This is a genomic window from Mycobacterium paraterrae (assembly GCF_022430545.2).
Taxonomy (GTDB): Bacteria; Actinomycetota; Actinomycetes; order Mycobacteriales; family Mycobacteriaceae; genus Mycobacterium; species Mycobacterium paraterrae.
Genome location: NZ_CP092488.2, coordinates 2906983 through 2963836, shown reverse-complemented (window position 1 = coordinate 2963836; position 56854 = coordinate 2906983). Strand labels below are relative to the sequence as shown.

The window sequence follows — 56854 nt, the reverse complement described above, 5'->3', positions numbered from 1 at the left end:
GAGCCGGGGGTGCGTCACCTCGCCGCGAATGGGCTTGGCGGCGAAACCTATCGGATGAGCCCGCTCGACGACCAGTGGGAGCTCTACGACCTCACCACGGATCCGGTCGAGGCGCACAACCGGTGGACCGATCCGGATCTGCACGAGCTGCGGCAGCATTTGAGGACGAAGCTCAAACAGGCTCGCGCAAGCGCGATTCCGGAGCGCAACCGGCCGTGGCCGTATGTATCCCGGGGGCGCCGCTAGCCGCACCGTCCGCTTCTTGGCCCGTCTATCCCGGATACGGCGTTGTCGGGGACTTCACCAACACCTAGGCTCAGGTTTTATGCCTAGAGAGTCAGAGCTTGCCCGGCGTCTACTGGATCGGTTCGAGCCCATCCACGGCGTGACGTACTTCGCGCCCGAGGTGCGCGAGGCGCTGGACGGGTTGGGTTACAAGGGCTATTGGATGGGATATTTCGCCGCCCGCTCGGCGCCGCTGGGTACCGTACCGCCCGAGGTGGTGACCGCGATCTTCTACAACTTCGCGCCGTCACGGGTGGCCAAGTCGCTGTCGGCGGCGTGGGCCATCGCGGGACCTGACAAGGCGTTACGGGTCCGCGCCGAAACCGCGGTCGCGGTGCTGCGGCGCTATGGACTCGAGCCGGATGGAAACGTCGCGACCGCAGCCGAACTGCTCGGCAAGGCGGCTCGGAACGCGCCGCTGTGCGGTCGGCCGCTGTTCGCGGCGAACCGCGCGCTGCCGTGGCCGGACGAGCCGCTGGCCGCGTTGTGGCATGCCACGACCCTGCTGCGTGAGCACCGCGGCGACACCCACAACGCGGTGCTCAGCGCCGCCGGGGTGACGGGCCGGGAATGCAACGTGCTGCACGCCGCGGCGGGCGCGGTCCCGCGGGACTACATCGCCCGCACCCGCGACTATGACGACGAGGAGTGGCGCGCCCGGGAGCAGGGTCTGGCCGCGCGCGGACTGCTCGACGACGGGGGCGCGCTCACGCCCGCCGGGCAGGAACTCAAGGATTACGTCGAGCGAAGGACCGACGAGTTGTCGCTGGCTGTGCTCGACGTGCTGAGCGACGACGAGGTCGAGACGTTGTTCCAGGCGCTGACGCCAATCACGCGGACCGTGGTGGCCGGTGGAGACGTACCTGCGATGACCCCGATGGCGCTGCGCCGCAACGAGTTAGACGACAACAGCGCGCATCTGACCTAGCGGCCGAGCGGCTTGCAGAAGACGATCCCGTTGCCCTTGTTGTCGTAGACCACCGCGCGGCGCTCGTGGGCGTCGTCGTACGGGGCTTTTACGATCCCGCCGCCGCTGTCCTCGACGGACTTGGCCGCGGCGTCGACGTCATCGGTCTTGATGCCGACGACGACCTGACCCGGGATGGGATGGTCGACCTCGGTCGCCAGGGCGAGGGTGACCGGTCCGCCGTCGAGCGCCGCGAAGTGCGCGCCGTCGCGAAACTTCAGCCCGATGCCGAGGGTTTCGGTGTAGAACTTGATGGAATTGTCGAGATCGTCAGTCGACAGGATGATGAGCTTGACCTGGTAATCACTCATGGGGGCACCTCGTTTCATGGGCGTTATCGTCACGGTAACCCTTGTCGCTCTTCCGATTACTCGATTTGGCGAGCGTTCATAAAGTAATGACACATTTGAGTCGCCGATGGGCCGGCATCGTCTGGTTTTCCGGAGCGGCCGTCTATTTGACGCTCGAAGCTGTTGCCGCGTGCGCCTTTCGGCCGCACTACAGCTACCTGCGCAACTTCATCAGCGATCTCGGGGTGCCGGGCGTCCATTCGCCGCTGGCCTGGCTGATGAACGTCGGTTTCTGCGTGCAGGGTTCGCTGTTCTTGGCCGGTGCCGTGGCGTTTCGCAGAAGTGGGCTGCTGCCCGCCTGCGCCGCCGCGAACGCCGTCGGCAACGTGGTGATTGCGTTTTTTCACAGTGGATCAGTGCCGCATGCCGTCGGCGCAGTGTTAGCGATCGTGGGCGGAAACGCGACAGTGCTTGCGGCGTCGTCAATTGTCGGCGGCTGGCATCGCCGGGTGTCGATCGGCCTCGGGGTGTTTGGTCTGCTGAGTTTCGTGGTGTTCGTGATCGAGCTTGGCAATCCGACGTCGCCGCTCGGAGCAGTCGAGCGTTGCAGCGTCTACTCGATCACCGGGTGGCAATTGCTCACGGGCGCAAGGTTACTCAGCCAGCCGCCCAGTCTTTAGCCTTGTCCAGCTCGTCGAGCCCGAATACGGCAATCTCACCGGGAATCATCCACGCCAACGCGTGCAAGGTGTGGGCGACCCACGCCTTGTCGGAGACCACCGCGATTCGCTTGAACGCTGCGTGATGCGGCCACACCGTGCCGACGGCGACCTTCAGGTCCTCGAACAACCCGCCCGGGCCGAAGCCCTCGTAGTCGTCACCGATCACCTCGACGATCCTAATTTCGTCGGTGTTCATCATGTTTTCCATGGCGGGCTTGAGCTCGCGCAACTCGTCGCCGGTCAGCCGGCCCGAGACACGCACCCCGTTCACCCCGCTGGGCATATCCGACAGCAGTTCGATCATGACTCCACTATGCGCAAATCCGGTTCGCCGGGCCAGCGATGGTCGAGACTGGACTCATGACAGATGCCGACGCGGACCGGGTCGCGGTGTACCTCGACTTCGACAACATCGTGATCTCACGTTATGACCAGATCAACGGCCGCAGCTCGTTCCAGAAGGACAAAGCCAAGGGGCTGAAGGAAGACCGGCTGGCGCGGGCCACCGTCGATGTCGGCGCGATCATCGACTTCGCCTCGTCGTTCGGCACCCTGGTGCTGACTCGTGCCTACGCCGACTGGTCGTCGGAGGTCAACAATGGCTACCGCGAGCAATTGGTCAGTCGCGCAGTCGATTTGGTGCAGCTGTTTCCCGCGGCGGCCTACGGCAAGAACGGCGCCGACATCCGGCTGGCCGTCGACGCGGTCGAGGACATGTTCCGGCTGCCGGACCTGACGCACGTGGTGATCGTGGCCGGCGACTCGGACTACATCGCGTTGGCGCAGCGCTGCAAGCGGCTGGGCCGCTACGTGGTGGGTGTAGGCGTGGCCGGGTCGTCGAGCAGGGCGCTGGCCGCGGCATGCGACGACTTCGTCATCTACGACGCGCTGCCCGGCGTTCCGGTGCCCGAGCCCAAGACACGCGCGAAACCAACCGGCGACGAACCGCCCGCGCCCGACGCGCAAGCGGCCGCCACCGCGCTCCTGACCCGGGCGTTGCGGATCGGCACCGAGAAGGACGATGTCGACTGGCTTCACAACTCCGCGGTCAAGGCGCAGATGAAACGGATGGACCCGTCGTTCAGCGAAAAAGCCTTGGGCTTCAAATCTTTCAGCGACTTTCTCAGGTCGCGCTCGGACCTCGTCGAGCTGGACGAGAGCTCGACGACCCGGATGGTGCGGCTGCGCTAACGCTTCTCGCCCGAGATGAACCAATGCGTCGGCGACGCCTCTTCCAGGCCTTCGGGTGAGGGGCGCCCGTAGCTGGCCATCAGCTCGTCGGACGGCGTCGCGGTGACCTTCCAGCCGTGCCGGCGCAGCCAGTCGCTGACGTCTTCACGCTCCTCGAAGTACCACAGCTCGTCGGTCTTGGGCACCTCGATCGGCGAGCCCGCCTCGGCCATCAGCTCCCGGACGCGGTCCATCCGCGCGCGGCGCACATCACGCAGTTCCGGGACGGCGAACTCCGGTCCCAGGCCCTCGACGGCGATCCGGCTGCCAGGTGCTGCAAGCTCCTGGATGCGCTCGAACAGCCGGTCCTGGGCCGCGGCCGGCAGGTACATCAGCAGGCCCTCGATCGACCAGAAGCTCGGTTCCGACGGATCAAATCCGGCCTGGCGCAGCGCCGTTGGCCAGTCCTGGCGCAGATCGACCGCGACGGGGACACGATGGGCTTTCGGCTCGGCGCCGTGCTCGTGCAGGGTTTCGAGTTTGAAGTCCAGCACCCGGTCCTGGTCGAGCTCGTAGACTACTGCGCCGTCGGGCCACGGCAGCCGCCATGACCGTGCGTCCAGACCGGCGGCCAGGATCACCGCCTGGCGGACACCCGCATTGGCGGCGTCGATGAACTCGGTGTCAAAAAACTTTGTCCGCGTGGCGAAGTAGCTCACCAGCGATTGCATTCGCTGCGGCATGTCGGGTTCGGCCTCGACGACGGCGGCCGGCAGCTCGGGAGCGCCGTACCAATCCCACACGCCGTGCCCGACGCGGTCGAGGAACACTCGGGCGAACGGGTCGCTGATCAGCGGGTCGCTGCTCTCGGTGTCGGCGGCACGTGCCGCGGCCACACCGAGCGCCGTCGCGCCCACGCTCTCGGTGATTTCCCAGCTGTCGTCATCTGTTCTCGCCACGCCCCGACCCTACGTGAGCCGGGGATACGGAAGAATCACGGTCACCATGACCCACCCATCCACATCTCGACGGCCGCACATCATCCGGCTGGCCGTGTTTGCCGCGTTCCTGGTCGTGCTGTTCTATCTGCTGGCGGTCAAGCATGTGGTGAACATCGAGGACGTGCGGGGCTGGGTGAAGGCGACGGGTCCGCTGGCACCGTTCACCTACGTGGTGCTCTCGGCGGTGCTCGGAGCAATTTTCGTGCCGGGCCCGATTCTGGCGGCGAGCAGCGGGCTGTTGTTCGGACCGCTGCTGGGCGTGTTCGTGACCCTGGGCGCCACGGTCGGTACCGCGGTAGTGGCGGCCTTCCTGGGCCGCCGCGCGGGGCGTGACAGCGCGCGGGCGTTGATCGGTGCCGAGCGGGCCGACCGTCTGGATGCGCTGATTCAGCGACGCGGCCTGTGGGCGGTGGTCGGGCAACGGTTCATTCCGGGCCTGTCGGATGCGCTGGCCTCCTACGCGTTCGGGGCGTTCGGAGTTCCGTTGTGGCAGATGGCCGTTGGCGCGTTCATCGGGTCGGTGCCGCGGGCGTTCGTCTACACCGCGTTGGGCGCGTCGATCGGCAACAGGTCGCCGGTGCTGGCGTACGCGGCGATCGGGGTGTGGTGCGTGACGGCGGTGGTCGGCGCGTTCGCCGCCCGGCAGGGCTTTCGGAAATGGCGCAGCAGTGACGGGCGGGACTCCGCTGAAATCCCATCCGTCACATCGCCGGACCAATAGGCGATCTGCCCGCCTCTGAGCGAATTCAGCCCTGCTTCAGCGCCTCGATCGCTAGCGTGATCGTGACCTTGTCGCCGACGATCGCGCCGCCGCCGTCGAGCAAGTGCTCGCCGCCTACGCCGAAGTCTTTGCGGCTCAGTACAACCGAAGCATCGAAGCCAGCGACTTCTCCATGTCCCATGCCCGGGCTGACGCCGTTGAACGCCAGGGCCAGCGTGACCGGTTTGGTCACGCCCTTAAGGGTGAAATCGCCGTCGAGCAGGTAGTTGTCGCCGTCGGACCGCACCGAGGTCGATACGAACGTCGCGGTCGGAAATTCCTCGGTGTTGAAGAAGTCGGGGGCCTTGATGTGGGCGTCGCGTTGTTCATTGCCGGTGTCGATCGAGTTGACGTCGACCTCGGCGCTGACGGCGGGCGTACCGTCTTCGCCGATCGTGATTGCTCCGCTGAATTGGCCGAACCGGCCGTACGTCTTGCCGACGACCAGGTGACGCACTGCGAAATTGACCGATGAGTGGACTGGGTCGATCGCCCAGGTCCCGGCGGTCAGCTTGTGGGTGTCAACGGCTGCGGTCATGTCGTTCTCCTTTGAGTTGGGCCAAGCACACAATTTGACCCAACCGGACTGCGGTCCGGATTATTTCCGGCGTGTTCTCAGGCAGTCACTAGAGTCCGACGGCCTCGGCCGCCGCGGTCGCCACATCACCGCGCAGGTTCGAGATGGGCCGGCTGCCGCGCACATGGATCACGTTCGTGAGCAGGACGACGTAGGTATCGGAACCCGGGTCCAGCCAGAGCGAAGTTCCGGTGAAACCCGTGGCGCCGAAGCTGCCGACGGGGAAGATCAACCCGCGCGGCTTGGAAAAGTCCGTGTCGATGTCCCAGCCGAAACCGAACAGCTCCTGCCCGTCGATCGCCGGATAATGGGGGCCAAGCAGCGGATCGGTCGTGTTCGGCGTTCGTTCGAGGGCTTTTCGGACGGCCTCGTTCGCCGCGTCGACCTGCCCCGGGTGGTGTCCGGGCTGTTGAGGCGTCGTCATCACGGCCAGGGTCGCTGGTTGCAGCGGAAAGGCGCTGGGGCGGTTGGCAAGTCGATCGAGCAGCGCTTGCGCGAAGCGGCCGACGTCGCGCGCGGTCGAGAATACCCCGGCGTGCCCGGCGACGCCGCCCATTCGCCGCGCGGTCGGGTCGTGCACGACGCCCCGCAGCAGATGGCCGAAGTCGGGATTCTTGCTCGGGTCCGCGCTGCTCTGGTCGTCGACGGCGGTCGGCGCGATGCGCGACGTCAGGCTGGCCGGCGGCAAGTAGCGAGTTTCGGTCATCTCCAGCGGCGCGAAGATATTCTGCCGCGCGTAGTCGTCTTCTGCTGTGCCCGTCAGCCTTTCGACCATCGCCCCAAGCAGGATGTAGTTGATGTCGGAATACCGAAACTCGTCCCCCGGGCCCGACTGCAGCGGCGTAGTGATCGCCCGGCGAATGCCCTCGGCCTTGTCGGGCCGATCCAGGCCCCACGGGTCTGCGAGGTTGACGTCGATCGGCTCACCGGAGGTGTGGGTCAGCAGCATTCGGACCGTGACCCGTTGCCGCACTGGATCGTTGGCGGCGTTGAACTCCGACAGGTAGCTCTGGACGGGCTCGTCGAAGGCGAGCTTGCCCTGCTCGTAGAGCTGCATGACGGCGGTTGCGGTGGCGAGGGGTTTCGTCAGCGAGGCGATGTCGAAGATGGTGTCGTCGGTCATCGGCTCCGCGGGTGCGGGCGATCCGTCCAGGCCCGGTTCGCCGGCGAGTTTGCGGGAGCCGTACGCCTTGCGGAAGACGGTCCTGCCGCCGTGACCGATCTCGACCACGCCGCCGGGCAACTTGTCCGCGGCGATCGCGTCGTTCATCAGCCTGGAGATCGGCGCGAACTCAGTGGACCCCTGAGTCCCCGTCACGACATGGCTTTCACCGTGCCTCACTACGTACCGGGTCGAGGATGCCGTCACCAGCATCAGCAGGGCGATCACGACGACGACGGTTGTGCGCACTGTTCCGGCATCAGTCAGGCGGCATCGGGATCGGCGTCAGCGGATTGCCTTCCCGAATCGACGCACAGTTCTGTGGGATCGGCAGGCCGGCGAAGCGTTGCTTGATCCAGGTGTTCGCGCTGTTCAGCCAGATGGGAACGGCCCAGATGTGGCTGAGCGCGGTGTACTCCTCGTAGTACACCGCTACGCCTCGCGCGCAGTAGTCGCGGGCGAGCGTGCGTACATCGCCGGCGATCATCACGCCGTCGCCGGCGCCGATGCCCGGCTTGTTCCCCGGTGTGCCTTCCAGTTCACCGTTGGCGCCCTGACCGATGAACAGCGGAATCGTCGGCGTCCCAGCGGTTCCCATGATCAGCTGGTTGGCGCAGCCAACATAGAGCCCCAGGTTTTCCGGCATCGGATAGTCGGGGCTGACCAGGTCGCTCCACTTCAGCCCGGGATACTGACCGAGCACGTTGACGATCGACGCGGTCTGTAACTCCTGGAAGATCCTCGCGCCGCTGGGGCTCAGGTAGCGGGCCAGCTCGGTCTCGATCTCGAATGCGCGGGCGATGCCGACCAGCGCCATCGCCGCGACACCGGCCCAGAAGCCGGTTCCCTCGACGTAATGCAGGTTGTGCGCCGGGTCGACCAGTACGCCACCGATCGCCGCGCCGATCAAGCGCGCGTTGGCTTCGGGTGCGTAGGTCGGCGCCAGCTCAGCGGCCCACTCGGTGGCGATCGCACCGCCGGAATACCCGAGCATCGCGACGCGCGCATCGGCCGGGATGGTCGACGAATTGACCGCTGCGAGAATCGAATCGAGGGTGTTCATGCCGTACTCGGGTCCCGCGGCGAAGTCGGCGCGCTGGCCTTCGGTGTCAGGCACGATCACCGTGTAGCCGTCGGCGAGGAACGGGGCGAAGACTGCCGACTCGACGTTGATGATGAGGCCGCCGAGTCGAAGTCCACCCGAAATGGCATGGGACGGTTCGTCGTTGCGATTGAGTGAGTCGTAGGCGGACTGGTAGGAGATCACCTTGGTCGCGTCGAACTGGAACGGCGGCTTGATGATCGAGGTGACGTTGACGGTCGGCTTCCCGGTCTGGCTGGTCGACCGATAGAGCAATTGTGTGGTTTGCAGCAGCGTCGGAAAGCCGAACAGGTGGTAATGGAAGTGGCGAGTGTTCAGGACCGTGCCCGGTGCGATGCTGTCGAGCGGCGTGGAGCCGGTATAGGTGTAGAAGGGGTCGTCCCGCGGCAGGGGCGATGCCACCGCGATGCCCGGCACGGCGCTGCGGCCCGGATACCAGGCCGGCCGCGACGGTGTGGTCATGGGATCAACCTACCCATGCTGCGTGGTCGGGCGGAGAGTTACGGACTCGCTATTTACCCAGGGCCAGTAGCAGGAGCATGATGCGGGAATGTCTGATACCAGGACCGCGCTGCGGATCTGCCCGTTGTGCGAGGCCACCTGCGGCCTGACGCTCACCATCTCCGGCGGCCGGGTGACCGGCGCCCGCGGCGACCGCGACGACGTCTTCAGCGCGGGCTTCATCTGCCCGAAGGGGGCGAGCTTCGGCGAACTCGACAACGATCCCGACCGGTTGACACGGCCCCTCGTCCGGCGTGACGGGGTGCTGAGCGAAGCCACCTGGGACGAGGCGTATGCCGTCGTCGCGGACCGCCTGGGCGAGGTCATTCGCGAGCACGGCGGCTCATCCGTCGGCGTGTACTTCGGCAATCCGAACGCACACACCATCGCGGGCAGTCTGTACGCGCCGCTGGTCATCCGCGGGCTCGGCACCCGGCAGGTGTACAGCGCGAGCACGCTCGACCAGATGCCCAAGCACGTCGCGCTCGGCCTGATGTTCGGCAGCCCGCTCGCGTTCACGGTGCCCGATCTCGACCGCACGGACTACCTCGTCATCATCGGCGCGAACCCGTTGGTGTCCAACGGAAGTCTGGCCACTGCTCCCGATTTTCCGGGCAAGCTGCGGGCGCTCCGCAAGCGCGGCGGCCGGCTCGTCGTGATCGACCCCGCCCGCACGCGCACCGCCGAATTGGCTGACCGCCATCTCGCACCGCGGCCCGGCACCGACGCGGCACTGCTGTTCGCCGTGGTGCACGCGCTGTTCGAAGAGAATCTCGTCGCAACGGATCTCGGCGGGATCGCAGCACACGTCAATGGTCTCGACGAGGTTCGAGCGCTGGCCGACGACTTCGCACCGGAGGCAGTCGCGTCGTACTGCGGCGTATCCGCCGACGACATTCGCACGTTGGCCCGTGAGATTGCAGCGGCGCCGACGGCGGCCGTGTATGGCCGAATCGGCACTTCCACAGTGGAATTCGGTACTGTGACCAGCTGGTTGGTCGACGTGATCAACATCCTGACCGGCAACCTGGACCGACCGGGCGGGGCGATGTTCCCTCTCGGCGCGACGGCTCCCGCACCCCGCCCGCCAAAGCCAGGCAAAGGATTCCGCATCGGGCGTTGGCACAGCCGCGTCTCGGGCTACCCCGAGGCGCTGTCCGAACTTCCCGCCGCCGCGCTCGCCGAGGAGATCGACACCGCGGGCGAGGGCCAGATCAAGGCGATGGTCACGATCGCCGGAAACCCGGTGCTGTCAGCACCGGACGGCGATCGGCTCGACCGCGCGCTCGAGAGCGTCGGTTTCATGCTGAGCATCGACCCGTACCTCAACGAGACCACCCGTCATGCCGACGTGATCCTGCCCCCGCCCCCGCCCGCGCAAAGCGCTCATTTCGACGTCGCGCTGAACAACCTCGCGGTGCGCAACAACGTGCGCTACTCGCCGCCCGCTCTGCCACTGGACGCGCGGCCCGACGAGCCGGAGATCCTGTCGCGCATCGCGTTGATTCTGTACGGCCTCCCACCCGACGGCGATGTCGCGCTGGTCGACGATCAGGTCATCGCGACGACGTTGACCAAGGAAACTGCCGACCCGGACTCGCCCGTCGCCGGCCGCGCGGTCGACGAACTGACCGCCATGCTGATCGAAGGTCCCGGCTACGAACGACGCCTGGACATGATGCTTCGGCTCGGGCCCTACGGCGATGCGTTCGGCGCCAACCCCGGCGGGCTGACCCTCGAGCGACTCAAGGCCACCCCGCACGGCATCGACCTGGGCCCGTTGCAGCCTCGAATTCCTGAGGTACTTCGAACCCCAACGGGGCGAATCGAACTCGCGCCGCAGCCGCTGATCGCCGACGTGGAGCGGCTGCGCGACTCGGTCGGCCGCAACGACGACCGGTTCATCCTGATCGGTCGGCGCCATCTGCGCTCCAACAACAGCTGGATGCACAACCTGCCTGCGCTGTCCGGCGGCACCAACCGGTGCACCCTGCAGATCCACCCCGACGATGCCGCCGATCTCGGGCTCACCGACATTGCGATCATCAAGGGCCCGGGTGGCGAGCTCGTCGCGCCGGTCGAGGTGACAGACGGCATCCGGCGCGGTGTGGTGTCGCTGCCGCACGGGTGGGGCCATGACCGCGACGGCACGGGACAGCAGCTCGCGGCCAGCCAGGCCGGTGTGAACGTCAATCAACTCAACGACGGCACTCATCTCGACCCGCTGTCGGGCACCGCTGTGCTCAACGGCATCCCGGTCGATATCGCACCCGCAGGCTAGGGGTCATTGAGCGCGGCGCGCACGTGGCCGCGCGCTTTCTCGAGCCTCGCTGCGGCCTCGTTCGCGTCTATGTCCGCCAGCAGCGCGACGATCGCGGTCTTGGCGTGACCTTCGGCTTTAGTCAGCGCCTGCGTTGCCTCGTCTTCGTCGACACCCGCCGCGTCGCGAACGATACGCACCGCGCGGCGGCGCACCTTCGCGTTGGTCAGTCGCACGTCGACCATCCGCGGTCCGTAGGCCTTGCCGAGTGCGATCATCACGCTTGTCGATAGCGCGTTCAGCACGATCTTTTGCGCGGTTCCGGCGGTCAGCCGGGTGGAGCCGGCGAGAACCTCAGCGCCGGTGAGCAATTCGATCATATGGTCGGCGGATGCCTCGCTGCCCGCGTTGTTGACGATCGCGATGGTCAGTGCGCCTTGGGCGCGGGCGTGGTCGAGCGCTTGTACGACGTACGGCGTCCGTCCCGACGCCGTGATCCCGACGACCGCGTCGGCGGCGGTCAGGTCTTCGAGGTCTTCGGCGTCGAAGCTGTCCTCCGCGCCCTCGATCGCCTCGGTCAATGCCGTTGGCCCACCAGCAATTACGCCGCGCACGAGGTCGGTGCCGAACGTGGGTCCGCATTCGGCCGCGTCGAGCACGCCGAGTCGGCCCGGCGTTCCGGCGCCGACATAGATCAGGCGGCCACCGTTTTCGAGCCGCCGAGCGATCTGCTCCGCCGCCTGGGCGATGCGCGGGACCGCTGCTCGTACCGCGTGATGTGCCTCGCCTTCGGCGTCGACGAGCAGCCTGACGATCTCGTGGATCGGCCTGGCGTCGAGGTCGTGGAGGTCTTCGCGGACGCCCTCGGTGGCGAGAGCGTCAAGACGTTGTGTCGTAACGGCTTTCGCATGCACGCGGATGACGTACGGCTCGTGGATCGCCGTTAGTCGCAGCGCGCCGTCGAGCGCGTCGCCGGCGGGCGGGACCGCGTTGAGCCTGCCGGTCAGCGCGTGGAAGCCGGCGAGACCACCGGTTACCGCGAGCGGGCCCGTTGCTACGGCTTCGACGGTGGTTGTGAGGGCCTCGGCGGCGGCGGCGACGATTTCTCTTGCCACGGCGTCGTCGTGGGCGTTCAGCACGTCAGGCGCGAAGGCGGCGATAGCGGCGGCGTCGTGGAGTTGCATCGGCCACGTCTGCGGCGGGCCGAAGCGGGCGCGGGCGGCGTCGAGCAGCGCGGTGGACGGGCCGCGGCCGTCATGGGCTTTGAGCGCCGCGCGCAACCCGGCGGCGCCGATCCACGCGCCGCCGCCCTCGTCACCGAGCCAGGGGCCCCAGCCGTCGGCCGTCCTTAGTGCGCCGTCGGCGTCGATCGCGAGCGCGGCAACCCCCGTGCCCACGATCAATACGACGCCGGGCTGCCCGTCGTGTGCACCGGCGTGCGCGGTGATGGCGTCGCTGGTGACCGCGACACTTTTGGCGCCCAGCGACGTCAGCAGCGTCTGGCCCAATGCACGGGCTGCGTCGGGCGCCGCGAATGCTCCGGCCGCGCCGACAATCACGTCGTCGAATGGGCCGAGCTCGCGGGCAGCGGTAACGATCGCCGACTCGGCGGCTCTTACGCCGCCAGGTGTGGCGAGTCCGGGTGCGCCCGCACCCTCGGCCCTCCGGCCGGCGACTGCGGCGCGGCAGGACGTCTTGCCGAGGTCGACGGCGAGGATCATCGCGGCCATCCTTCCACGGGAGTCGGCCGTTGCGAATTACATCGGCCACACGCGCCTCGACGAGGAAGAGGCACCCTTTGTGCCCGCCTCCGAGCGACAACTCGACCCGTCGAACCTTTGCGGCGCCTTTGTCGCTCGAAGGCGGGCAAGTCGCCCCTCGCCCAGTTTGCCGTGACGCGAGTGATCAGGGCCAGGCAGCGTGCGGCTAGTTAAGGTAGCGGCGCGCGCCCCAGTAGTCCCCGTCGAGTCGAACCGGGGTGATGCGGACCGGTTCAGACTTGTCGAATGCCTCGATCATGGTGCCGTCCCCGTAGTACATCGCCACATGGTGGATGGCGTCATAGTCGGCGGGGTTCGTGAGGTCGTTCGAGTAGAACAGCAGATCGCCCGGTTGCAACGCCGTCTTCTCGACCGCGCGGCCCCGGGTATCGGCGGCTTGCGGTCCGGCGTCGCGCGGCAGCGTAATGCCGTGTACCTCGTAGGCAGTGGCGGTGAGGCCGGAGCAATCAATCCCGAACCCGGACCAGCCGCCCCACACGTACGGGATGCCGAGGAACGTGGCGGCGTATCGGACCACATCCGCTCCGGTGGGATGCGGTATGTCCGTGGGCTTTTGGTAGACCGTCGCCGCTTGAGCGTCCAGCCATTTAGGGCCGCGATCGGGAGTGGACACCTGAATGGCTTTTTCGGTGCGATTCAGGATCGGAAGCCTTGTGTTGGCGCTGATTTCGAGATCCTTGTTTGCGAGGCCGGGTTCCCGGTACAGCCAGCTGGTCTTGCCGTGATCCGCCAGCGCGAAGGGACCGTATCCTTTCAATGCGCCGTAGCCGGCGTCGATTGCCAACTGCGACCTAGGAATCCAGCCGGGGTAGCCCCGAGGGTCCTTCGGCGTGGCCTGGTCTGGGACGCGTACCTCGTCCCAGTCGCCTTGTTCCCGCACCACGATCACGCGGTCGCCGTAGAGGACCTGCGTCTGGTCAAGCTCGTCGGAGGTGAGCGCTTCCTGCTGGTCCTGCGTCATGGCAGACACCCAACCACGAATGTCGACCGGGTTGGTCAGTGCGGGGTGGTCGACCGGGCGCGGACTTTGCGGCGAGGTCCACACGGTGGCCACCGCCACCGTCACGTACGCGTTCTGGGGTGCCGCCGCGGAGACCTCGGGAGCTGCCGTCAGCCCGAGAAACAGCACACCGACAAGCGCTGTGCGGGTCGCGGCACCGTTCATGTCCGTCGACGTTATCCGAGACGGCTCAACGCGCCGAATTGACGCGCGGCGATTCGGCTACTGAGCGACGCCGAGATCCCGCGGCCCGTCGATGAGCTGCTGGCGCATATGGACGAGCACATCCTCGGCCATGTCGAAGCCGCCGAGATGGCTCTCGGAGCGCACGGTGAGCTCGGCGTCTTGCAGGCGCGTGACGGCAGTGTGGACGCCGGCGATCGGGACGACGTGGTCGGACTGGCCGTGCCACCACCGCACCGGCACCTTGACATCGATCAGCCGAAAACCCCAGTCGCGGCCGAGAAGTCGCGCATCGTCGACCATCGCCAGGCAGCGTCCGCGGAAGGCGTTGACCATGTCGTCGACGAAGATCGCCTCGACTTCGGGATCGTCGAGGACCTTGCGGTCGACCTCGGGCCACATCCGCATGTAGACGCGATAGGCGTAGTGCGCGAACGGAATCAGCGGCGCGAGCAGGATGGTGGCGATCACCGCCAGCGGCCGGCGTAGCTGCGTCAGGATCGGGCCGAAGCGACGGGCGATCTCGGTAGCACCGGCGCGGGTGGCCTCGGGCCCCACCGCCGGGACGGTGCCGTCGAGCACACCGACGGCGGCAACCCGGTCGACCATGGGCGGCAGCGCGCCGCATGCCAGCGCGTAGGGCCCGCCGCCGGACATGCCCACGACGGCAAGCTTTTTGGCGTCCAGAGCATCGGCGACTTGCGCCATGTCGGCGACCCATTCGCTGACCGAGGAGTAGCGATGCGAATCGGACAGCCCGGTGCCCGGGCGTTCGATGACGATGACGCGCAGGCCGAGTCGTTCGGCGGCGCGTCGGCCCTTTGCGAGGAACTGGCGTCGCGCGCCGAGTGTGCCGTGGAACCACAGCACGACTGGGCCGTCGGGATCACCGAACTCGGCGTAGCCGAGGCGGCGGCCGTCGACGAGATGGAACTGACCCTCGGCCCGCGGCTTTTCGACGCGCGGTACGCCGGGCGGGTGGTGCAGTGGGTTGTCCATCAAGTTTCAGACTAGGCGACCGTTTGACCCCTAGGTGAAGACCACATGCCCGGTTACGCGCACTGTTGGGCAGGAGTTCCCGCGTGATTCATCGCGGCTTTGTCGCCGTGACAAGATGCGTCGGCGTCCACGGTCCGCCGTACCACATTCGCCACCCGACGCTGGTGCGCGCGACGTGCTGCCAGCCGAGGTGTCGAAGGTGCTCGGCGTGCTGTTTGGTTTCCCACAGGTCGGCGATGGCGAGCCGGCCGCCAGGCTTCAAGAAGCGAATGGCCTCGTTCAGCGCGGCACGTCTGCCCTCACGCCTCGGGATGTTGTGGATCGCGAGGCTGCTGACGATGACGTCAAACGTGTTGTCGCCGAATGGAAGTACGGTCATGTCGCCGGTGTGCAATTCGATACGGTCTGCGACACCTTCGATTTCGGCGTTGGCGAGTGTTGCCGACGACGAGTTCCCGGTCTGGTCGGCCTGCCAAATGTCGACGCCGACGGCTTTGCCGTTGGGCAGACGTTTAGCCGCGGCCAGCAGCACCGCGCCGCGGCCGCAGCCCATGTCGAGCACGGTCTCGTCGCCCTCGAGGACGAGTTCGTCGAGGATCCGCTGCCAGACCTGGAATTTGCCGCGTTTGGTCGCGTGGATGTAGAGCGCGGTGCTCGCCGCGATTCCGATGGACGAGGCACCTGTGAACGCGGCGACGAGGCGCTTGCCGCGAGACGCGCTGAGCACAGATGTTGCCGCCAACGCCGCGGACCCGATACCGATGCCGATCGCCTGCCCGCGGGCGGAGATGAGCTTGAACGAACCGTCGATTCCATAGTCGCCCTTGTGATCTGGCGGCATCGCGTGTTCTGGCATATCGACGTGCTCCTCCACTGGCCGGCGCTCGACTGTGCCCAGCCTATGTCGGTGACTGGTTGGCGTGCGCGACCCCGCCTAAACTTCGGCATGTGGAACTGCGTGTAGACACCGCCGACGTGCAGGCAATGGCCGCGCGATGGGGGGTTTCCGCGGGTGAGCTGCATCAAACGCAAGCGCCGAGCGGCCTAGGCCTGTCCTGTCAGGCCAGCGCGGCGGCCGTGGACGCCGCCCACATCGACGTCGCAGCCTTCGTCACCGGCTTGGCTGCGCGTGTTCATGGGCACGCCAGTGGCGTCGTTGGGGCCGATGCGAACTACCTCGCGCAGGAGGCCGAATCCGCCACCGCGTTGTCGGCGCTCAGCGAGTAACCGATGGCGGCGGTCGTTCCCGGTCTGTCAGCTCTGCTGACGTGGCCGACCGATCATCTCACCGAGGCCGCCAGTCATTGGGAGGCCGTCGGTGAGCGTAGCTATGGGCTGGCCCACGACGTCTGGAGCGACGCGCTTGCGTCCGACTGGCAAGGCGAGGCGGCCGAGGCGCTGCGGACGACGACGCACTCCGACATGCTGACCACCAGCGGGGTGGTCGATCAGCTGCAAGACGCCGCGAGCGTGGCGCGAAGCGGAGCCTCGGATTTGGAAGCGGCCCGCTCACAGGTCCGCTACGCCGTCGAGGATGCACGCTCCGCGGGATTCGACGTGAGCGAAAATCTTTCAGTCACCGACCGGACGACGGGCGGGTCGGTCGCGCAGCGCGCTGCCCGTCAGGCCGCGGCTCAAGCCTTCGCGGGTGAGATCGGCGGCCGGGCAGCGCAATTGGTGAGCACGGATGCCCAGGTTGCGGCGAGGGTCACCGCTGCAATGGCCGGCGTGGGGTCGACGTTCCCCAACATCCCGTCGGGCAATGGGCAGATTCACGCGGTCGACAACCGGACGTTTAAGCAAGACCCATCATTACCAGTCAATCCAAAAGACATGACAGAAGCGGAGGCGCGCGCGGCGTGGGCCGCCGTCAACGCCGATATCAACGCTTGGAACGCGCGGTGCGGACGCACCTTTATCTTGCCGACCGAGCAGTCAGGATACGACTCATGTATCGCCGACAAGCAGCCGTTATTGGACAGACAAGCCGCAATAAGGGCTCGGTTACACGAGCTCAAGGTGCCAATCGAAGGCGAAGAGCCCGCGCAGCATCCTGATACAGCCGACCCCCCATTTCCGCCACCACAACGGATCAACGGGTACACAGGCCATGGACAAGAGCAGATCGAGGGTCGAGATGGGCACGGCGTGAATGACCGAGCGCTGCAAGACGCCGTACAAAATCCGACCTCGCCGCCGAGTTATCAGATCAATGACAAGGGCCAAGGTGCATACCTTTATCAGGGTAAAGACGCGTCCGTGGTCTTGAATAAGGACGGGCAAGTGGTAACCGCCTGGGCGAACAACCACAACGGCTGGAGGTATTAATGAAAAATGCTCTGGATGCTTTGCCGTCCGAATCCTCCGCAGTTATCGAGGAAGAGTTAGGCAAAGCTGATCCCAATTTGCTTGCGCAGCTGCGCAGCACGCACGAACCTACGAACGAGCAACGTGGGGCCGTGAACGAATTACTTGCGAGAGCGGTGGTCAGGAACATGGGTGACGACTGGGTGCCCAACGCGCAGGGATTGGCAGTCGAACGCGCGGTGAAGGCCTTCCTCGAAAAGTGGCCCTTGAATGTTTAATCGGTTAATGCCCGCTCAACCACGCCTCGCAGAAGCGTTGAAGCGATGGCCGATCTGAGCAATATGGCTCAAGACGCATTACGCGCCGACATTCTCGCGGTCGGCGTCGACGACTTTGTCTCCATGGCTGACGTAAAGGGAATAGTCGACAATGACGGCTTGGCCGCCTCGCCGGCCGACGTTCAACGACTCACGGTGGACACGATCCGATCGCTTCTTGTCGACGGGCTGGTCGAAGTGGGCGTCCTAGCCAGCTCGGATAGCCGGGACTTCGGCAGGTGGCCGGGGACCGTGGACGAGGTGATGACACGGTTTAACGACCGCTTTACCGCGCTTTACGAAGATCGACATGAGTGGGCGTACAAGATCTGGCTCAACCTCACCGCGAAGTGCCGGCAGGTCTCAAACGCCCGCGGTGGTGACGGACCCGAATAACTTCGATGATGTGCAGCAGGATGCTACGCTTGTAGCAGTCTGCTACATCAGGAGCACTCATGACGAACATCGCGGACCGAGTTACTCGCGTCGCGGCCGATCTCATGGACAGCGCCGCCGCTGAGGGCGCGCGACAGAGCCGCTCGGCCAAGCAGCAGCTGGACCACTGGGCCCGCGTGGGACGCGCGGTGTCGACGCAACAGACGGCGGCACGACGACGGGTTGAGGCAGCGCTGGCCGGCGAACTGGAACTTCGCGAACTCAGCGTCGAAGAAGGCGTCGTGCTCAACGCTGAGATTGCGGCCTCCATCCAAGAGAATCTCGCGGCATCGGACTACGGCAAAGTCCTGGCTGCGCGGGGCATCACCACTGTGGCTCTCGACGACGAAGGTGACATCGTCGAGCACAGGCCTGACGGCTCCTCAATTGTGTTGTCCGCGAACCAACCTCGTCGGAGGAAGGCGAAGCCTGCGCCGAAGCGATGAAGCGGCTTGATCTTGTCGTCGGACCCAACGGCGCCGGCAAGTCGACGTTCGTCGAACTTACGCTCGCACCGCTGCTGCCGGGCAGCCCATTCGTCAACGCCGACGAGATCGCCAAGCAGCGTTGGCCCGATGATCCGGCCGCGCATTCCTACGACGCCGCGCGGGTCGCAGCGGCGACGCGAACCAAGCTCATCGAGCTGGGCGTGTCGTTCATCGCCGAGACGGTGTTCTCCCATCCGTCGAAGGTAGAACTGGTCGACGCCGCTCGGGCAGCGCATTACACCATCGTCTTGCATGTTCTGATCATTCCCGAGGAGCTTGCGGTCGAGCGCGTCCGGCATCGGGTTGCCGCCGGCGGACACAGCGTCCCCGAGGACAAGATTCGCGAACGCTATCAACGTCTTTGGGGGTTTGTCGCTGTCGCCATGACCCGTTCTGACTCGGCGACCGTGTATGACAGCAGCGGAATCAAGGGCCCGCGAATCGTCGCGCAAATCAACGATGGCTTCCTTGTCGGCTCGCCGGCCTGGCCGCGGTGGACACCTGCCGTACTTCGAGAAGTCTGCAAGGCCTAGCGCCAGATGGACGGATTCGCCATACATACCCCCCCTTATAGAGTGGCGGTGTGTATGGCGCCGAGCTTCTGCGATCGGCGGTCAATCTGTACTTTCGGCCGGCCGCGATCGACCGAGATATCGATGCGTTGCGTAACGCTGGCTATCGCATACTCACTGCCGACACGTCAGCCTGGGTAGATGTGGCCCACATGCATGACGGTCTGGCTCAAATGTTCGATTTCCCTCGGCACTACGGGCACAACTGGTCTGCGCTCAACGACTGCTTGAGTGATATGCGGGCTCTTGATCAAGACCTGCCTGCCGGCACGTTGAGAGTGGTGTTGGCGCTCAGGCGGTTTGACACCTTCGCATCCCGGTATCCCGAAGCGGCTCATCACCTACTCGACATCTATGCCCTAAACCAGCGGGACGCACTGATCGTCGGCGATCATTTGATTTGCCTTGTGCAGTCAGATGATCCCGGCCTGCAGTTAGCACCGGTGGGTGCCACGGAACCGCAGTGGAATCGCGACGAGTGGTTGGATAGTAAACGCGGTCTTTAAGCACTGCCAGCGAAGACGGACTGCGCTGAGGCGAGCAACGTCCCTGCCACACAGCATGATCGAGCATACGACCGATGCCCCACGCGCGTACTTAGCAATCCCTTGGCGTGATGCCGGGTGGGGGTGCCTAGTCGTCGGTCGCAACAATGACGTGGAGAACGTTGGTGCGACGGTCGATCGTGATCAACTCGTGGAATCCAAAGCCCATTCCGGAGATCCAGCCGCACTCGTGTTCGTTGCCCTCACGAGGCACGACAAGTCGGTAGATCTCGTCTGCACCAATGACCAGCGGACTGGTCCACGCCGCCACGATTTCGTGCGACTCGCGTATTTCCGCAATGAATGTGGCGTCGACTTCGGGATCTGCCATCCAATCGTGGAGGACTTGTAACGCCTCGGACGCCGAGCACGGACGAAATCCCTCGACTGTAAGCGTCTCCAGCCGGTAGGGACCGTGTACGCCCTTCGCCGGTCCGGTCCATGGACTGATGAACATGTCGTGATAACGAGGGTGACGCAAGACGGCGTCGATCAATTCGGCAGCCGAAGGTTGTCCGTCGAATTCAAATCTCAGTAAGTTGCAAAAGCTGTACGTGCTGTCAGCAAGATGCACAAGGGTGTCACCTGTTAGGCGCAGTGCATGATCCGGCTTCGTCACGACTCAACTGTAACGACGTTGACCACCGATTTTATGCAGGCAATTCACACTGCCGACTGGCCATATTCACCTTGGTTGCCTTGCAATCCGGCTGCGCAGCCTCGCACATTCGCTCCACCGCTCAGCTCAGCACGCGGTTGCTCTCCTGACCGCGCGCCGCTTCCAGCGCCAGCGCGACTTGGGCCAGCCAGATGTTGTCGTCCAGCGGCCGTCCGGTGAGTTCGGCGAATCGGCGCAACCGGTAGTTGACGGTGTTGCGGTGACAGTGCAGCTCGTCGGCGGTAGCCGCGACGGACTGGCCGCGCCGTAGCCAGGTGTCGACCGCGGTGAGGATTGGTTCGCGCCGTTCAATCGGCAATTCGAGTAACGGCCCCAGAGTGGCTGTTACTACCGATGCGGCAGCGTCCGGCGAGCTCGCGAGCAACACCGCCATGACATCCCGGTCGTAGCGAACAGTCGGGCGTGCGGCCGAGCACGCCGACGCGGCGACTTGAGCTTGGGCGCGTGCTTTCGAGCAGTCAGCGATGTCAGTAAAGGGGCCGCTGAGGCCGATCGTGACGGGCATGTCGGCGCAGATATCGCTGGCAATACCGTCGAGAGCGTCGGCGCGGTTCGGCCGAATCGACACGACCCCCAACTGCGCATGCGACGTGAGGCGAAACCACGAGTCGTAAACAGCCGGGTGCGCCGAGATCAGCGTTTCGATGTCAGGAGGCGAATGCTGGACTGAAGGCTCCGCGCTGGTCGCCGCAATGATGGAGAGCTGACCTGTTCGCGGCAGGCCGAGGGCAGCGACCGCATCCCAGAACGGCGCTCCCATGCTGGACTCGTTGAACAGCACCGTGTCAAGCAACGCCGCGCGCACTTGCTCGTTGCGTCGCGCGTCGCGGATGTCGATCTCGCGGAAAACCGCGTGTGCGCGAAGCGAATTGGTGTTCATCCAGGCGAAGATAGACGGTGTCGCCGCAATGAGGGCTTCCTTATCGATTTCGCCGGTGCCCGCGAGGCGTGCCAGCTCGTCCCAGATAGCTGCCGCCCCTAGGCGGTAGGCGTGCAACAGATTCGACAACGTCAGACCTTGGCTAGCACGATGACGAATGGCGGAATCGAAACTGGGATGGCCGGGTTCAGCACCCCGGTCAATCCAGTCGAGCATCTCTTCCAGATAATCGGCGATGTTGTCGCGGACAGATTCGCCGCTGTCGTCACTGCTGGGAAGGTAGTCCGGGACTTCCGTGCGAAGCAGAGTCAGCACCTTCGTCACGATCTCGTCCGAACGTTGCCGCACACGATCGACGAGCACCGTCGACGGTCGCTGCTGCAACATGTATCGAATCGTAGAGCGCAACGCGTCGTTGTGCGTGGGCACAAGGTTCGCGATCACGACTTTGGGCTGCCGTTCATTGTGAAGCCCACGCCCGGCAAGCACGATTCATGTCATGAACGCCGCCCCTGAGCAGACCATCGTTTTGGTCCACGGCCTGTGGATGACACCGTTTGCGTGGGAGGACTGGGTCGCGCACTACCGCGCTCGCGGCTTCTCCGTCCTCACACCGGGCTACCCCGGCGTAGCCCCCGGTCCGGCCGGAGTCGCGGCATTGCGGGAGAACCCCGAGCCGTTGGCCGACCTCGGGGTGCGGGAGGTGTTCGACCATCTCGCCGAAATCATCGACGAACTCGCTGAGCCACCGATATTGATGGGCCATTCCTTCGGCGGCACCTTCGTCCAACTCCTGCTCGACGCCGGCTACGGGCGCGCCGGGGTGTCGATCGACGGTGCCACCGTCAAAGGCGTTAAAGCTCTGCCGTTCTCGGAGGTCCGGGCTACATTTCCGGTATTGAAAAACCCCGCCAACCTGCACCGCGCGGTGCCCATCACACCCGAGCAATTCCATTACGCGTTCACCAACACACTCACCGAAGCCGACTCCGCGATCGCCTATGAGCGGTACGCGGTTCCGGTGCCGGCGCGCATCTTGTTCCAGGGCGGCCTGGCCAACGTCACGCCCCACGCGGCCACCACCTACAACTTCGCCAACGACGACCGCGCGCCGCTGTTGTTCATCGCCGGCGGTCACGACCACATCCTGCCGCCCGCGGTGCAGCACGAGAACTACGCGAAAAACGCCAAGCACTCGGCCGCGATCGCCGCCTACAAGCTCTTCCCTGAGCGAGACCACTTCACCTGCGGCGCACCGGGATGGGAAGAAGTCGCCGACTTCGCCTTGAGCTGGGCGCTGAACCCCGTGCCCGGGGAACTCGACTAACTCTCTTCTTACCTGCATGAAAGCGACGGCCATCCATGACCACAGTGCGCGACGCCATCCTCGACCTGTTCCGCTCACACAATCTGACCACCTGGTTCGGCAACCCCGGCTCGTCGGAATTAGCTCTGCTGCAAGACTTTCCCGACGACTTCCGCTACTTCTTGGGCCTGCAGGAAATGATCCCGGTCGGCATGGCCGACGCCTACGCGCAAGTCACCGGCCGTCCCGCCCTGGTCAATCTGCACACCGCACCGGGCATGGGTAACGCACAAGGCCAGATCTACAACGCCTACGTCAACAAGACGCCGCTGATCATCACCGCGGGCAACCAGCGCCGCAACATGCAAAACCAGTACTGCCTGCTGACCAACCACGAACCCGTCACGGTGCCTAGACCGTTCATCAAGTGGGCGGCCGAACCCGCAATTGCGAGCGAATCCCCCGCCGTACTGGCCCGGGCCATCCACCTGGCCACCACCCCGCCGATGGGCCCGGTGTTCGTTTCGCTGCCGATGGACGACATGCCGATCGAGCTGACCGACGACCAGCTCGCCGACATCGCGGTGGTGCGCGATCGCACCGTGACCCACGCGGCGGGGTTCCCGACCGAGTTGGCCGAGCAGGTCGGCGCCCAACTCGACGCAGCGACGTCGCCGGCGATCGTCGTGGGTGGCGATATCGACCGCTACGACGCCTACGACGCGGTGATCGAGCTGGCCGAGCGCACCGAATCACCGGTGTTCACCGCACCATTGACCGGTTGGAGCGGGTTCCCGGAGAATCACCGGCTCTACCACGGCGCGCTGCCGCCCGGGGCGGGCTGGATCTCCGGACTTCTCGCCGGCCACGACCTGATACTCACGATCGGGACGCCGGTGTTCCGCTACTACCCGCTGGTGCCAGGGCCCTACCTGCCTGAGGGTGCTCGCTTGATCCAGATCACCAACGATCCCGACGAGGCCGCCCGCGCGCCCGTCGGTGACGCGATCGTCGCCGACATTCGCACCGCCGCAAAAGCTTTGGCGGCGGCGGTGAAACCCACCCAGCGCTCCGCGCCCGCGCCGCGCGCTGCGGCCCCCGAACGGGTCTCGGAGCAGGTACCGCTCAAGCCCGCGGATCTGTGGACCGCCGTCGCTCACGCCGCACCCGCGGACACGCTGTGGGTCAGTGAAGCCGGCAGCAACGAGATTGCGATGACCGACAGCATCCGTCCGGGCAATCCGCGCTCACATCTGTCGGCCGCCGGCGGTGGACTCGGCTGGGGCCTGCCGGCATCGGTCGGCGCGCAAGTCGCGGCTCCCGATCGTCCGGTGGTGTCGTGCATGGGTGACGGCTCCATCCATTACGCGATCACCGCGCTGTGGAGCGCGGCACGCTACAAGGTTCCGCTCACCATCGTCGTGGCGTCCAACGCCGAATACGGCGTGGTCAAAGAGTTCGGCGTCTGGGAGAAGACCCCGAACGTGCCCGGGCTCGACATCCCCGACCTCGACATCGTCGCGACCGCAGCCAGCTACGGCGTCGACGCCCACGAAGCACACAGCTCTGACGAGGTGTTCGAATTGGTCAAAGCCGGCATCGCCGACCGCGACCGTCCCACCCTGATCAACGCCCGCACGACACCCGTGCCCGGTGGATTCGGCAGCTAGGAGACATCTGGTGGATGACACGATCGTTGCGGCGTTCGCCGCGGCACTTCAGGGTAGCGACGCGGTGGTCACCGACGAGGCCACGCTGGCCGAAAACAGTAAAGATTATTGGGGTTTCGGCCAGCAGCCCGGTCTGGTGTTGCGCCCGCGCAGCCGTGACGACGTCGTCGCCGCCGTCAAAGTTGCTGCCGAGCGTGGCGTTTCGTTGGTCACCCGCGCCGGCGCGTCGAATTGCAGTGCCGGGGTCATGGCCGCCGCGGACCGTGCGGTGCTTGACCTGACGCAGATGAATAAGGTTCTCGACATCAACCCGACAGCTCGCACCGCTCGGGTCCAGCCCGGTGTCATCAATTTCGACCTGCAGCAGCAGCTCGCGCCGCACAAGCTGGTGTTCTCACCCGACCCGGTATCGGCGCATCTGGCGAGCGTCGGCGGCAACATCATCGAAAACGCCGGTGGGCCGCACGCTCTCAAATACGGCGTGACCTACAACCACGTCCTCGGTGTCGAGGCGGTTCTGGCTGACGGCACCGTGGTCAACCTCAGCGCGGCCGACGACGGCCCGGATCTGCTCGGGATTCTGATCGGGTCGGAAGGCACGCTGGCGATCCTCACGGAGGCGACCGTCGCGTTGCGCCCGATTGCGCCGGTCACTCGCAGCCTGATGGGCAGCTTCACCACCGCCCGGGAGGCAGCCGAGACCATCTCTGCGATCATCCAGACCGGGACCGTGCCGGCGGCTGTCGAATGGCTCGACCGGGCCGGCATCAACGGCCTGCAGCAGTTCACCGACACCGGCTATCCCACCGACGCCGACGCGATCGTGCTCATCGATGTCGACGGGACCGCCGCCGAGGTCGAGCGCGACGGCGCGATCGTCGAAAAGGTGTTGCGGCAACACGCCACCGAGGTGCGCCGCGCCGATGACGACGACGCCCGCGCCAAGCTCTGGTACGGACGCCTGCACGCTCCGGACGCCGTGGTGCACAGCGGCAAGGGCTTCTTCATCGGCGACGTCACCGTTCCGCGCCAACACATTCCGGAGATGCAGCAGGCAATCCAGGACGCCGCCACCCGGCACTCGGACGCCTTGCTGTTCATCGCAGTGACCGGACATGCCGGGGACGGGGACCTGCACCCGACCACGTTTTACGACAAGGAGAATCCCGACGCGGCCGCGGCATTGGAGGCCGCCAACAACGAAATCATCGAAGCGGCATTGAAGTTGGACGGCACCATCACCGGCGAGCACGGCGTCGGCACCGAGAAGATCCAATTCATGACCAAACGCTTCACCCCGGTCGAGATCGCCGCGCAACGCATCGTCAAGCAGGTCTTCGATCCCGCGCAGACCTTCAACCCCGGCATCATGCTGCCCGAACCCTCACCCGAAGAACCCGCGCTGCCCGCATTCGAAGCCGCCGTGCGCGCCGCACTCGAGGGCCACCCCAGCACCGCGCCCCACGCCGACGGCGACGACACCACGGTCGAGGTCAACACCGGCAACTTGAACCTGACGGTCGGCGCCGCGGTCACCCTCGGCGACCTCACACGCAAACTCCACGAGCAAGGCGTGACCTGCCCGGCCATCCCCACCGAGGGCCTCGACCGCACCGTCGGCGAACTGATTGCCAACGCGACCGGCGAGGAACGCCTCGAGGTGCGCCACGGACTGCTCGGCGTCGAGGTCGTCCTGCCCGACGGCGCCGCGGCCCGCTTCGGCGGCCAAAACATGAAAGACGTCGCGGGCTACGACACCAAACGGCTATTCATCGGCGGCAGAAACGCATTCGGAACCATCACCAGCGCTGTCTTCAAGATTGCCGTCGTACGGTAGAGCGATGTCCTGGCAGATGCATGCCATCGCGACCTACGGGCGACTCGTCCGTCGACCCCGCACCTACGCAACCGAGCGAAGCGCTCGCGCCTATCTCAATCGGCCCAAGCCAAGCGGGGAACCGCCCTCTCGCCTCGCGACGTCGGGTCGATACCATCTGACCAGTGCCACGGTGAACGGATTCGATTGCTACACAGTGCAATCAGCGCGCGGCGAGCCGATATCGCCCCGCGGCCCGTCGGTGATCTACGTCCACGGCGGCGCCTACGTCAACGAAATCCAGCCCGCGCACTGGAAACTCGTCTGCGCGATCGCCGACGCGACCCGGCGCCCCGTACACGTCCCCCTCTACGGACTCGCACCGCAGCACCATGCCGCCGAAGCGATCGACTTTGTCGGGCAGGTGATCAACCAGGCCGCCCACGATGGGCCCACCTACCTGGCCGGTGACTCCTCCGGCGCGGGCCTGGCGCTCGCCGCGGCCCAGGCGACCATCGGCGCCGGAGCCGCCCCGCCGCTCGGGCTCACCCTGATCAGTCCCTGGCTCGACATCGCACTGACCAATCCCGCCATCCCCAGCCTCGCCAAGCGCGACCCCTGGCTCGCGGTTCCCGGCCTACGCGAATGCGGCCGCGTCTGGGCCGGGCACCTACCGGCGGACGATTACCGGGTCAGCCCCATTTTTGGTGCGCTGCACAATCTTCCACCCATCGACCTCTACATCGGCGACCGCGACATCTTCGTCGCCGACTGCCGTCAGCTGCGGGCCAGCGTCGGCGTCGGCCGGATCACCTACCACGAGCAGCCCGGGGCGATTCACATCTACCCGCTGCTGCCGGTTCCCGAAGCCAAGCCCGCACGCCGTGCACTGCTCAGCCACATCGACGCCCTCGTGAAGAGTGACAAACGTTGACCAGTCGCACAGCCGCCCTGCCGCACACCACCGCGCTGGAAAGCCTGCGCTTCACCACGCTGGTGGCACTGCCCAACCTGGCCGAGGGGCTCTTCAGCCGCCGGCCCGCGGTCACCGCCGGGCTCGACCGGGCCGGTGTCGCCCGCCGGGCACACCGGCTGCTGGCCGCGCTGCAGGCGCGCTACGGCGACGGACCGATCTGGGTGAAAGTCGGAGGCAAGCCCACGCTGCTCGTCTTCGGCCCCGATCAAATCCGTGTCGTACTGTCCGGCGCGCCAGCGCCTTTCGCGTCCGACCCCGAGCCCAAGCTCTCCGGAATGAACAGATTCCAGCCGCACGCCCTGACCATCTCACGAGGCGAACACTGGTCCGACCGCCGCCACTTCACCGAGGCTGTCGTGGCGCACGCCACCGGTAGCGGCGCGATCGCCGGCCGCTGCGACAGCGTCGCCGACGAGGAAGCGCGAGCGATGCCCGACACCCTCGACTGGCCACAGTTCCACAGCGTGATACAGCGGATCGCGCGACGAATCATTCTCGGCGACAACGCGACTGACGACCACCAGCTATCGGCGCAACTCGTGACGCTGATGGCCAAGGCCAACCCACCCGGCAAGGGCGACCCCGAGCTTCTCGACACCTTCCTGACCGCGCTGGACCGCTACGTTCACGCCGCGGACGCGCACAGCCTGGTCGGACAATTCGCCGCGGCACCCGCTTCCGACATCACCTACCCGACCCATCAAGTCATCCACTGGATGTTCGCGATGGGCGACACCCTGGCCATCAATCTCTGGCGTTGCCTGGCGCTGCTGGCCACCCATCCCTACGTTCTCCGCAACGCACAGAACGCGATCGACGACCACAGCTACCTCATCGGGTGTATATCGGAAGCGATGCGCCTGTGGCCCAGCACCCCCGCCTTGGCGCGCATTGTTACCGAGCCGACCGAGTGGAACGGCGAGATCGTGCCCGCGGGAACACAGGTCATGATCGTCAACACCTTCAACCACCGCGACACCAGCCGTTTCCCAGACGCCGATCGGTTCGATCCGACGGCGTGGACCCAGGGATCCGCCGGGGCCTCGTGGTCGTTCAACTTCTTCAGTCACGGCCCCCAGGCATGTCCCGGAGCGGACCTGGCGATGCGAATCGGCGTCACTGTCTTGACGGCGTTGCTCAGCGAGCGCAACCCGGCGGCGACCGGTGTGAAGCTCAGCCCGCATGAAACGCTGCCTCTCACGCTCGAAAACTCACGCGTTCGTCTTCGATTGACGCGCCGCTGACGCGTCACCAATCTCCGTAGTGGACAACGGCAGTCCCACGGCGTTGCGCGATGATTGACTGTCTTCTGCTGAAGGAGCAGATCTTGCTTTGATCAGGTGAGTATCCCCTACCGCCGCATCCTGATAGCGTCCGACTAGTGAGGCGCCGCACGCCAGCTCCCCTGCCCCTGCCGAAACGCTTGCTCGCCTCACAGTCTTTTGGGGTTGCGGACGTGTTGATCCGCATCGCGTTCGACCCACTAGGAGCACGGGTGGCGGCCCGTCTCATCGCTGTGGTGAGTCTGATCGTGGCCAGCTTGGTCGCTTGTCAGGATGGGTCACCGTTATCGAAACATGCCGCGCCCACATCAACTTCGGCTTCGCCACGCAATCCGCAACCCATCCGGAGCGATCCAGCGCCGCCGCATGTCGATACCACTCCACCGCCGTCCGACGCTCCGCCGTCACCGCTCGAGCCGTTGCGTCAGTCGAGCGAATGCACCGACATGGAAGTGCAGCCTGGCAGCGACCTTCAGGCTCAGCCGGAATACTTGCGCGCTCTCGACATCAACGAGGCGTGGCATTACAGCCGCGGCCACAACATCAAAGTTGCGGTCGTCGACAGCGGAGTGCGTCCGAACCCGCGGTTCCCGCGGCTAGTCGGCGGCGGTGACTACATGACCGCGGACGGTGACGGGTTAGCGGACTGCGACGGGCACGGCACGCTCGTGGCCTCGATGATCGCCGGCAGTCCGGCGAATCCACCAATACCTGACGGTTTCAGCGGAATCGCACCCGATGCGACCGTTATTTCCATACGCCAGTGGAGTCAAGCGTTCGCCCCGACCAAGCCGCACAACGATTGGTCTGCGCACGCCAGGTCGACCAGTATTCGTACGCTGGCTCGCGCGGTCGTTCATGCCGCGGACTTGGGAGCCGACGTCATCAATATTTCGTCGGTGATCTGCATGAACGCCGACGACATCATCGAGCAATCTGACTTGGGCGCTGCATTGCGGTACGCCGCCATCGATAAAAACGCGGTCATCATCTCTGCGGCAGGCGACACCAGCGCGCCCGGCTGTCAGCAAAACTCTGGTGCGAAGCGACGATCGTCGCGTGTCGACACGGTTGTCAGCCCCGGCTGGTTCAGCGACTATGTGCTCACCGTTGGTGGTGTCGACGCGCACAGCAACGCGGCGCTCCCCTCCAGCGTCGCCGGCCCTTGGGTGTCGATCGCCGCACCCGGCACAGATGTCGAAGGTTTCTCTAACAGCGACAACACCCTCATCAATGCCGTCCAGGGTCCCGGTAACCAGGTACTGCTTCCCATCAGCACCGGCTTTGCAGCGGCGGCCGTCGCCGGCGTAGCAGCGCTGGTGCGCGCTAAGTACCCCAGCATGTCCTCACGTCAAATCATCGACCAGCTGGTACAAACGGCGAAACCGCCGAACGGCGGGCCCGACAACGTAGTAGGCCAAGGCACCGTCGATCCCGTCGCTGCCTTGACCCGGTGGATGCCGTAACACGACTGGCTCCGCTGAATCACCAATGTCCTTGGTGGACAACCTCTTCGAACGGCCGGCGGCTCGGTTTGCGGATCGGCTTGAGTGGGCGGTCGGCGGGATATCCGACACCCATCAGGTACGCGACCTGGTAGCCCTCGGGTACACCGAGGATGGCACGCGCTTTGTCCTGGTCCCCCACCGACGAGTGACCGGTGCCGATGCCGAGGTCGGTCGCCGCGATCATCATCGCCATCGTGGCCTGGCCGACGTCGTACTGATCGGTGACCCGTCGACGCTCGTCGGGCGGTTCGGGAATCACGAACGCGATCGCGGCCGGGGCGCCCGCGATGTGACCGGCTCCCTGCCACACGGTCGAAAGTTCTTGGAGCTGGGTCTTGTCGGTGACGATCACGAAGTCCCAGGGCTGACGGTTCTTCGCCGACGGCGCCCGCCAGCCGGCCTCGGCGATGCGGTCCAGGTCCTCGTCCGACACCGGGTCGGGCTTGTACTGGCGGACATTGCGTCGTGCCTGGATCGCATCCCAGGTTTCCATGAGGTTGCTCCCGTCGGAGGTGTGGTTGTCTACTCCACGCTAGGCCGGACAGGGCTGGCGGCACTGACGTCGGTGGTCGCGATAAAGTCCTCGATCAGCTCGACCACGGCATTGGGTGCCTCGACCTGAGCGAAGTGACCGACGTTGGGAAGGATCTCGAGTCGTGCGTCGGTGCGTGCCTCGTGCGCGGCGTAGGCGTGACTGACGGGAATGATGTCGTCCTGCTCGCCCCAGATCGCCATGATCGGAAGGTGCTCGCGCAGGCCGAGCTTGCTCAGCGCGCTGACCGCCTGGCCGCGGTAGTCGACGACCGATCGCAGCGTCCGCAAGAATGATTGCCGCGTCGCAGAATCCGACAGCGACGAGTAGGAGCGCCAGATCTCCGCGCCGCGCGGCGACTGTATGCCAGCTGAACTCAGCCACGACCGGAGCTTGTTGCCGACGGTGAGCACGGGTTTAGGCGCGATGATCGGCAACACCAGCTCGGCTCCGGGCGCCGACAGCAGCCGCAGGATCAGCCCGACGTCAGACCCCAGACCGCCGCTGCTGATGAGAACCAGTCGCTTGACGTAATCGGGGTGCTGGTAGACGAACTGCATGGCCACGCCGCCGCCGAGCGAATGGCCGACCACGGTGGCGTGGCCGACGCCGAGTTCGTCGAGCAAATCGCGCAACCACGCCGCGAACGCGCCCAGCGAATAATCGCCGACCCGAGGCTTGTCCGACTGGCCGTGGCCCAGCAGGTCGGGGGCGATCACCCGGTATTTCTTCGCTAGCTGCGGCAATACCGCCCGCCAGCTCTCCGAGCTGGAGGCCATGCCGTGGATCAGCAGCAGCGCCTCGCCGCTGCCTTCGTCGCGGTAGGCAACCTTGTCGCCGTGCAGCTCGAGGAATTTCACGTCAGTCATCGACGAGGTATACCCCGTTCTGGCGTGCGGTGGGCGTGGTCATGACACAGGACGCAGTGGGTTGGGTTTGTGGGGATGGGTCACAACCGCGACGACGGACGGGACAGAGGAGTCTGCCCGCAGCTCAGGACCCGGCTTCTTTTACGAGAGCGGACTCGACACCCGTGTGACCGAAGTCGTCGCCCTTCCACAACAGGGGTTCCCGTCGGTCGAGCGCGAGGGCGTATGCGAGGCAGTCGCCGAAGTTCAGCCCGGCCACGTGGCGTCCTTTGCCGAAATCTGCGTAGGCCTGCCGCGCCAGGCGGGCCTGGTGTTCCGTCACCGGCTCAATCACGAAACCTGCCTCCTCGACGAGTGCGTCGAGAGCTCGGCTGACGATCGGATCTCGCTGGAAATCGAGAACGATCCCGCATTCGAGATAGCTTGCCGCAGAGAGCCTTCGGGTGTCAGCGTGCGCGATGACCTGAGCGAAGATCCCGGCGTCGTCTTCCTGGCGAAGGATCGCGATGATCGCTGACGTATCGACGATCACGCGGGCAGCCCGCGCCCGTCGTAGAGCAGCGTGTCGTGATCCAGCATTTTGGTCTCGGGGCTCATCCGACTCGCGGTCTTATGACCGATGGCAAGGAGGCGGGCCGCAAGGTCGTCGCCCTGCAGTCGCGCGAGGCGTTCCCTGACCGCAGTCGCAACAGCCTGCGCCTGGGACTCGCCGGTGAGCTTCGCGATCTGCTTGACCACTTCGTGCACCGACACATCTTTAATGTTCAATGCCATAAGGTACCTTTATACCATCAATTGGGTACCAGCCATATAGTTTTCATACCGAGCGGTCGACTTCGACTTCAAAGTCCTCGACGACGGCGGCAAAGTTCGTCGACTAGCCAGAAACTTCTTAACCCGAACACCGCACGGAGCAATCAGCACGCACGACAACTGATCTTGACCGTGTTCGGCAGTACGACACTCTCACGTACGCGACTACTCGCAATGTCATTCCTCTCGATAAGGCCGCTGACCTGCAGCGCAACTCAATACGGAGATAAAGTTACGCCAGTTGATACAAACAGAGCTACAAAGCATGGTCGCCAAGCCGCTGCACGACAACTTGCAATGTCATCTCGGTCGACGGCGGGCACGACGACCTTGAGACGTTGCTCGCAGTCGTGATGCTCGCATCTCCGCAGACGCGGCGTCGTACGACAGAGGAACCGGCGGCTTAAGCACCCTTCGCTCGCTGAACGGTGCCGACTCGTTGTTAGCGTCGTCCGTCTTCTTTGGGCGCGGCATGTCGTTCCCGGCCACGCCGAGCCGCGAAATGGGCGGCTCGGGCACGCGCTCCGCATCGACCACTTCAAGCGGCTCACTTTGATTGGCGAAGATAGTTTGCCGCGCTTGGCTTCCCCGCGAGTAATGTGCGCGACACCGTTGTGGGTCGGGCAGTACGCCAACGTGGCAACGTTGACGATGGCTAGTGCGGTTTTCTCGTCGCCAACGTACGAACCGGTCGCACATTAAGCATTTGTACGCCGCTGCTATCCAGCACGATCCTGGCGGTGCTTCGTCTATTGAGAACATCGGCGGCTTTGCGGTTATTGGGATCGGGATGGCCGTAGAGCGGATTGAGAGTCGCGGATGAATCGTGTCTCGCCAACGAGCCTGGGCGGTCTCGGCGGCGCGCCGGTCCGGTACGTCGACACGGGTGACGCGCATCCATGGCCATGCGCTGCGAAATGAGAGACTGGCATTCCACCGCGAACGCGCGGCGGCTCGGGAACCAAAATAAGGATTATTGGCTTGCACATTGGCTTCCGCACCTCGGGGGGCCGAGGCGAGTACGAAGTTGTCGGTAATCACTCGGGTTTCAACGCTCTCGGTTTAGAGGGCTGGACCTTCAACATGCGATGGCCCGATGGGATCGTCCGGGACACCGGCCTCTGGCTCGACCCTGCAGAAAGCGGCAAGCCGCGACTTCGGTCGATGCTCGACAGCCCGATACAAATTTCTCGCATCGTCGCGCCCATGCTGCTGTTACCGGACCCCACCCGAGCGTTCCGTAACACGCCAAACACGTTGCCCATTATTCGGGCGAAGGACTACACGATTACCGACGTTGGCTTCGGGACCGAGAGCGAATTCAGCGGCGTCGCCGATCTGGTGACGTTTGATCCGTCCTTCATCACGGTCGCCAATCAAGGCCACTCAGACGACATCGGCGTCGCCGCGCGGTGGAGTCGAATCGAGGCCGTCTACGACCAAGCCGCCCTACTTCCGTCCGGGCTGCCCGCTCTTGTTACTAACCACAAGAACTTCATCGCCAGCGGTGACGCTGTCGGGCGCCAACTCACGACGACCGTCAACAACGTCATTAACGCACTAGCCGCCTCCCCCGGTTCGTCATATCAAGTAGGTCTCGACCCCTTACCCGCGCTTGAGGGGCTGCTCCGCATAGCGCCGCCGTCCGGCCCGACCCTTCCGCCTCCCGATGAGCTAGGCGAAGATGCCCCGGAGGTCAGCGTCCGGTCTGCACACCAGTACCGACTAGCCAAGGTACGCGGAGCGGCCGGGCGCAGGTTCAGCGCCGAAGTTCGTGCGGCATACCGGAACCGGTGTGCCTTCTGCGGGGCACAGCTCGGAGGAATTGACGGGATTCGGTCGGGAATTGATGCAGCTCATATCCTCGCTTGGAGTCAACACGATCTTGACGTTGTCGAAAATGGGATAGCTCTTTGTAAATTGCATCACTGGGCGTTCGACGCCGGTGTCTTGGCGATCCGCAAAGAAGGCGATAGCTACTACCTGAGATTCACGACCCTGGCTGATCTGATCGATCAACAAAGCAAGTCGCGAATCGCGGTCGAGGGCACCGCAGTTCCCGCGGATTGGCTACCCGAAGATCCCCAGCTGCACCCGAGCGTTAACTACCTTACGCGTCTCTACGCAGACCTCGGCGTGACCTTCAGTTCTGACGTCTGAGATTCAGCGCGCTGAGCATTGAGCGCTGCAACTATGCGGTGCCCTAACCATTCGGCCACCGGTACTGACACCGCGTTTCCGCATGCGTGGTACCTCGCCGATTCAAGGGTCTCCTGGTTCGGCATCTCGTGCGTCGGCATCGTCCAGCTGTCGGGAAAACCCTGCAGCCGTTCGGTTTCCAAGGGTGTCAATCGCCTGACTGCCCCCTCCGGGTACGACACGTAATTGCGGGACCAGTCCGTCCCAGTGTGGCGGGCCGACTCAGCGTAAAGGCAATGTGCCAGCTTCTTTACGTACCCTTGCTTAGGATTTCCAACGCGGACCGCAAAGGGGGAAACAGGTTTCGTCCCATCCGGTCGGCGCGCCTCATCATCCCGGTCGCCGCATTCGGGCTCAAAAAGTATCGAGCCGGCGGTCTCCGGGTCTCCAAGAGATCCGACAACGAAGACTCGAGAGCGACTTTGGGGGATGCCGAAGTAGCGACTGTCAAGTACTCGCCACGCCACGCCATACCCGAAGTCGGCCAGCGTCCGAATGATGACTGCGAAATCTCGTCCGTCGTGGGAAGAGAGCAGTGCCGCAACGTTTTCGAGGATGACAATTTCGGGGCGACGCGCGCCAATAAGTTGCGCAAAGTCGTAGAAGAGCCCCGACTGCTTTCCTCTAAGTCCACTGCGGGGCCCCATTCGGGCAAGGCTGACGTCTTGGCAGGGGAAGCCACCCGCCCAGATTTCCGCTTCGGGGATGTCATTGGCAACCACCTTCGTGATGTCGTCCGCCCGAGGAACATCGGGCCAGTGTTTGGTGAGGATGTCGAGGCAGAACGACTTCTTTTCGCACTGCCAGACGGTCTCGATCCCCGCGTGCTCGAAACCCAAATCAAATCCGCCGATACCGGCGAAGAAACTGGCTACTCGATACGGTCGAGCCCCTTCTATTGCGTCGACGCCATCAGTAGCTTTGCGACGTCCCATAGGTCGACTTGCTCCTTCCATACCCCATCGTTGCACCCGGATCTCGAACACATGTTCGATGATACCTGGGGTCGCTGACATGGGGACAAGTTCCCACGCAGTACCGTACGGCTTGTGCCGGGTGGAGCCGAGAATGACGCGCCGGGGCGGAACGCGGAACCCGCGTTGATAGCGCCCTCGCCAGCACGGTCCCGGAACATGGCTGCGATACGGCGCACGGATACGCGGCCCGAACGGCTCCTACGAAGCGCGCTGCACGCCCGGGGACTGCGATTCCGGAAGGACTATGCAGTGCGAGCCGAGGGTCGCATCATCAGACCCGACATTGCATTCACGCGCTATCGCCTAGCTGTGTTCCTGGACGGGTGCTTCTGGCACGGATGTCCTGAACACGGACGGCCCCCAAAGTCCAACAACTCTTATTGGGAGCCGAAGCTGGCAAAGAACGCTCGAAGAGATGTTGAACAGACCCGGATTCTGACCGAAGCGGGATGGATTGTCATCCGCGTGTGGGAGCACGTCGCTATTGGCGATGCCGTCTCGACAGTGTGCGATGCACTCCGCGACGCCGGTGCCCACAGATAGTTGTCCGTGGAGTTGATTTACGTTGTTGCAGTAGACCAGGCGGCTACCAGGACGCGGTACCAACAAAGTGCCGAGCGCGACCATGTTGCCGGCGTACCAGTCGGTGTTAGTTCGATAGGAAGACCCTGTCAGCGAGGCCTGGCGGCAATCGCTCTGTCTAAGTCGCTTTTCCGCATCCCAAATAGCGGGCTCAAGCCGCGCTGCTCACGCATCGGGTAGCCGGCAATCAATGCCGCGGCAATTAGCTCGCCATTGCGGCCACTTGGCCCCCCTGTCGGACATCGGCCGAATTCTGTTGTCTCGCAGCGCGTCTGAATGAGATCCGACCAGCGAAAATGCCCTCCTGCTGCCTCTCGCCATCTCCAGCCATACGAACCCAGTTGTGACAACAGTGTGACAACGCCAGCGGTGGAGTCATGTCCTGAGGAGTCGGCGGTGTGATTTGCTGGAGCCACCAAGGCTCTGTTCTCGGAACTCCGTCTCAGTTGGTAGCGGGCCATCGCTCGCAATCGCTGGGTTATGAGTAAGAACCTTTGTGTTGCACCATGATTCGCATGTCTCAAATGTCGAGGTCAGAGCAGTGTCACCATCTTATGCGTCGCGCATGATTCGCCTGATCTCGTCGGTGTCGCGAAGTTTCGTTCACAAATCCGTTCACAAGTTTGGCGGCGGGCCGACCACATAATCAAGGTCAGCACGCAGCACTATCGGCTGCGGCGACGCCAGCCGCGGAAACCACCGCGAGTGGTTGCCACATTGCGGGTTGGCCGCCGGGAGTCCAACGCGTAGGGTCCCCGCCGGTGGATACCAGAAGGAACTCTGGGCACAACGGGTTTTTGACCGCTGGCGCTGCGGTGGTCACGCCGATCATCGATGGGCCGTACGCCGCGCCGGTTGTGGAGACGTAATGCCCTACTGCACCCATAACCCCGTACCCCGAACGGCGCCTTGATGCGCGACTGCCCGATTTCTGTCAATCGATGGCTTAGGGGCTAGAGTCCGACGCCCCCCTTGACAAAGTCATCACCAGACAGCGGTCTCTCCGTCCGAGGGGTGCGGCGCCCTCGGTAGCGGCGTTGGTCATGTCGCCGCCGGGCTCCGACAGGTGGCCAGAGTGTTCCCGGCGGCGCACTTCAGCTGCCCGGACACACCGTCTGGAACTGCCGCACCCGCGATGCCTTTGCGATTGATCCGCCGCTCGCGGAACTCGGCGGCACTGTCCTGATGGTGCCCTCGCCCGGGCCCGCGACGGGAACCCACGACGATGCCGCCCCATCGGCTGCTACCCGGCCTCCAAAAACCTCGCTGACTAATACCGGAGAGGCAGATGAACCATCCCATGACCCCCGACGAGGAATACAACTTCTACGCCCATCCGGAAAACCAAGAACCGCAGGAACAGGGCGCCGACGGCTCACCGCCACCGTCCCCGTCCGCTTCCCACCCGAACTCTTGGAACAAGTCCGCGCCGCGGCAGCGGCAGACGACCGCTCCGTCTCGTCGTGGATTCGCCGCGCAGTCGAGCACGAGCTGCGCGACCCCGCCTAAGCGTTCGGGGGCGGCGAGCTCGAGCACGGCACTGCCAAGATCAGGAGCCCTGAGACACACTCTGTCCGCCGCCCGATGGTGTACTGAGGTTGGCCTCGTCGCACTCGATTAAACGGCGACTGTGGGGGGTCAAGCAACACCCCACCGCTTTTCGACGGCTCGAACTTACGTTACCTTTGGCCGAGCACACCGGCGTTGAAGTGAAGAGTGTGGTCCCGACGATTGGAACCCGTAGCGGACACCCGGACTAGATACCTAGGCGAAGTCCGCGGTGGGCAGCCGATTCAGTCCGGGAAATCTACAGAGAAACCGCCTTCGGTATCTGCGGTACTAAATCCCAAGGACTCGACAGCAGTTCTCAGGCTGCCCGTGGTCGATTTGAACCGCTTGTATTCTGACGATCCGAGGCTGGACACGATTGCGTTTCCAACATCGACACCTTGTAATGCTTGCCCGCCGGCGCGTGCGGTGTCAACGGCCTTACTTATAACGACTGCAATTCGACGCCGCGGATCACCGCCTGGAAGCTGTTCAGCGATCTGTTGAACGACGACTTTGCCGGCGCTCTTATCGAGTGCGCCTGTGCCAATTCCCTGGTCCTGAACAACCGCGCCCGAAGTGCCATCACCACCAAGGGGCCGGTCCATGCCGCCACCGAGCGGGACCGAACGGCCCTGTTTTGAGCTCGTGATTCGCCCGGTTCGGTGCGCCTTCGGCAGCCCGGGATAGTCAGCCTCCCACGCACGCAGGCCGCTATAACTGAAGCCGAGAAAAAAGTCAACCGCGGCATTTATGTCGCGAGTAGCCAGGAACTTATTGCCAGGCACGAAAAATGCTGTCAGCTGGCCACCAGCGACTCTAATTTCGCCTGCCTGCGGTCCACGTATTCGATCAATTATCCCATCAATGCGCTCAAGTTCATCCGGCTTCTCCCAGAAGCCTTGAGGCTCTCGCTTCCTCCTGCCCAATTCGGTGTGGTGAACCAGAATGTGAGGTCGACGCTCGACTCCGTACCATTCATAGCTCCAGTCACGTCGACGGCCGGCTGACAGCCTTTTACACTTGTCTAGATATACGCGAGTACTGTCCTGCGTGGTCAGGTCTTTGCGGAGCCAAGCCAAGAACTGCAATATATACATATAGTACGACGCGTCGAGGCTGTCGCGGTGTTCGGAATACCAACTGAGTCGTTCTTTGGCATCTTGTTCTGAGTATTCCGGCAATCGCCGATACGCCTGAAACCAAATCCTAAGATCGGCGTCTTTAGCCCGTCCCTCCTCAATAGTAGGTCTCATGGTCTGATATATTTCGCGGCAGTCAGCCTCTGCAACTGTCGACCAATCTCGGCCCTTACTAGCGAATAGCGTGCGGCCCAAAACGAGTCCGAGCGCCACGGAGTCGGGATCTTCCTTCTTCGCGCTGCGCCAGCGTTCGAGTAACTCGTCTATGTTGCCGTACAACAGCGTAAGGCTGTCTAACAGGCGTCGGTGATAGCCCCCGTTTCGTCGCTCACCTTCTGTGGCTCGGATCTCTTCAAGCAGAGATTCGGCCTGCTCGAGCTGAGAAGCGATCCATAGCGTTACGTCGGATTTCGATTCGATCAACGCAGTAAGGCTGTCCGCACCAGCCACTTGCACCAGCCCGCCGAGCACGTAGTGAATCATTTGAATCGGCGATACCCAACCGTACGAACGTGCTGCGTCATTTCGCGCGTGGGCGAAAGCGTCCATTGCGCTATCGAAAAGTGGTTTAAGCACTGAAAGGAGTTCTGCTGGCGAAGATACAGTTCTATTCTTCAATGCTTCGGTCAGTTCGTACTCTATCCAAAATCGTCTAACCATACCTAAAGTGTGATAGTGAAGCGTATCAGCGCCTTCCGATTCCTCTACAGCACGCTGCAGATACTCCTCCGCTTTACTGAAGTCACCCTTAACTCGATAGATATGAAAGCGGCCCCGATGGTTCCAGAAGTGAGCTTCGTTTGGATAGAGGTTTGTGAGTTCTTCGAATACGAGCTCACCTTCCGGGTCTGACATTTGGCCGACGAGTTCTGAAAGCTGTTCGTTTGGCTCTCGCCTAATAAAGAGGCTGAATAACATTTCTGTTGCGGGTCGACTACCCGACCCCAAGTAGCTCGCTACCTTACGAATGAAGTTAACTGACACTTGGGCCAGACTTGTCCGCGAGCCGTCGGCTTTATCCGCTTCCAATACTTCGTTCGCCACTAGCGGATGCAGTAGGCGAAGGTACCCACCAGAAGACACGACCAAGTGACGGAGATCGGGCCCGAGCAGAGACGAGAGGTACTCGTCGGTAAGCGAGCCGGACTCAGGGGGATCAGCGTCAAGCCACCGCCTAATGAGATCGGCCGGAATCCCGCCCTGCCCATACTGGGTCATCAAGGCTAAGTACTCAGCTATCTCGCGTTGCGACTTAGTCAAGCCGACGGTGTGGTGGTGGACATAGCGATCGAGTCCACTAAATTCGTTGTCGAAAGCACACAAGCCGAAATAGAAAGGCGAAAAGTACTGATCAGGGACCTCACCGATTCGGCGTCGACGTAGGTCATCTAAGCGTTTCTTAGCTACTGGATCTACGGCGCGCACCGCGTATTCGCCGATGAACAGGCTTTTTTCTTTTTCAGACATCGGGTCGAAAATGTGGTGCGAATCGCTATCCCTGGTATTCGACCGGTGCAGTGAAAGTATTACTGCGCGACTATTCCGTGACTGAAGTTCTGCCAGTAGAGCGCCAAAATCCCATTCCTCCATGTCGGCCGCGTCTGCTATCACTAGGACTGCACGCCCCAGCGCCTGGTGCAGTTCGTCTATTCTTTCAGCTGTGAGCGGCGAATACCTGCGGAGCAGAACGGTGGGATATTCATAATGAAGATCCCATGCGGCGCGGCGCGCAGCAGTGGTGCCTCCGGCACCAGGTGAATGGTCGAGAGTAACTACAATCAGCCGGTTGTGCTCCAGATTGTTGCGTAAGTCTCGAATTAGCCCAGGCGTAGCATCACGCGGCAAATCGATTCCTGCGTCGAGCTCTCCCCACGTGGGGGGACGACCGCGCCAAAATTCGTCCGTAGGTGGTGGGGACGCCGCTTCGGTCTGAAGTACAGCGCTATGCAAAACTTCGAGCTCGACTTCTAACCGATACAGGTCGGCCGGGTCGATCCGCACGGGACCCGAGGCTCCAGGAAGGGTTCGTTCGGCCGGACTGAGTTCGGCCAACGATGGTCCGACGCTGGCGAAAAAGCGATCCAGATCAAACCCTGGGCGGTCTTGCTCGACTGTTAAGTCGAGGCGATACTGCACGCCGCCATAACGTTCGTCTATATAGTCGTACACGTCCTGCATTGAATTGCTCGACCGTCCTGAATGCAGGAGGAGGACTGCCGCGTCAGCGGCCGTCGTATGGTCGGCGACATAATCGACCAATTGTCGAACTCTTGCGAGGTAACCCCGGCGTCGCCATTCAAGGTGATCCTTTGCAGACGGTTCGCCTCTACTAGCCCAACCATTCGCCATTAGCCAGTTCGTCGAAGTGGTCGGTAAGCTTCTTTGAGCACGTTCTCCGTAAACAACCGTGTGGCGGTGGATCTTAAGATTTTCTAGGAGCGTTGATTGAGTGCCAGACAAATCGCTTTGAGGATCAAGGTCAATGATAGATACCCAAGGGACCGTCGACATAGAGTCTAATACGTGCGAGGCGTCGATCTTATCTGCGATAACATAAACATCAATGCTCTGGCCGGCTTTGTGGAACGGATCCCACAATCGAATCGCTTCCGCATCAGCGGCAATCGTCGCAGTCTGAATGGGCCGCGCACTTGACACGAGATTCTCCCAGAGGTCTGGTTCGTGCCGCTGTGCCCATTGACGTGTCGTCCACGCTGCATATACATAAGCAGCTTGTTGAAGGGCGAGATCATCCAATGGTTTCGCCGCCCAATTGAGACCAGCTGCAATTCGCGCGAGTTTCGATTGCAATCTCCAAAGGTCGCCACGTTTCGGTTCCTTTTCAGCCAATACTTCGTGGTTCTTTCGACGTATCGATTTCAAGAGGTTTACAAGCACGCTTCCCATCAAATCGACTTCCGACCGCACTAGTGTGGGCTGATCGTCCATTGCACCGAGAAGTGCAGTGAATCGGCTATCCGGGCATGCTGAAAGGTTATTGAGCAGGAGCGCTACCTCGAGATATGCCTGATCGTAGAGCAGCGGTCCGGGTACACTCCAATTCGGATCAATGATCCAATACTCCCTGGCACCCTGAGAGAACGAACCACGGACAAGGATATTTCCTGGATGCAGGTCTCCGTGAGATAGGCCGGTTAGAATGCCGATTTTATTATCCGTAGATAACGAGAGTATGCTTACAGGATCTGGAAGTAGTTCGCCCTCGAAATGAAAAGTGGACCCGTCGGTCTCTACTCCAATTGATTCGCGAACTAATGAAATCCGCTTCCCACGCGGATTATCCGGAAAATCTGCGCCAAGCCAATCCCGCAGGGTCATCTTTATGTCATGATCGTAAGTTACTTCGCCTTGCGCATCGAGCTGCGCTGCCAGAAGTCCCGCGGAGGCGATCGCCGCTGCGACTTCTCGATCGTCGAATTTACTAACGTTTTCGAGCGTGCGCACAGTGTCCAGGCTAAAGCCCGCGACATCGTAGATTTCAATACGGAAACCGCTCGATGAATGGGCGAATACTAGATCAGGAACGTGACCATTCGCGAATCCCTCGTGTCGTTCGAGAAACGCTTGATAGGAAGATCCATCGGGTGACGCGACAGTCTGTACCTTCAGAATGTATTGGCCGTTCAATTTGGGAGCCGCGGATTCAGCCACCTCGAAGGCCTTTAAGTCGCATAGCAGTACTTGCGCCCCAGACCGGCCTCCCGATAACGGCTTTATGAGCGTTATTTTGCTATGCGGCGATATGGCCTGAAGTACGTTAATGGTCTGCTGCACTAGGTCGGTTGGATGCCCCGAGTTTTGGTTGGGGCTACCTGTTGACATCGTCGAAAACCTTCCCTCCCCCTGCTTTACGGACTCCGCAGCAACGCAGACAACGTCGACCGTACGTCCGTGGCGGGACATGTCCGGCCATATTCGGCTAAGGGCACCTGCGTCAGATCGTCTGCGGTCATTCACCATTGACGGTCCTCGATTTTAAGCCGCTCGTCGCCAGCTGTCAGAGCTCCAGTCCACCTGTATCGCCCTTACGCTCCATGCGCTCGGCTCACGGGGCAACAATGGCCAGGCAGGCCAAGACGATCTTGCGCGGCGCACTTCAGCTTGCGGTGATGGCAAATGTGCTCAGCGCGAACCCGGTACGGGACGTTCAGCCGCTGAGATCCAAGACGCAACCCATGGGCGCCGTCGGCCTGACCGCGGACCAACTCCGCGATCTACTGCAGAAAGTCAGGGAATCGGAGTACTGCCGCGGTCACGACCTCGTTGATCGCGATCACGCTGCTCGTCGCTACGGGATTGCGTAGGTCGGAACTGCTCGGCTTGCGATGGGTCGACGACGACAGCGAGGCACGAACACTAACGGTGACGGGAAAAGTGGTCCGGGCGACGGGCGAGGGGCTCAAGCGCGTCGACGAGGCGAAGTCGGCCGCCGGCCGACGAACCGCCCCTCATCCCGTTTTCGCGGTCGCGGTGCTAAGCGCGCGGCGCCCGCTTCCATACCTAGGTGAGGCGAAGGTGATCTTTCCGTCGACCACGGGCCCTCTGCGCGATCAAAACAACTTCGGCAAGCAATGGCGCGCGGTGCGCGAGGAGCTGGGCGTCCCTGAAGTCACCACCCACAGCTTTCGGAAAGCGGTCGCAACTCTGATTGACGATGATGGGCTCTCTGCCCGAATCGGGGGCCGACCACCTCGGCCATAGTCACGTCTCGATGACCCAGGACCGCTACATGACGCGCGGGCGAATCCACCACCAGGTGGCCGATCTGCTGGATCGAACTGTCGACAAAAGCGGTGAATAAACGGTGACTCGGAGCAAGAGACCTTGACAAACAGGCTCTGACGTAGGGCGGGCGGGGCTCGAACCCGCGACCAACGGATTATGAGTCCGCGCGATGGGCCCCAGCTTGCGGTGATACGTTCACCTTCAACCCCCCACAACCCCACCCTCACCGACCGCGACGAGCAGCATGAACGTCCGCTCCCCTTGGCCGGCCTTGGTCGTCAGCTCCACCGGGTAGTACCCGTCGTGCACACCTCCGGCCACCTTGACCGTCGCGGTCGACACACCTGACCCGTCGTCGCCGAACTTCCCCGACACCGACTCCACGGAAATGCCTTCCATGAACGACTTTCCGGAGATCTCGTAGTCGCCGGGTCCGTCGAGCATCCGCTGCACGTTGACCGTCACATCGGTCTCCGTCCCGGCGTCCATCGCGACAACCGATGGCGAGACGTTCATCGTCACCGCCAGACTGCCCGCACCGAATGACGGCGGCACCGAATCGGCGGCAGTCCCCCACGACGTGTTCGGCTTCGACGACAACGAGAACGCCAGCTCGCCACCACCCGCCAGCACCGACTCTGGAAGATACGTCTTGTTCGTCGGTCGACCGTCGATGTGCAGCCCGTTGATGTACTGCATCCGGTGATGCCCGGACGCACCGGGCGCCGAGATGCGAATGAATTTGCCTTCGGGCAAGGCGATTTCGACCTTGTCGAACAGCGGGGTGTTCATCGTCAACACCGACGTCCCCGGCACGAAGGGGTACAGCCCCAACGATGCCCACACGAACCACGCCGACATCGCGCCCAGGTCGTCGTTGCCGGGCTCGCCGTCGGGCGTCGGGCTGAACAGCGTGCCACGTATCCGGTCGACCAATTCCTGTGTCTTCCAAGGCTGCCCGAGGTAGTTGTACAGCCAGGGCACCGAGAAGTTCGGCTCGTTGCCCGCCCACATGTACGGGTCCACCGGCCCAACGTTCAACTGCGAGGTGAACTTATCGAGCCGCTCCGAGGCAGCCGACCGACCTCCCAACGCCGTCACCAGGCCCGCGATGTTCTGCGGCACGTACCAGACGTACTGCTCCGCATTGCCCTCGTCGAACCCGACCTGGCTGAAGCAGTCCTTGCCCGGCGGCTTGACCGCGGGCCCCTCAGGAAAGAAGCCCAGCGAATTGCGCGGCTGGATCGAATGCGTCGTGGGATTGAACAGGTTCTGCCAGTACTGTGCCCGATCCAGGAAATCCCGCGCGCTGTCGGAATCGCCGAGCGCCGAGGCGAATTGGGAGATCGCGAAGTCGTCCACCGACCACTCCAGCGAGATCGACGCCGCCGGGAACGACCCGTGGCACGACGACGACGGCAACGGCAGATACCCGCGCTTCAGATACGTCCGCACCGCCGGCCGCTCCACGTAGCCGTTGCGCCCGACCCCGCCTTTGGTCGCGGCCTCGAGCATGAAGTGCAGCGCTCGCTCGGTGTCGAAGTCCTTGGCGCCGAACGCATAGAAGTTCGCGATCAGCGGTACCACGCTGTCGCCGGTCATCTCCGCGGTCGCGGTATTGGCCAGCGCCCACCGCGGGAACGAGCCGCTCTGCTCGGCGTCGTTCACCAGCGACTGCGCCATGTCGCTGGCCTCACGCGGGAACACCATCGCCTGCAGCGCCGCCACCCCGCGGTAGGTGTCCCAGTCGGAGTAGTTCGCGTACTGCGTGTGGCCCGGCGGCACAGTGTGAATGTCGCCGTCGAACCCGATGTAGCGGCCGTCGACGTCGTTGAATGTGTTGGGGTTCAACAGCGAATGGTAGAGCGCGGAGTAGAAGGTGACGATGTCGTCTTCGGTGTAGCCGGCGATCCTGATCCGCGACAGCGCGTCGTTCCACTGGCGCGACGCCCCGGCACGAATCGTCTCGAAATCCGATGCGGCCTCGGCGAGGTTCTTCTGCGCCCCGTCAATGTCGACGTAGGACAACGCCGTTCGCACCTCGACGTCCGAGCCGGCGCCGAACTCGACGTAGCCGCCGCTCGATCCCTGGTAGCTCGAATAGGCACTGCGGCCATTGGGAAACACCTCGAAGCCGTCCCAGGTACCGAAGGCCGTGAACGGCTTGCTGAACTTCATCGCGAAGTACACCGTGTAGACGTTGTTCTTGCCGCAGAACCCACCGCTGGTCGCCGACCCGGTGATCGTGGTGTTGTCGTCGCCGATCTTGATGTTCGCCGCCGACGTCCCGCCGAGCGACCCGCCGGGCCGGATGAAGAACCGGGCCGCGCGATCGCTCGGATAGTGGAACCGCCCGACCCCGGTGCGGTTGGTCGCGGTCAGTTCGGCCGTCACCCCCGTCGACGGCAGGCGCACGGTGTAGTAGCCGGGCACGCCGCGTTCGTTGCGGTCGTGGGCGATCTCCTCCGAAGCGTTCCACGGCTCGTCGCCGACCGAGCTCGTGGTCGGCAGCATCGAGATGTCACCGAACGCCGGGCACCCCACCGACGCGTGGGTCATGCTGAACCCGGTCGTGCGCCCGTTGGAGTGGCTGTAGCCCGCGTAGTTGCCGACGGTGTCCGGCGAGTACTGCACCATCCCGAACGGCACCGACGGCCCGGGGAAGTTGTTGATCTCTCCGACCGTCTTGCCGCCGTTGCCGGTGCCGATCAGGGTGTCGACGTGCTCGACGGGGTTGGCCACCAGCGGCGGCGGCTCGTACGACGTGGGCGTAGCACTGACCAGCATCGCGCTGACCAGCAGAGCTGCCGCGATGAACGCAGCGGCACCCCGTCGTGACCGCATAGCCGAATAATCCTCCTTCGGCGTCAATTCTGGTGGGAGGCAGGCCGGTGGGGCGGCGATGCGAGCGGAGGCCACCTTGGCCCGCAAGAAAGGAGCGCTTCCGGTTGCCAATAATGGCGAGGTGGTGATGGGCCTTTCGACTAGCGTCGCGCCCAGCCGGATCGTGTGGCGGCGGACGTGGCGGTTCTGCATACCGGCGGTGGCGTGTGTGGTGGCGGCGGCAGGTGCGTGCGCCGCTCCGGATCGTGCCGCCGAGGCGGACCGTCTAGTGACTGAGATAGCGAAGATGCCGGGGGTCGACAGCGTTGATCCCGGCTATGTCAACGATTTCGAGAACGGCGCCGAATTGAAATTGGTGGTGACGATGCCCAAGGCAAGCGAGGAACAGATTGCCGCTGTCGCCTCGCGCATCACCAGTATCAAGGACGGTCATTTCGACGGTTACCGCCAGTCCTCAGACTTCGTCGTCGGCGATGCACTCGAGGTGAAGCGCGGCGCACAGCTCGACCCCGCCGAGATCGTCGATGACACACATCGCTTGCGGGCGCTCAGGACCCGCGTCCCGCGGTCGGCAATCCAATGGTCACGTGACGGTACTCATTCGCGGCTCGAGGTTCGGGACGTCGACCACACCCGTGACGTCTTGACCGCGGTGCTGGCGATCGTCAAGGCCGAACCGATGACCATCTATATCCGTTCGGCCGAACCGACGAAGTACCCCACGTGGGAAGTCGGTGTTCCGATCAGCGGCGAGCAGCGGGCAACGATTGACAATGTGCTGTCGCGGTTGGCGCTGCCGGTCTATTACGTTCGCGTCGACAACGCGAGGATTACCGCACTGTCGGTATACATCACCGACACTGCCAGGGCATACAGTGACCTCACGTCAATCGTCGCCATGGTGGCGGCTACTAAAGAGTCCCCGTTGCGATTGGAGTGGGCCCGCATGGTCGAGCCCGACAACTTTCACCAGTTCATCGGTTCGCTGAAGGTGCCGAGCTGCACGCAGGGAAAAGGCGCACCAAAAACGCGAGCCCCGCAGAGCTATCAGACTGTGGAGGCGGCCGCACTTCAGCGACAACTGGAAAGCGAATTCAACGACTGCTGATACTGGGCCGCCGGCTCCCCCACCAGCTATATAGCCACCGCCGCGCGCCGCTCCAGGTGGCGTGAAAGTATCGCGATATGCGATGGAGCGCTCGACGGGCCGGCGTGCTGCTGGCCACGCTGATGCTGATCACGTCGTGCGGGGGTAACGATCAACCTGCCCCGGCGCCGCAAACGACCGCGGTGCCCGGCTTGTCGCAGTCCGAGGCGATGGACATCGCGACCGAGGCCTACGCCTACGCCTATCCGCTCGTCACGATGGAGTACACCCGCCGCAGCTTCACCAACGTCCCCGCGCCCGAGGACATCAAGGCCCCGATGGGTCAGTTCGCCCGCCTGCGCACCTTCCCCAACGCCGCCAACCACAGCGCGACCGCCCCGAACGCCGACACGCTCTACACCCAGGCCTGGTTCGACGTGTCCCAGGAACCGTGGATCGTCACCGTCCCGGACATGGGCGACCGCTACTTCCTGCTGCCGATGCTCGACGCCTGGACCAACGTGTTCGCCTCACCAGGCACCCGCAACGGCGGCGGCAAGGCGCGGACGTTCGCGATCACAGGGCCGAACTGGCACGGCTCGTTGCCGTCCGGCGTGCTGGAGTACAAGTCGCCCACGGCGCTGGTGTGGTTGCTGGGCCGCATCTACTGTTCGGGCACCCCGGAGGACTACGACGCGGTGCACAAGCTGCAAGACGGGATCACCGCGACACCGCTGTCGCAGTTCGGCAAGCCGTACCTGCCGCCGCTGGCTCCGCTGAGCGCGTCGGTCGACATGATCACCCCGGCCCGCAAGCAGGTGAATGCCCTTGGTGCGCCAGAGTATTTCAAGCTGTTCGCCCGCCTGCTGAAGACCAACCCGCCGACCGCGGCCGACGCGCCGATAGTCGAGAAGCTCGCCCGCATCGGCATCGTCCCCGGCCAGGAGTTCGACGCGGCGAAGCTGCCACCCCCGGCCCGAACCGGCCTGTCGATGGCGCCAAAGCTGGGGCAGGACAACATCTCTAGCTGGCGCGACGACGGGGTGACCGCCGGCGACTTCGTCTCCAAGAACGGTTGGGCCTACACCATCAAAGCCGGGAACTACGGCACCAACTATCGGCAGCGGGCGTTCGTCACCGAGGTCGGCGTCGGCGCCAACCTGCCCGAGGACGCCGTCTACCCCACCTCCGACGGCACCGACCGCAAGCAGAAGTACAGCGGCGCAACCAAATACGTCATGCACTTCGACAAGGGTCAGCTGCCGCCGGCGCGCGGATTCTGGTCGCTGACCATGTACGACGCCGACTACTTCTTCGTCGACAACCCGTTGAACCGCTACACGCTGAGCGCGCGGGACAAGTTCGTTCCCAACCCGGATGGGTCAGTCGACTTCTACATCCAGCCCGACTCCCCCGGCCCGGACAAAGAAGCCAACTGGCTGCCCGCGGCCAAGGACCACTTCTCGCTGATGCTGCGGCTCTACTGGCCGACCGAGAAGAAGCCGTCGATCCTGGACGGGACGTGGCACATCCCGCCGGTCAAACCAGTGCCGTAGTCGCGCCGCCCTCCCACAACGCCCGCCACTGTCGTTCTTCGTCCTGCTTGTCGTGGTGTAACTGCTTCGAAGGCGGGCTCAGGTGGATGGCCGGGTGTGGCATGGTGAAGAAATTGCCCTGCCCTAGCGCTGACGAGCCGCCGCCGGTGTCGAGGTAGCAGTAGCCCTCGCCGGACAGCGACGTCGCGCAATCAGCGAAACCGAGGTAGTGCAGGGCGTTGATCGCGGCGGCCGCGGCCCCGTTCCGGGCGAAGATGGCCGCCTTGGGCAGTGGTCGGCCCGACGGCGAGGTGACGACCGTGGTGTCGCCGATCGCGAAGATGCCGGGGTGACGGGTCTGCATGGTGACCGCGTCCACCTCGATCCAGCCTGGGCCGTCCAAGGTCACCGCGGGCTCGTGCGGCGGGACGAACACCAGTAGGTCGAACTCGGCGATAGTCCCGTCGCGGAAGTGGATCTCTTTTCGCTCCGCGTCGACATGGTCGACCGCGTGCTCGCCGCGAAAGTCGATTCCGTTGTCACGCAACAGCTCAACTAGCTCAGGTCCAGCGTACGGCCCGGCCGACGGCATCGGGTGCTTCTCGGGGCTGAACAACTCGATCTGCGTCGATGCACGTACCCCATTGTCGTGCAACAGATCCGACGCCAGCATCGCACCCTCGTACGGAGCCACCGGGCAGCGGAACGGCTGCGAGGTCACCAGGAAGACCAGCCGGCCGCCGGAAAAAGCGCGTAGCGCCTCGTGCGCGTCGGCGGCGGCCTCAGCATCGTAATAGTGGACCGCCACCCTGCGGTCGAGGGCATCTTGCAGGCCCGGAACACGATGCACGGCGTTACGGGCTCCGGTGGCGATAACGAGTGCATCGAAATCGAGATCGCGTCCGTCGCCGAGGCTTACCCGCCTGGACGAGGGATCGATCGACCGGACCGTGCCGGTCACCGTTCGAACGCCGCCCAGTGCGGCCTCGGTCGGTCGAATCGGCACCGTGCCGGCGCCCCGCCATCCGCGCATCACCCAGGGAAGGGTGAAGCCGAGGAAGTGGGAGAAGTCTTCGTCGACCACGGTGATGTCGAGTTCCGTCACCGGGGACGAGGTGATTTCGTTGACGACGCTCAGTCCGCCGATGCCGGCGCCGAGCACAATAAGCTTTTTGGCCATGCGTGCGGTCCTTTCGCTTCAGTGATGTCGAGGGCGTTGCAACTGGCTGAACTCGTCCGTCCGCGCGAGCGTGAGGACTGCGTCGAACACCGCGGTCGTCTGGTCAGGCTCGGGGACCGCGGTCAACACCGGCCCGAACAAAGTGCGGCCGTCGATCGTGATCAGCGGGCTGCCACCGACGTCACCCAGCGCCTTTTGGCTGGCGTCGTGTGACTGCCGCACCGCGGCGTCGAGCGACCCGTCGGTCACAGCCGCCAGTCCAATAGACGGCGCGATCTCAGTGATCAGCTCATCGTCGAGTGCCGCGCCCTGGTCGAAGTAACGCTCTCCGAACGCCACATACGCCCGCGCCATCGCGTCGACGCCGAGCTGGTCGCGCAGGGCAACCATGACCTGGCCCATCTTCTTCGAGTCGCGCATCCGCTGTTGCAGAGGGGCGGGCATGTCGCGATCATCGTTGAGGACCGCCAAACTCATCAGTCGCCAATCGATCTCGAATCCGATTTTGTCGGCGGCTGCCATCAGCCATCGCGCCGTGTTCCAGGAAAACGGGCACACTGGATCCAGCCACAGCGTCACCACCCGCGGGATGTCGGTCATCGTCCATACCTTTCGTTAGATACCCCCCAGGGTATATACACCACCAGCCTCCGGCAATATTCCAGATACGGGTGGGGGTATGGTACAAACGGGCATGGCGAAGAAAACTACTCCTGTCCGGCCGTCGACAGCCCCTGCACACGCGGGTCCCGACGTCGAGGCCACGCTCAACCGGCTACGCCGAGCGCACGGCCAGCTCGGCGCCGTCATCGGAATGATCGAACAAGGCCGGAGTTGCAAGGACGTTGTGACGCAGCTCGCGGCGGTGTCCCGCGCCCTTGATCGCGCCGGCTTCAAGATCATCGCCTCGGGCTTGCGGAACTGCTTGGATAACCCCGACGAAAAAGCTGACGGCGCAGCGCCTTTGACGATCGACGAGCTCGAGAAGTTGTTCCTCAGCTTGGCCTGAGCGACTCCATCCGACCCTCGCGCGCGGAGGCGCTTGCTTTCGTATATACCCCGGGGGGTATGCTGAACCTAGATCCGTGGAGGAGGTCAACGCCATGCTGCAGCGAGTGAGCAGAATGTGGGTCGCAGTCGCCGTCGCTACCGTGGTCGCGCTCGGAGCCATTGCTGTACAACACCTTCGCGGCGTCTTCGGATCCGATGCGATCTTCACCGAGACGGCACCGCAGGCCAGGCCGCTCCCCCAGACCACGGTCAAGACCGTCACCTACGAGGTCCTCGGGGAAGGCGCTGCCAGCGGCCGTCTCAGCTACCTGGACGCGAACTCGCGTTCCCACGATCTGCAGTTCGACAGCCTGCCCTGGTCGCGGACGATCACCACGACCCTGCCGTCGGTCCTCGCCAGCCTGGTGGCGCAGGGCGACGAGTCGGCGCTCCGCTGCCGAATCACGGTGAACGGTCAGGTCAAGGACGAACACGTCGCGGCGACCGCCGGGACGCAGACGTTCTGTCTGGTCAAGGCGGCCTGATGTTTCCGCGCCTGGTCCGTCGATGGGCCGTCCCGATCATCATCGGCTGGGTGTTGATGACCGTCGCCCTCAACGTATTGGTACCGCCGATCGAGTCGGTGGCGCGCAATCACGCGGTCACCATGTCACCCCAGGACGCACCGGCGATGATCGCCGCCAAGAAGATCGGAGCGGAGTTCCGCGAATCCACCTCCGACAGCACGGCCATGGTGATTCTCGAAGGCGAATCCCCGCTCGCCGAGCCAGCGCACCGCTACTACGAGGCGCTAGTGCGCGAACTTCGGGCAGACCACGCACACGTGCAACACGTACAGGACATCTGGGGTGATCCGCTGACCGCCGCAGGCGTCCAAAGCCGCGACGGCAAAGCCGCTTACGTCCAACTCACTCTGGCCGGTGATCAAGGCAGCACGCTGGGCAACGAATCGGTCAAGGCGGTTCGGGTCATCCTCCACCGCATCGCTCCCCCGGCCGGTCTGGACACCTACCTCACGGGTCCGGCTGCCTTGACCACCGACATGAACGACGCGGCCGACACCAGCATGCTCACCATGATGGGTGTCACCGGTGTCGTCATCATGATCATGTTGTTCTTGACCTACCGCTCGGTCAGCACCGTGCTCCTGGTGCTCGCCATGGTCGGCGTCGAAATGGGCACTGCCCGCGGCATCGTCGCCATGCTGGGTAACAACGGCTTTCTCGGCTTCTCGACCTTCGTCGTCGCGATGCTTTCGTCATTGGCCATCGCGGCCGGCACCGACTACGCGATCTTTCTGATCGGGCGGTACCAGGAGGCCCGCCAGGCCGGCGAGGATCGAGAGACCGCGTACTACAGTATGTTTCGCGGTACATCGCACATCATCCTGGGCTCTGGTCTGACCATCGCCGGTGCGACCTTCTGCCTGCACTTCGCGCGGCTGGCCTACTTCAAAGCCTTGGGTATCCCGTCCGCGATCGGATTGCTCGTGGTTGTCGCCGGGGCGCTGACGGCCGGCCCGGCGATCGTGGCGGTCGCAAGCCGTTTCGGCCTGCTCGACTCCAAGCGGCCGGTCAGGGTCCGCGGGTGGCGCCGGATCGGCACCGCGGCAGTTCGTTGGCCAGCAGCGGTTTTCGCGGCTTCGCTAGCGATGGCGATTGCCGGAATCGCGATCATGCCGACCATGAAGATCAGCTTCAACGACCGGTTCTACCTTCCCTCCGACCTGCCCTCGAGTGTCGGCTACGCTGCGGCCGAACGACACTTCGGCGCGGCCACCATGAATCCCGACGTTCTGATGGTCGACAGCGACCACGACATGCGTAATCCGGGGGACATGATCATCCTGGACAAGATCGCCAAGGAAATCTTCCGCACGCCGGGAATTGCGATGGTGCAGAGCATTACCCGACCACTCGGCGGTCCCGTCGAGCACACCTCGATCCCCTTCCAGATCAGCGCACAGTCGATCCCGGTCCGGCAAAACCTGCAATTCATGCGCGACCGCGCCAGCGACATGCTGCGCATGAGCACCGCACTCGGTACGGTGATCGACTCGACGCAGCGGATGCAGGACCTAGTCAGGCAATTGGGTCACACCACACATCGCGCCCGCGCCGACATCGTCACGATGAAGGCCACTCTCGACGAGATGCGCGACCACCTCGCTGATTTCGACGATGTGGCCCGCCCCATTCGCGGATACCTTTACGCCGAGCAGCACTGCTTCAACATCCCGGTCTGCTGGGCGGTGCGCTCGCTGTTCGAGTCCATCGACGGCGTCGACACGTTCAGCGACAACATGACAGCGATCATCGGCGATGCCGACGACGCCGATGCCGTCATTGCGAAACTTACGCAACAGCTCTCGCCGATCATCGCTGCGATGACGACGATGCAGGCCAGCCTGGTGACGATGCACAGTTCGTTCACCAATTTGATCGACCAGATCTCACGCATGACCGACACTGCCACGGCGATGGGCGAAGCGTTCGACGCGTCGAAGAGCGGCGACTACTTCTACCTGCCCCCGGAAGCGTTCGACAATCCCGACTTTCAGCGCGGCCTGACGCTGTTCCTGTCGCCCGACGGCCGGGCGGCGCGCTTCCTCATCACCCATGACGCTGATCCCGCCACCCCGGCCGGGATCGCCTCGGTGACACCGGAATTGGAAGCCGCACACCAGGCGGTCAAAGGCAGCAGCCTGACGGAAGCCCGGTTCTATCTCGCCGGCACCGCCGCGGTGTACCGCGACATTCAGGCCGGGTCGACCTACGACCTGATGATCGTCGGCGTGGCGGCGCTCGCACTGATCTTCGCCGTCATGCTCATCGTCACCCGGGCGCTCGTCGCGTCACTCGCAATCGTCGGCACCGTCCTGTTGTCGCTCGGAGCCGCGTTCGGCCTCTCGGTGCTGTTGTGGCAGTACATCTTCGGGCTCCCGCTGAATTGGATCGCGCCGGTGTTCGGGCTGATCATCCTGCTCGCCGTCGGATCCGACTACAACCTGCTGCTGGTTTCGCGGTTCCAGGAGGAAATAGGGGCAGGCCTGAAAACGGGCATCATCCGGTCCATGGGCAGCACCGGAGGCGTCGTCACGTCGGCCGGCCTGGTGTTCGCGTTCACCATGATGTCGATGGCGGCCAGCGATCTGAGCTCGATCGGTCAGGCGGGCACCACGATCGGGTTGGGTCTGCTGTTCGACACCCTGATCGTCCGATCGTTGATGACCCCGTCGATCGCCGGGCTGCTCGGGCGCTGGTTCTGGTGGCCGCTGCGAGTGTCACCCCGACCGAGTGTCAGCTCTTTCGCGCGAAGACGAATTCGTTACCTGGAACCAAGTCTTTGACCTTGGGGTCGGCGGCGCGGCCGAAGCCTTCCATAAGCTCGGCGGCCGGCGTCACCGTCACCTCGAAGCCGTGGCGGGCGAACCACTCGCCGACCGGCTCGCGGTCCTCGAAGTACCAGAGGTCATCGGTGCGCGGCACCTCGCGGTCGGGGTCGGTCTTGGCCAGCACTTCGCGGACCCGGTCCATCCGTGCGCGGCGCTTGGCCCGCAGCTCTTCGTCGTTGAACGTCGGCCCGAGCGCCTCGACCGCGACGCGGCTACCCGGCGCAGCGAGGTCGTTAATGCGCTCGAACAGCAACTCCTGCGCTGCGTTCGGCAGATACGGCATCAGGCCCTCGGCCGACCAGACGCTCGGCTGCGACGGATCAAAACCGGCCTCCAGCAACGCCTTCGGCCAGTCGTGCCTTAAGTCGACGGCGACGGCTTTGCGGTTGACCTCGGCCTGGGCGCCGTGGTTGGTGAGCGTCTCGAGCTTGAAGTCCAGCACTCGGTCCTGGTCGAGCTCGTAGACCGTCACGCCGTCCGGCCACGGCAGCCGCCACGACCGCGCATCGAGGCCCGCCGCCAGAATCACGGCCTGCTTGATGCCGTCGTTGGCCGCGGTGAGGAAGAACGAGTCGAAGAACTTGGTCCGCGAGGCCATGTAGCTGACCATGCCCTCCATCTGCAGCGGCAGGTCGGGCTCGGCATCTATCACCTCTTGCGGCAATTCGGGACCGGCGTGCCAGTTCCAGACGCCGTCGCCGGCCGCGTCGAGGAACACCCGCGCGTAGGGGTCTTGGATCAGCGGGTTGTCGCGTTCGGTCTCCGCCGCGCGGGCCGATGCCACACCCAGCGCTGTCGCTCCGACGCTTTCGGTGATTTCCCAGGAGTCGTTGTCAGTTCGGGTCATAACCCGAAAGTACGTGAATTGGCTTGGTGGCAGCTGTGTGCCGCTGGTGCGTGGGTGACAGGTGTGACTCGCAAAGGCCTCGAAGCAGGCACGGAGGCCCTGCAATCCGGCTATCTACCAAGGTCACCGGATATGTTGTGCGCGGAAAAGCCCACACGGAGGTTGCTCAACGCATGCTCGTCGATGGTCGCGAAGTCAGGGTTTCGGGCAGCTTGCTGCAGCCCCTGACCCGACGCACCAACGACATGCTGCGGGTCGCGCTGTCGGGCGCGCTGCTGGCGGTCGTGATCACCAGCTCGCTGGTCACCCGCACCCGCTGGGACGGGTTGGAGATGTCCATCTCGCGCATCGTCGGCGTGCTCACGCCCACCCAGTCCGACGTGGTCTACCTGCTCTACGGCCTCGCGGTGCTGGCATTGCCGTTCATGATCCTGTTCGGGCTGATCATCGCCCGGCAGTGGCGGCTGCTGATCCCCTACGCGGCGGCGGCGATCCTGTCCATCCTGTCGCTGTCGATCAACAGCGCCGGCCTGGCCGCGCCGCAGTGGCACTTCGACCTGAACGACCGCCTGCGCACGGTGCTGTCGCAATTCCTCGACGACCCGCGGTGGATCGCCATGCTGGCCGCGGTGCTCACCGTGTCGGGCCCGTGGCTGCCGGCCCGCTGGCGGCACTGGTGGTGGGGGCTGCTGCTGGCGTTCATTCCAATCCACCTGGTGGTCAGCGCGATCGTGCCGGCCCGCTCGGTGCTGGGCATCGCGGTCGGCTGGTTCGTCGGCGCGCTGGTGATCCTGGTCAGCGGCACCCCCGCGCTCGAAGTGCCGCTGGACGGCGCGGTGCGCGCGATGGCCAAACGCGGGTTCGCGGTCGAGGAGTTGCGGGTGGTCCGGCCCGCCGGTTCGGGTCCGCTGGTGCTCTCGGCCGTCACCTGCGACGAAGACGAGAACGCCGTCGTCGAGATGTACGGGCCGCATCAACGCAGCGGCGGCGCGCTGCGACAGGTCTGGCGGATCCTGCGGCTGCGCGACAGCGAGACCGCTCCGCTGCAGACGTCGATGCGCCGCGCCGTCGAGCATCGCGCGCTGATGGCCATTGCGGTCGGCGACCTGGGTATCGCCAACACCGCCACGATCGCGGTCGGCTCCCTGGACCGAGGCTGGACGCTCTACGCCCACAAGCGGATTCGCGGAGCTCCGTTGAAGCAATGCCACACCTCGACGCCGGTGTCGGAGGTGTGGGAGTCGCTGCGCAAATTGCAGGACCACCAGATCGCCCACGGCGACCTGCGCGCCCACGAGATCACCGTCAGCAACGGCGCGGTGTTCTTCGGCGGGTTCGGCAGCGCGGAATACGGCGCCACCGACAACCAGCTCCAAGCCGACATCGCCCAGCTATTGGTGACGACGACGGCGCTCTACGGCGCTGACGAGGCCGTCGCCGCGGCGATCGAGGTGCTCGGTCGCGACGCCGTGCTGACCGCGTCACGCCGGCTCACCAAAACCGCTGTGCCGAAGCACATTCGCGACTCGGTGAACGACGCGAAGGCAGTGATCAATCGCAGCCGTGCGGCGGTGATGCGCCAGACCGGAACCGAGAAGATCCAGCCGGAATCGGTGACCCGGTTCAGCCGCAGCCAGCTGATCCAGCTGCTTCTGCTCGGTGCGCTGGTGTATGTCGCCTATCCGTTCATCAGCACGGTGCCGACGTTCTTCAACGCGCTGGGCAAGGCCAATTGGTGGTGGGCGCTGCTGGGGTTGGCGATCTCGGCGTCGACGTACGTCGGCGCCGCGGCCGCGTTGTGGGCCAGCGCTGACGAATCGGTGAACTTCTGGCGGCTGTCGATTGCACAGGTGGCCAACACTTTCGCCGCGACCACCACCCCGGCCGGTGTGGGCGGGTTGGCGCTGAGCACCCGCATCTTGCAGAAGAGCGGGCTGAGTACGACGCGCGCCACCACCGCTGTCGCGCTGCAACAGTCGATGCAGGTGATCATGCACGTCGTGCTG

General features: G+C 64.1%; 53 protein-coding genes and 1 tRNA gene (2 of these 54 running past the window's edge). 31 read left to right on the top strand and 23 right to left on the bottom strand.

All coding sequences use genetic code 11. The features are described 5' to 3' along the window. Both MKK62_RS14195 and MKK62_RS14190 read left to right on the top strand, forming a co-directional pair. Window positions 1-246 carry the final stretch of a sulfatase-like hydrolase/transferase gene (locus tag MKK62_RS14195; protein ID WP_240260249.1) on the top strand. 1488 nt of this gene lie to the left of the window's left edge, so only the last 246 of its 1734 coding nucleotides appear in the window; the start codon falls outside the window, past its left edge; it ends in the stop codon at window positions 244-246. A gap of 79 nt (window positions 247-325) precedes the next feature. After that, complete coding sequence (locus MKK62_RS14190) at window positions 326-1213, top strand: SCO6745 family protein (protein WP_240260251.1); 888 nt, start codon at window positions 326-328, stop codon at window positions 1211-1213. Here MKK62_RS14190 and MKK62_RS14185 read toward each other — a convergent pair. Beyond that, on the bottom strand, window positions 1210-1563 hold the full coding sequence (locus MKK62_RS14185) for a VOC family protein (RefSeq protein ID WP_240260259.1): 354 nt from the start codon (window positions 1561-1563) through the stop codon (window positions 1210-1212). The two genes, MKK62_RS14190 and MKK62_RS14185, sit on opposite strands and share 4 nt — an antisense overlap. A gap of 86 nt (window positions 1564-1649) precedes the next feature. Between MKK62_RS14185 and MKK62_RS14180 the strand changes: the two genes are divergently transcribed. Then, window positions 1650-2222 (top strand): DUF998 domain-containing protein, encoded by a 573-nt coding sequence (locus MKK62_RS14180; protein ID WP_240260261.1) that lies wholly within the window; start codon window positions 1650-1652, stop codon window positions 2220-2222. On the opposite strand, the gene MKK62_RS14175 is transcribed toward MKK62_RS14180, so the two are convergent. After that, window positions 2200-2568, bottom strand: a complete 369-nt coding sequence (locus MKK62_RS14175) for a SpoIIAA family protein (protein WP_240260263.1) — start codon at window positions 2566-2568, stop codon at window positions 2200-2202. The two genes, MKK62_RS14180 and MKK62_RS14175, sit on opposite strands and share 23 nt — an antisense overlap. A gap of 56 nt (window positions 2569-2624) precedes the next feature. On the opposite strand from MKK62_RS14175, the gene MKK62_RS14170 reads away from it, so the two are divergent. Then, window positions 2625-3455, top strand: coding sequence for an NYN domain-containing protein (locus tag MKK62_RS14170; RefSeq protein WP_240260272.1), 831 nt, complete (start codon window positions 2625-2627; stop codon window positions 3453-3455). Here the strand turns inward: MKK62_RS14170 and MKK62_RS14165 are convergent. Next, window positions 3452-4393 carry a class I SAM-dependent methyltransferase gene (locus MKK62_RS14165; protein ID WP_240260280.1) on the bottom strand — a complete coding sequence of 314 codons (942 nt, stop codon included), beginning with the start codon at window positions 4391-4393 and terminating at the stop codon, window positions 3452-3454. The two genes, MKK62_RS14170 and MKK62_RS14165, sit on opposite strands and share 4 nt — an antisense overlap. A 46-nt stretch (window positions 4394-4439) precedes the next feature. Here MKK62_RS14165 and MKK62_RS14160 point away from each other — a divergent pair, with 46 nt between their 5' ends. Continuing rightward, window positions 4440-5156, top strand: coding sequence for a TVP38/TMEM64 family protein (locus MKK62_RS14160; protein ID WP_240260282.1), 717 nt, complete (start codon window positions 4440-4442; stop codon window positions 5154-5156). Between the two features lie 25 nt (window positions 5157-5181). Here MKK62_RS14160 and MKK62_RS14155 read toward each other — a convergent pair whose 3' ends face one another. The 3 genes from MKK62_RS14155 to MKK62_RS14145 form a co-directional block, all read right to left on the bottom strand. Continuing rightward, window positions 5182-5733 carry a YceI family protein gene (locus MKK62_RS14155; RefSeq protein WP_240260284.1) on the bottom strand — a complete coding sequence of 184 codons (552 nt, stop codon included), beginning with the start codon at window positions 5731-5733 and terminating at the stop codon, window positions 5182-5184. A gap of 88 nt (window positions 5734-5821) precedes the next feature. After that, window positions 5822-7147: a serine hydrolase domain-containing protein gene (locus MKK62_RS14150; RefSeq protein WP_434085087.1), complete on the bottom strand. Its 1326-nt coding sequence runs from the start codon at window positions 7145-7147 to the stop codon at window positions 5822-5824. 46 nt (window positions 7148-7193) lie between these two features. Then, the gene (locus MKK62_RS14145; protein ID WP_240260286.1) at window positions 7194-8498 is read right to left on the bottom strand and encodes a lipase family protein; all 1305 of its coding nucleotides are present in this window, start codon (window positions 8496-8498) and stop codon (window positions 7194-7196) included. 88 nt (window positions 8499-8586) lie between these two features. Here MKK62_RS14145 and MKK62_RS14140 point away from each other — a divergent pair, with 88 nt between their 5' ends. Beyond that, on the top strand, window positions 8587-10818 hold the full coding sequence (locus MKK62_RS14140; RefSeq protein WP_240260294.1) for a molybdopterin-dependent oxidoreductase: 2232 nt from the start codon (window positions 8587-8589) through the stop codon (window positions 10816-10818). Here MKK62_RS14140 and murQ read toward each other — a convergent pair. From murQ to MKK62_RS14120, 4 genes are all read right to left on the bottom strand, one after another. Continuing rightward, entirely contained in the window at window positions 10815-12527 is a 1713-nt protein-coding gene (murQ, locus tag MKK62_RS14135; protein WP_240260301.1) for an N-acetylmuramic acid 6-phosphate etherase, read from the bottom strand. The two genes, MKK62_RS14140 and murQ, sit on opposite strands and share 4 nt — an antisense overlap. Window positions 12528-12723: 196 nt before the next feature. Beyond that, window positions 12724-13743 carry a C40 family peptidase gene (locus MKK62_RS14130; protein ID WP_240260303.1) on the bottom strand — a complete coding sequence of 340 codons (1020 nt, stop codon included), beginning with the start codon at window positions 13741-13743 and terminating at the stop codon, window positions 12724-12726. A 57-nt stretch (window positions 13744-13800) separates the two neighbouring features. Beyond that, window positions 13801-14760, bottom strand: a complete 960-nt coding sequence (locus MKK62_RS14125; protein WP_240260304.1) for an alpha/beta hydrolase — start codon at window positions 14758-14760, stop codon at window positions 13801-13803. A gap of 88 nt (window positions 14761-14848) precedes the next feature. Then, a complete protein-coding gene (locus tag MKK62_RS14120) occupies window positions 14849-15616 on the bottom strand; it encodes a class I SAM-dependent methyltransferase (RefSeq protein WP_240260306.1) in 768 nt (255 codons plus the stop codon). A gap of 92 nt (window positions 15617-15708) precedes the next feature. Between MKK62_RS14120 and MKK62_RS14115 the strand changes: the two genes are divergently transcribed. From MKK62_RS14115 to MKK62_RS14085, 7 genes are read left to right on the top strand one after another with little or no spacing between them, the layout of a single operon-like run. Continuing rightward, complete coding sequence (locus tag MKK62_RS14115) at window positions 15709-15987, top strand: hypothetical protein (RefSeq protein ID WP_240260307.1); 279 nt, start codon at window positions 15709-15711, stop codon at window positions 15985-15987. A 3-nt stretch (window positions 15988-15990) separates the two neighbouring features. Next, window positions 15991-17088, top strand: coding sequence for a WXG100 family type VII secretion target (locus tag MKK62_RS14110; RefSeq protein WP_240260309.1), 1098 nt, complete (start codon window positions 15991-15993; stop codon window positions 17086-17088). Further along, window positions 17088-17345 carry a hypothetical protein gene (locus MKK62_RS14105; protein WP_240260310.1) on the top strand — a complete coding sequence of 86 codons (258 nt, stop codon included), beginning with the start codon at window positions 17088-17090 and terminating at the stop codon, window positions 17343-17345. The genes MKK62_RS14110 and MKK62_RS14105 overlap by 1 nt, the downstream gene beginning before the upstream one ends. A gap of 45 nt (window positions 17346-17390) precedes the next feature. Next, window positions 17391-17780, top strand: a complete 390-nt coding sequence (locus tag MKK62_RS14100) for a hypothetical protein (protein WP_240260311.1) — start codon at window positions 17391-17393, stop codon at window positions 17778-17780. Between the two features lie 59 nt (window positions 17781-17839). Then, on the top strand, window positions 17840-18265 hold the full coding sequence (locus tag MKK62_RS14095) for a ParD-like family protein (RefSeq protein ID WP_240260312.1): 426 nt from the start codon (window positions 17840-17842) through the stop codon (window positions 18263-18265). After that, window positions 18262-18840, top strand: coding sequence for an ATPase (locus MKK62_RS14090; RefSeq protein ID WP_240260313.1), 579 nt, complete (start codon window positions 18262-18264; stop codon window positions 18838-18840). The genes MKK62_RS14095 and MKK62_RS14090 overlap by 4 nt, the downstream gene beginning before the upstream one ends. A gap of 50 nt (window positions 18841-18890) precedes the next feature. Next, entirely contained in the window at window positions 18891-19385 is a 495-nt protein-coding gene (locus tag MKK62_RS14085) for a barstar family protein (protein WP_240260314.1), read from the top strand. 127 nt (window positions 19386-19512) lie between these two features. Here the strand turns inward: MKK62_RS14085 and MKK62_RS14080 are convergent, their stop codons facing one another. Together MKK62_RS14080 and MKK62_RS14075 are read right to left on the bottom strand one after the other, a co-directional pair. Then, window positions 19513-20043: a hypothetical protein gene (locus MKK62_RS14080; RefSeq protein ID WP_240260315.1), complete on the bottom strand. Its 531-nt coding sequence runs from the start codon at window positions 20041-20043 to the stop codon at window positions 19513-19515. Between the two features lie 121 nt (window positions 20044-20164). After that, window positions 20165-21370, bottom strand: coding sequence for a PucR family transcriptional regulator (locus tag MKK62_RS14075; RefSeq protein ID WP_240260316.1), 1206 nt, complete (start codon window positions 21368-21370; stop codon window positions 20165-20167). Between the two features lie 112 nt (window positions 21371-21482). Between MKK62_RS14075 and MKK62_RS14070 the strand changes: the two genes are divergently transcribed. The 6 genes from MKK62_RS14070 to mycP all read left to right on the top strand — a co-directional run bounded on the left by MKK62_RS14070 (window position 21483) and on the right by mycP (window position 29500). Continuing rightward, window positions 21483-22310: an alpha/beta hydrolase gene (locus MKK62_RS14070; RefSeq protein ID WP_240260317.1), complete on the top strand. Its 828-nt coding sequence runs from the start codon at window positions 21483-21485 to the stop codon at window positions 22308-22310. 35 nt (window positions 22311-22345) lie between these two features. After that, a complete protein-coding gene (mdlC, locus tag MKK62_RS14065) occupies window positions 22346-23959 on the top strand; it encodes a benzoylformate decarboxylase (RefSeq protein WP_240260322.1) in 1614 nt (537 codons plus the stop codon). Between the two features lie 10 nt (window positions 23960-23969). Next, complete coding sequence (locus MKK62_RS14060) at window positions 23970-25796, top strand: FAD-binding oxidoreductase (protein ID WP_240260329.1); 1827 nt, start codon at window positions 23970-23972, stop codon at window positions 25794-25796. Window positions 25797-25800: 4 nt separating this feature from the next. After that, window positions 25801-26709, top strand: a complete 909-nt coding sequence (locus MKK62_RS14055; protein ID WP_240260330.1) for an alpha/beta hydrolase fold domain-containing protein — start codon at window positions 25801-25803, stop codon at window positions 26707-26709. Beyond that, a complete protein-coding gene (locus tag MKK62_RS14050; protein ID WP_240260335.1) occupies window positions 26706-27995 on the top strand; it encodes a cytochrome P450 in 1290 nt (429 codons plus the stop codon). The genes MKK62_RS14055 and MKK62_RS14050 overlap by 4 nt, the downstream gene beginning before the upstream one ends. Window positions 27996-28480: 485 nt before the next feature. Beyond that, window positions 28481-29500 (top strand): type VII secretion-associated serine protease mycosin, encoded by a 1020-nt coding sequence (gene mycP, locus MKK62_RS14045; RefSeq protein ID WP_240260342.1) that lies wholly within the window; start codon window positions 28481-28483, stop codon window positions 29498-29500. 19 nt (window positions 29501-29519) lie between these two features. On the opposite strand, the gene MKK62_RS14040 is transcribed toward mycP, so the two are convergent. From MKK62_RS14040 to MKK62_RS14025, 4 genes are all read right to left on the bottom strand, one after another. Next, window positions 29520-30035, bottom strand: coding sequence for a nitroreductase family protein (locus tag MKK62_RS14040; protein ID WP_240260347.1), 516 nt, complete (start codon window positions 30033-30035; stop codon window positions 29520-29522). 29 nt (window positions 30036-30064) lie between these two features. After that, window positions 30065-30943, bottom strand: a complete 879-nt coding sequence (locus MKK62_RS14035; protein ID WP_240260354.1) for an alpha/beta fold hydrolase — start codon at window positions 30941-30943, stop codon at window positions 30065-30067. 124 nt (window positions 30944-31067) lie between these two features. Continuing rightward, complete coding sequence (locus MKK62_RS14030; RefSeq protein ID WP_240260356.1) at window positions 31068-31475, bottom strand: type II toxin-antitoxin system VapC family toxin; 408 nt, start codon at window positions 31473-31475, stop codon at window positions 31068-31070. Then, window positions 31472-31717, bottom strand: coding sequence for a type II toxin-antitoxin system VapB family antitoxin (locus tag MKK62_RS14025; RefSeq protein ID WP_240260358.1), 246 nt, complete (start codon window positions 31715-31717; stop codon window positions 31472-31474). Before MKK62_RS14025 ends, MKK62_RS14030 begins: the two co-directional genes overlap by 4 nt. A gap of 1020 nt (window positions 31718-32737) precedes the next feature. On the opposite strand from MKK62_RS14025, the gene MKK62_RS14020 reads away from it, so the two are divergent. Continuing rightward, window positions 32738-33916: an HNH endonuclease gene (locus MKK62_RS14020; RefSeq protein WP_260060431.1), complete on the top strand. Its 1179-nt coding sequence runs from the start codon at window positions 32738-32740 to the stop codon at window positions 33914-33916. Here the strand turns inward: MKK62_RS14020 and MKK62_RS14015 are convergent. Then, window positions 33877-34890: a DNA cytosine methyltransferase gene (locus tag MKK62_RS14015; RefSeq protein ID WP_240260361.1), complete on the bottom strand. Its 1014-nt coding sequence runs from the start codon at window positions 34888-34890 to the stop codon at window positions 33877-33879. The two genes, MKK62_RS14020 and MKK62_RS14015, sit on opposite strands and share 40 nt — an antisense overlap. A 198-nt stretch (window positions 34891-35088) precedes the next feature. Here MKK62_RS14015 and MKK62_RS14010 point away from each other — a divergent pair, with 198 nt between their 5' ends. Next, complete coding sequence (locus MKK62_RS14010) at window positions 35089-35475, top strand: very short patch repair endonuclease (protein ID WP_240260362.1); 387 nt, start codon at window positions 35089-35091, stop codon at window positions 35473-35475. A gap of 1224 nt (window positions 35476-36699) precedes the next feature. Then, entirely contained in the window at window positions 36700-37023 is a 324-nt protein-coding gene (locus MKK62_RS26450; RefSeq protein ID WP_286670860.1) for a YlcI/YnfO family protein, read from the top strand. Window positions 37024-37307: 284 nt separating this feature from the next. Here MKK62_RS26450 and MKK62_RS14005 read toward each other — a convergent pair whose 3' ends face one another. Continuing rightward, window positions 37308-41876, bottom strand: a complete 4569-nt coding sequence (locus MKK62_RS14005) for a P-loop NTPase (RefSeq protein WP_240260364.1) — start codon at window positions 41874-41876, stop codon at window positions 37308-37310. A 407-nt stretch (window positions 41877-42283) separates the two neighbouring features. On the opposite strand from MKK62_RS14005, the gene MKK62_RS26590 reads away from it, so the two are divergent. From MKK62_RS26590 to MKK62_RS26580, 3 genes are read left to right on the top strand one after another with little or no spacing between them, the layout of a single operon-like run. Next, a complete protein-coding gene (locus tag MKK62_RS26590; RefSeq protein WP_240260366.1) occupies window positions 42284-42529 on the top strand; it encodes a hypothetical protein in 246 nt (81 codons plus the stop codon). Further along, window positions 42489-42926 (top strand): tyrosine-type recombinase/integrase, encoded by a 438-nt coding sequence (locus MKK62_RS26585; RefSeq protein WP_434084946.1) that lies wholly within the window; start codon window positions 42489-42491, stop codon window positions 42924-42926. Before MKK62_RS26590 ends, MKK62_RS26585 begins: the two co-directional genes overlap by 41 nt. Beyond that, window positions 42880-43026 (top strand): hypothetical protein, encoded by a 147-nt coding sequence (locus tag MKK62_RS26580; protein ID WP_240264260.1) that lies wholly within the window; start codon window positions 42880-42882, stop codon window positions 43024-43026. Before MKK62_RS26585 ends, MKK62_RS26580 begins: the two co-directional genes overlap by 47 nt. Before the next feature lie 43 nt (window positions 43027-43069). Here MKK62_RS26580 and MKK62_RS13985 read toward each other — a convergent pair. Together MKK62_RS13985 and MKK62_RS13980 are read right to left on the bottom strand one after the other, a co-directional pair. Further along, window positions 43070-43174 (bottom strand) — tRNA-OTHER (locus MKK62_RS13985). Next, window positions 43152-45794: a GH92 family glycosyl hydrolase gene (locus tag MKK62_RS13980; RefSeq protein ID WP_240260373.1), complete on the bottom strand. Its 2643-nt coding sequence runs from the start codon at window positions 45792-45794 to the stop codon at window positions 43152-43154. The genes MKK62_RS13985 and MKK62_RS13980 overlap by 23 nt, the downstream gene beginning before the upstream one ends. A gap of 58 nt (window positions 45795-45852) precedes the next feature. Between MKK62_RS13980 and MKK62_RS13975 the strand changes: the two genes are divergently transcribed. Together MKK62_RS13975 and MKK62_RS13970 are read left to right on the top strand one after the other, a co-directional pair. Continuing rightward, the gene (locus tag MKK62_RS13975; RefSeq protein ID WP_240260375.1) at window positions 45853-46902 is read left to right on the top strand and encodes a hypothetical protein; all 1050 of its coding nucleotides are present in this window, start codon (window positions 45853-45855) and stop codon (window positions 46900-46902) included. A gap of 77 nt (window positions 46903-46979) precedes the next feature. After that, a complete protein-coding gene (locus MKK62_RS13970; protein WP_240260376.1) occupies window positions 46980-48437 on the top strand; it encodes a DUF1254 domain-containing protein in 1458 nt (485 codons plus the stop codon). Here MKK62_RS13970 and MKK62_RS13965 read toward each other — a convergent pair. Continuing rightward, window positions 48421-49596: an NAD(P)/FAD-dependent oxidoreductase gene (locus tag MKK62_RS13965; RefSeq protein WP_240260378.1), complete on the bottom strand. Its 1176-nt coding sequence runs from the start codon at window positions 49594-49596 to the stop codon at window positions 48421-48423. The two genes, MKK62_RS13970 and MKK62_RS13965, sit on opposite strands and share 17 nt — an antisense overlap. A gap of 18 nt (window positions 49597-49614) precedes the next feature. Next, window positions 49615-50196, bottom strand: a complete 582-nt coding sequence (locus tag MKK62_RS13960; RefSeq protein ID WP_240260381.1) for a mycothiol-dependent nitroreductase Rv2466c family protein — start codon at window positions 50194-50196, stop codon at window positions 49615-49617. Between the two features lie 94 nt (window positions 50197-50290). Here MKK62_RS13960 and MKK62_RS13955 point away from each other — a divergent pair, with 94 nt between their 5' ends. The 3 genes from MKK62_RS13955 to MKK62_RS13945 all read left to right on the top strand — a co-directional run bounded on the left by MKK62_RS13955 (window position 50291) and on the right by MKK62_RS13945 (window position 53956). Further along, the gene (locus MKK62_RS13955) at window positions 50291-50605 is read left to right on the top strand and encodes a metal-sensitive transcriptional regulator (RefSeq protein ID WP_240260382.1); all 315 of its coding nucleotides are present in this window, start codon (window positions 50291-50293) and stop codon (window positions 50603-50605) included. Between the two features lie 76 nt (window positions 50606-50681). Beyond that, window positions 50682-51131, top strand: a complete 450-nt coding sequence (locus MKK62_RS13950) for an MmpS family transport accessory protein (RefSeq protein ID WP_434084945.1) — start codon at window positions 50682-50684, stop codon at window positions 51129-51131. Continuing rightward, complete coding sequence (locus tag MKK62_RS13945; protein ID WP_240260384.1) at window positions 51131-53956, top strand: MMPL/RND family transporter; 2826 nt, start codon at window positions 51131-51133, stop codon at window positions 53954-53956. The genes MKK62_RS13950 and MKK62_RS13945 overlap by 1 nt, the downstream gene beginning before the upstream one ends. Here MKK62_RS13945 and MKK62_RS13940 read toward each other — a convergent pair. Beyond that, window positions 53907-54848: a class I SAM-dependent methyltransferase gene (locus tag MKK62_RS13940; RefSeq protein WP_240260386.1), complete on the bottom strand. Its 942-nt coding sequence runs from the start codon at window positions 54846-54848 to the stop codon at window positions 53907-53909. The two genes, MKK62_RS13945 and MKK62_RS13940, sit on opposite strands and share 50 nt — an antisense overlap. Before the next feature lie 173 nt (window positions 54849-55021). Between MKK62_RS13940 and MKK62_RS13935 the strand changes: the two genes are divergently transcribed. Next, window positions 55022-56854, top strand: the 5' portion of a protein-coding gene (locus MKK62_RS13935; RefSeq protein WP_240260388.1) for a lysylphosphatidylglycerol synthase domain-containing protein. 543 nt of this gene lie beyond the right edge of the window; the window shows 1833 of its 2376 coding nt (coding positions 1-1833); it begins with the start codon at window positions 55022-55024; the stop codon falls past the right edge of the window.

What these genes read in the sequence shown, in the direction of transcription:
- MKK62_RS14025 (WP_240260358.1), bottom strand. Translation starts at nt 31,717, where the DNA reads ATGGCATTGAACATTAAAGATGTGTCGGTGCACGAAGTGGTCAAGCAG.
- MKK62_RS14010 (WP_240260362.1), top strand. Translation starts at nt 35,089, where the DNA reads ATGGCTGCGATACGGCGCACGGATACGCGGCCCGAACGGCTCCTACGA.
- MKK62_RS13955 (WP_240260382.1), top strand. Translation starts at nt 50,291, where the DNA reads ATGGCGAAGAAAACTACTCCTGTCCGGCCGTCGACAGCCCCTGCACAC.
- MKK62_RS26590 (WP_240260366.1), top strand. Translation starts at nt 42,284, where the DNA reads ATGGCCAGGCAGGCCAAGACGATCTTGCGCGGCGCACTTCAGCTTGCG.
- MKK62_RS14145 (WP_240260286.1), bottom strand. Translation starts at nt 8,498, where the DNA reads ATGACCACACCGTCGCGGCCGGCCTGGTATCCGGGCCGCAGCGCCGTG.
- MKK62_RS14175 (WP_240260263.1), bottom strand. Translation starts at nt 2,568, where the DNA reads ATGATCGAACTGCTGTCGGATATGCCCAGCGGGGTGAACGGGGTGCGT.
- MKK62_RS14160 (WP_240260282.1), top strand. Translation starts at nt 4,440, where the DNA reads ATGACCCACCCATCCACATCTCGACGGCCGCACATCATCCGGCTGGCC.
- MKK62_RS13960 (WP_240260381.1), bottom strand. Translation starts at nt 50,196, where the DNA reads ATGACCGACATCCCGCGGGTGGTGACGCTGTGGCTGGATCCAGTGTGC.
- MKK62_RS14075 (WP_240260316.1), bottom strand. Translation starts at nt 21,370, where the DNA reads ATGTTGCAGCAGCGACCGTCGACGGTGCTCGTCGATCGTGTGCGGCAA.
- MKK62_RS13945 (WP_240260384.1), top strand. Translation starts at nt 51,131, where the DNA reads ATGTTTCCGCGCCTGGTCCGTCGATGGGCCGTCCCGATCATCATCGGC.
- MKK62_RS14170 (WP_240260272.1), top strand. Translation starts at nt 2,625, where the DNA reads ATGACAGATGCCGACGCGGACCGGGTCGCGGTGTACCTCGACTTCGAC.
- murQ (WP_240260301.1), bottom strand. Translation starts at nt 12,527, where the DNA reads ATGGCCGCGATGATCCTCGCCGTCGACCTCGGCAAGACGTCCTGCCGC.
- MKK62_RS14155 (WP_240260284.1), bottom strand. Translation starts at nt 5,733, where the DNA reads ATGACCGCAGCCGTTGACACCCACAAGCTGACCGCCGGGACCTGGGCG.
- MKK62_RS14015 (WP_240260361.1), bottom strand. Translation starts at nt 34,890, where the DNA reads ATGGGACGTCGCAAAGCTACTGATGGCGTCGACGCAATAGAAGGGGCT.
- MKK62_RS14180 (WP_240260261.1), top strand. Translation starts at nt 1,650, where the DNA reads ATGACACATTTGAGTCGCCGATGGGCCGGCATCGTCTGGTTTTCCGGA.
- MKK62_RS14130 (WP_240260303.1), bottom strand. Translation starts at nt 13,743, where the DNA reads ATGAACGGTGCCGCGACCCGCACAGCGCTTGTCGGTGTGCTGTTTCTC.
- MKK62_RS13965 (WP_240260378.1), bottom strand. Translation starts at nt 49,596, where the DNA reads ATGGCCAAAAAGCTTATTGTGCTCGGCGCCGGCATCGGCGGACTGAGC.
- MKK62_RS14055 (WP_240260330.1), top strand. Translation starts at nt 25,801, where the DNA reads ATGTCCTGGCAGATGCATGCCATCGCGACCTACGGGCGACTCGTCCGT.
- MKK62_RS14040 (WP_240260347.1), bottom strand. Translation starts at nt 30,035, where the DNA reads ATGGAAACCTGGGATGCGATCCAGGCACGACGCAATGTCCGCCAGTAC.
- MKK62_RS14125 (WP_240260304.1), bottom strand. Translation starts at nt 14,760, where the DNA reads ATGGACAACCCACTGCACCACCCGCCCGGCGTACCGCGCGTCGAAAAG.
- MKK62_RS14110 (WP_240260309.1), top strand. Translation starts at nt 15,991, where the DNA reads ATGGCGGCGGTCGTTCCCGGTCTGTCAGCTCTGCTGACGTGGCCGACC.
- MKK62_RS14070 (WP_240260317.1), top strand. Translation starts at nt 21,483, where the DNA reads ATGAACGCCGCCCCTGAGCAGACCATCGTTTTGGTCCACGGCCTGTGG.
- MKK62_RS14120 (WP_240260306.1), bottom strand. Translation starts at nt 15,616, where the DNA reads ATGCCAGAACACGCGATGCCGCCAGATCACAAGGGCGACTATGGAATC.
- MKK62_RS14095 (WP_240260312.1), top strand. Translation starts at nt 17,840, where the DNA reads ATGACGAACATCGCGGACCGAGTTACTCGCGTCGCGGCCGATCTCATG.
- MKK62_RS13980 (WP_240260373.1), bottom strand. Translation starts at nt 45,794, where the DNA reads ATGCGGTCACGACGGGGTGCCGCTGCGTTCATCGCGGCAGCTCTGCTG.
- MKK62_RS14190 (WP_240260251.1), top strand. Translation starts at nt 326, where the DNA reads ATGCCTAGAGAGTCAGAGCTTGCCCGGCGTCTACTGGATCGGTTCGAG.
- mycP (WP_240260342.1), top strand. Translation starts at nt 28,481, where the DNA reads ATGGAAGTGCAGCCTGGCAGCGACCTTCAGGCTCAGCCGGAATACTTG.
- MKK62_RS14105 (WP_240260310.1), top strand. Translation starts at nt 17,088, where the DNA reads ATGAAAAATGCTCTGGATGCTTTGCCGTCCGAATCCTCCGCAGTTATC.
- MKK62_RS13975 (WP_240260375.1), top strand. Translation starts at nt 45,853, where the DNA reads ATGCGAGCGGAGGCCACCTTGGCCCGCAAGAAAGGAGCGCTTCCGGTT.
- mdlC (WP_240260322.1), top strand. Translation starts at nt 22,346, where the DNA reads ATGACCACAGTGCGCGACGCCATCCTCGACCTGTTCCGCTCACACAAT.
- MKK62_RS14185 (WP_240260259.1), bottom strand. Translation starts at nt 1,563, where the DNA reads ATGAGTGATTACCAGGTCAAGCTCATCATCCTGTCGACTGACGATCTC.
- MKK62_RS13970 (WP_240260376.1), top strand. Translation starts at nt 46,980, where the DNA reads ATGCGATGGAGCGCTCGACGGGCCGGCGTGCTGCTGGCCACGCTGATG.
- MKK62_RS14150 (WP_434085087.1), bottom strand. Translation starts at nt 7,147, where the DNA reads ATGCTGGTGACGGCATCCTCGACCCGGTACGTAGTGAGGCACGGTGAA.
- MKK62_RS26450 (WP_286670860.1), top strand. Translation starts at nt 36,700, where the DNA reads ATGGTGCCCTCGCCCGGGCCCGCGACGGGAACCCACGACGATGCCGCC.
- MKK62_RS26580 (WP_240264260.1), top strand. Translation starts at nt 42,880, where the DNA reads ATGATGGGCTCTCTGCCCGAATCGGGGGCCGACCACCTCGGCCATAGT.
- MKK62_RS13940 (WP_240260386.1), bottom strand. Translation starts at nt 54,848, where the DNA reads ATGACCCGAACTGACAACGACTCCTGGGAAATCACCGAAAGCGTCGGA.
- MKK62_RS14100 (WP_240260311.1), top strand. Translation starts at nt 17,391, where the DNA reads ATGGCCGATCTGAGCAATATGGCTCAAGACGCATTACGCGCCGACATT.
- MKK62_RS14090 (WP_240260313.1), top strand. Translation starts at nt 18,262, where the DNA reads ATGAAGCGGCTTGATCTTGTCGTCGGACCCAACGGCGCCGGCAAGTCG.
- MKK62_RS14035 (WP_240260354.1), bottom strand. Translation starts at nt 30,943, where the DNA reads ATGACTGACGTGAAATTCCTCGAGCTGCACGGCGACAAGGTTGCCTAC.
- MKK62_RS14140 (WP_240260294.1), top strand. Translation starts at nt 8,587, where the DNA reads ATGTCTGATACCAGGACCGCGCTGCGGATCTGCCCGTTGTGCGAGGCC.